We start from the raw sequence: 57671 nt of genomic DNA, 5'->3' as shown, positions 1-57671 counted from the left end.
CAGCTTTTTCATCAGGGATTTCTGTTTCAAATTCCTCTTCTAGAGCCATCACCAATTCAACAGTATCAAGTGAGTCAGCACCTAAGTCATCAACAAATGATGCAGTGTTTTTCAGCTCTTCTTCTTTAATGCCCAATTGCTCAATAACAATCTTGCGAACTCGTTCTTCAACTGTACTCATAACTTGTGTTTCCTCTTCGGTTAAAAAAATTCCTGTAGGCTAGTTTATTCAATTATACAAAGAACGCAAGCCTATATTTAATCCATATACATTCCACCATTCACATGAATGGTTTCACCAGTAATATAATTTGCATAATCAGAAGCTAGAAATGCAACGGTTTCAGCAACATCATCAACTTTTCCGAAACGCTTAAGAGGAATACGCTTAAGCATTTCTTCTTTTACCATCTCTGGTAAGGCGCTGGTCATATCGGTATCAATAAAACCTGGTGCTACTACATTCACGGTAATATTGCGACTACCAATTTCCTGCGCTAACGATTTGGAAAATCCTACAACTCCTGCCTTGGCAGCCGTATAATTAGCTTGCCCAGAGTTACCACTAGCGCCAACAACGGAACCAATGCTGATAATACGACCCCATCGTGCCCGAAACATGGGTTTAAGACAAGCCTTCGTTAATCGAAATATAGCATTTAGATTGGTTTCTATAACTTTATACCATTCTTCGTCATCCATCCTTAACAATAAATTGTCACAGGTGATGCCAGCATTATTCACAAGAATAGAGGGTGTTTTATCCAAATCAGCAAGTTGAGTCATTAAATCATCAACCCCTTCTCTGCTGGTTACGTCAAGGACTCTTCCTTCTCCCACTAAATTTTCTTGGCTGAATGTGTTTGTGATTTGCGAAGCACCCTGCCCTGTTGTGGCTGTTCCAATCACATAAGCTCCCTTCTGCGCCAGGGTTAAAGCAATTGCTTTACCGATCCCTCTGCTCGCGCCAGTAACTAGCGCAATTTTACCTTGTAAATTTGCCATGCCCGATCCTTAAAAAGATTCTTCAACCGATTGAGCTAGAGCTTGCTCCAAACTCGCGACATCATTAACGCTAAGCGTTACTAAGGTTTTATCAATTCGTTTAACTAAACCACTTAAGACCTTGCCTGGTCCACACTCGATAACGCGCTCTACACCACGTTGCCTCATTAATTGTATTGTTTCAACCCACTGTACAGGTCGATAAAGTTGTTCCTTGAGTAGCGTACGGATATCACTAGGCGATTGGTAGGTGCTCAAATCAACGTTGGAAATGACGGCAACTTCAGGAGTTCTGAAGTTTGCATTAGCTAGCTCTTCTGCAAAAGCATTCGCTGCGTCGCGTAATAAAGGACAATGACATGGAACACTTACTGGTATAATTTTTGCCATTCGTGCACCCGCATCTTCTGCCAACTTTATAGCCTCTTCCACTGCTATTGCATGTCCAGCAATAACAACTTGTCCTATGGCATTATAATTCGCAGGGGTAACTTGATATTCGGAATTGCTAGCCCCTTCACAGAGACGTTCTACTTGTTCGTCAGTTAGGCCAACAATGGCAGCCATAGCACCACGACCCCGTGGAACAAATTTTTGCATCAATTCACCACGTTTGGCTACAAGTTGTGCTGCATCAGGCAAATCAATCGCACTTGAACAAACCAAAGCAGCATACTCACCTAAACTATGTCCTGCCATGATTTGTGGTTGAAGAGCTCCTAATTTTTGTAAAAGCCTAAAAACAGCAACATCAGCCGTGAGCATGGCGACCTGAGTATGTTCTGTTTGGTTTAACCGCTCCTCAGATCCTTCTTGGGTTAGTTGCCATATATCATAGCCAACGCGCTCTGAAGCCTGAGAAAACGTATCTCGAATTAAAGAGTATTGGGAAGCCAGCTCTGCTAACATCCCGACAAACTGAGAACCCTGACCAGGAAATACAAATGCAGAATTAATCATAAGTAATTATATGCTCCAATATAAGCAATTTAATAACGAAGAACCATAGCACCCCAAGTCATTCCTCCCCCAAAAGATTCTAATAGAAGTATGTCACCGCGCTTAATACGTTTTTCTTTAATCGAATAATCTAAAGCTAAGGGGATAGAGGCTGCTGAAGTATTTCCTTGCTCTTCAATAGTCACAATAACCTGTGACATTGGTAAATTTAATTTCTTGGCTATGGCTTGAATAATACGAATATTAGCTTGGTGAGGAATCAACCAGTTGATATCTGACTTTTGTAAATGACAAGCTTGCAGAATTTCATCAACAATATCACCCATGATGTTCACCGCAATCTTAAATACCTCATGGCCACGCATTCCTATGAACGCCTTCTTATCTTGAGAAGTATAGTTTGGGTAAGTTAACAGGCAATCAACATCATGAGAAGCGTGCAGTGTGCTCGCCAAAATACCTGGTTTATCGCTTGCGCTCAAGACCACAGCGCCAGCACCATCACCAAACAACACGCAAGTTGATCGATCTGTCCAATCAAGGCCTCGCGACATGCTTTCACTACCCACCACAAGAACATGTTTGGCATTGCCCGCAGCAATGTATTGTCTGGCTATATCCATAGCATATACAAAACCACTGCAAGCAGCACCCACATCAAACGCAGGAATAGGTTTATTTATCTTAAGCGCGTGCTGAACATGGCAAGCCATACTGGGGAAAAAATGATTTGGTGTGCAAGTAGCAACTAAAATTAAATCAATATCATTTGCCTCTATATCCGAGGAGGCAACGGCTTTCAGAGCCGCTTGAGAAGCCATATAAGAGGTGGTTTCATGCTCTGAAGCAATATGTCTGCTACTTATACCAGTACGAGAGTAAATCCACTCATGACTGGTATCTAGACTGGATTCTAATTCTTGATTGGTAACAGAACGTTCAGGTAAATAACTGCCTGTCCCAGCAATAACGGCATTTTTCATAGCAACAAACCTTGATTAATAAACTCCGTAATTTGATCACGTACCAAATCGACCACATTATTTTTTACTTGTAACGTTGCTTCTTCAATAGCATGCGCAAACGCCAGGTCACTTGCGCTACCATGACTTTTAACAACTATACCATTTAATCCAAGCAAACTAGCACCATTGTATCTGGCAGGGTCCATTCTCACTTTCAAGTGGCCTAAAGCAGGTTTAGCCAGTATTCCTACAAGTTTAGTTAATACATTTTTTGAAAAAGACTCTTTCAGTACTGCGATCATTAGCTTTGCTAAGCCTTCACTTGCTTTTAAAGCTACATTACCAACAAAGCCATCACATACAACCAAGTCGACTTGACCCGAATAAAATTGGTCACCCTCCACATAGCCGATGTAGTTCATCAAATTGCACTCAGCAAGCATATGGGCGGTACGTTTGACCTGATCGTTTCCTTTGATTTCCTCAACGCCAATATTAAGTAAGCCAATTTTGGGTTTTGCTTTCTTATCAACCGCTTGTATTAATGCAGATCCCATAACTGCAAACTGAAAAAGATGCTCTGCGCAAGAATCAACGTTGGCACCTAGATCAATCACCCGGGTTTTACCTTTCGCCGTAGGCAATTCCGCAATAATGGCAGGTCTATCGATGCCTGGTAATGTTTTGAGAACAAAGCGGGCAGTAGCCATCAGTGCGCCTGTGTTTCCTGCACTGACACAAGCCTGTGCACGCCCTTCTTTTACCAAGTTAATGGCAACCCGCATGGATGAATCTTTCTTGTTGCGCATCGCATGAGATGGCAATTCATCCATCGTGACAACCTCAGAGGCATGAATTACCGAAAATTGATTGCTGTTAGCTACGCTAATTTTTTTAAGATGCGCATTTACCTGATTTTGATCACCAACCAATAACAACTTCAAATCAGGGTTGTGTCGAGCAGCACGAACACAAGCAGGAATCACGACCTTTAAACCATGATCCCCACCCATCGCATCAATAGCAATGGTGATATTTTTCAAGCGATTACTCTTGTTCGTAATTGTTATCAGTATCTAAAACTTTTCTACCACGATAATAACCATCAGGTGTAATGTGATGACGTAGATGTTTCTCGCCTGTGGTAGGATCCACCGATAAAGTTGGTGGAGTTAACGCATCGTGAGAACGACGCATATCACGCCGAGAGCGTGATTTCTTATTTTGTTGTACAGCCATTGTATTACTCCTAAACGATTTGCGTTTGCTGGGGCGGAATATTACCGATTTTTTAATAGTAATCCAAGTATTACTTAGTTAATTTCGACTTTATTGCGCTCTCAACACCAATAAATTTATCTACATTATGATCACAATCACTACTCTTTGCATGCAATTCCGGGATATATAGATGCAATTCGTCAGTTACTAATTCTTTCAAGTCAACTTGATTATTATCAGCAACAACACATTCAAACTGCTCCATCAATTTGTCAGCCATTTCATCACAGCTAACAATTGCCAATTCCGATGTATTATCATAATGATAACTGAACTCTTGCAAACATCTTTGACAGATAATGCCGAGGTTTGATTCAACATTTAAATGTAACAAATAATAGTCATTACATTTTTCTACAGAAAAATGACAATTAACAGTGCAAGGCGAGATCAGATGCGTCGGTAGCCTTTCACGTAGTTCTAATACGATATGCTCCCCCTCGGCTTTAGCCGATAGGGTTTTTAAGTTAATCAACATCATTTAAATAGGTATTGGAAAACGGTTTATAAAATTTATCAATTATACACCAAAATAATATTGGAGTATTATAGCATCTAAAATTTGCAATTTTTTATACAGATTGATATCTATGAAAGCTAAGGTTATTGTTGGCATGTCTGGCGGAGTCGATTCCTCTGTCGCAGCATGGTTGTTGCAAGAACAAGGTTATCGTGTTGAAGGCCTGTTTATGAAAAATTGGGAACAAGATGATACTAACGGCTACTGCGCTGCCGCTGATGACTTAGCTGATGCTCAAGCTGTTTGTGATCGACTACGTATCCCTCTGCACGCAGTCAACTTCTCAAGGGAATATTGGGACCGGGTTTTTGCGTATTTTCTTGATGAATATGAAAAAGGCAGAACTCCAAATCCTGATGTTCTTTGTAACAAAGAAATAAAGTTTGATGCATTTTTAAATCATGCCCTCACTTTAGGCGCGGATTATATCGCCACTGGACATTATGCAAGAGTCCACTTAAATCATGGTACTGGCGAACTGTTTAAAGCTAAAGATAGAGAGAAAGATCAAACCTATTTTTTGCATGCTGTTGCCCCTAAAGCATTAGCTAAGACTTTATTTCCTGTTGGTGATTACCTTAAAAGCCAGATAAGAGATTTTGCCAAACAATTGGGATTGGTCACGCACGCGAAAAAAGACTCCACGGGGATTTGCTTCATTGGTGAAAAAAGGTTTAAAGCTTTTCTGAAGGAATTTCTTTTAGCCAAACCAGGAGACATCAAAAATACCATAGGTGAAACATTAGGTCGACATGATGGTTTGATGTTCTATACATTAGGTCAGCGACAAGGTTTGGGTATAGGAGGACGGCAAGCTTCTCACGATTGCCCCTGGTATGTTGTCGATAAGGAAATAGAAACCAACACCCTCATCGTAGCCCAAGGCAATGATCATCCTATGTTATACTCTCAAGGTTTGGTATGTGGTCCCATTCATTGGCTGACCGATTGTAGCGATAAATTACCCTTGACATGCTATGCAAAAACTCGCTACCGCCAAGAGGAGCAAGCTTGTATTGTTTCACCAGCGGCTGATAAGCAACACTATGTTATGTTTTCTAGTCCACAAAGAGCAGTAACTCCCGGGCAATTCATCGTCTTTTATGAAAAAAATCAGTGCTTGGGTGGGGCTACAATAGAACAAATTATTCGATAATATTGTACAATTAGAAAATAATCATTGAGTACATACTAGATATTTTTTGGAGTAAAGAAATGGCAGCAATTAATGCTTCTCCCACCTCTTCGGGCATTTATTTTTCTGTAAGTGCCGCAGATAAAGTCGCTTCTTTAATTGCAGAAGAAGAAAACCCGAATCTGAATTTACGGGTCTTTGTGACAGGTGGAGGTTGCTCCGGCTTTCAGTATGGCTTTACTTTTGATGAAAAAATCCAAGAAGATGACACAGTTATTGAGCAAACGTGTTCTAATGGGCAATCCTCTGTGAAACTACTAGTCGATTCAATGAGTTATCAGTATCTCAATGAAGCGGAGATTGATTATGTGCAAAGCATTCAGGGAGAACAATTTGTTATTCGTAATCCCAATGCAAAAAGCACCTGTGGTTGTGGCTCATCCTTTAGCATAGAAGATGAGGATGAAGATAATTAACCCTAATAAGGCAGCACGACTACCTTAGTTCCTATTCTTATGAAGTTACGATGCAACCACAACGCATCACCCGGAGTTACACGAATACAACCATGGCTGGCGTTATAATTCGGCACATCATAAGAGCCATGGATAGCGTAATATTTACTGTAAAACATACAATACGGCATTTTTGCTCCTCCATTAGGAAGAGGATAACGACTCGAACGACAACCTGCCCCTCCTTTGCTGATGATCCGATAAGTGCCAGAAGGAGTCTTACAAGACCGTTTTATGTCAGAACAATATTTGCTGCCCCCGGAAGCTTTACCCGTTCTAATCACTTTACCGTTTTGCACAGCTTTCCAGCGGAGTGCACGAGGATTGAAGATAAAGGTATTCGACGCCAGAGTTAAATAAGGACCATGAGGATTGATATTCGCTGCATGAACAGGAGCATGAGCATCAAGATATAGAACAGAAAGGCCAAATAAAACCACTGCAGGCCAATATTTACGAGGTCTTAATTCTTCCATGACAACACCCTTGAACTATACAAGCCCTGAATTTAATATAGTCCAAAATTTAAACAATTTCCGCTTCTTCAGCAATCCATCGATTAGTACCTGATTCTTTGATTAAAAATTCGATGAATTCTTGATGTCTTTGCAACTCTTGTTCATTAGCGTACACCACAGGTGAGCGACTCATTAACGTTTCGACGGAGTGTTTAGTGGTATTGGTTGCAATGCCTGCGAGTTCAACCTCATTATCGAAGAGCGTAGCCTGCCCCCCAGTCATTGCCAAATAGACAGAAGCTAAAATTTCAGCATCCAGCAAAGCACCATGAAGAGCGCGATTAGAGTTATCAATTTCATAGCGTTTGCAAAGTGCGTCCAAGCTATTTCTTTGCCCAGGATGTTTTTCTCTCGCCAGAATTAAGGTGTCACAGACAGAACAGTAATCATGGATTAAAAGAGGCCAGTCGAGCAATTTCAACTCAGCATTAAGAAATCCTAGATCAAAAGTGGCATTGTGAATAATTAACTCGGCGCCTCGTATAAACTCAATAAATTTTTCGACAACCTGTTTAAATAAAGGCTTATCTTGCAAAAATTCATTACTGATACCATGGATACGAAAAGCACCCTCATCCACTTCACGTTCGGGGTTAAGGTAGACATGGAAATGGTTTCCAGTTAGCTTGCGATCAAGTAATTCAACGCAGCCAATCTCAATGATCCGATGACCAAATTCGTGACCAATACCTGTCGTTTCCGTGTCTAGAACAACTTGGCGCATAGCAGAAAAATCCTAAGACATGAGCAGAAGGGATTTTATCGTATAAAAGGCAAAACTTAAACGAGCTAATTGATCTTATGAGAAACCTGAAGCAGTGTTCAAATTCAGTAAATTCAATTTTGGTCTATACCTTATAGGTTGTGATGGCGCTCACAGTTTCGTGAGGCAGAATAACACGTTTATTAGCAAGGGCAAAAAATACCCTTCTCACTATATTATTGCTGATGTACTCGTTGAGGGTAATTTCAACCCAGAGCATTGGTATTTCTTTTTAGCAAAGCATGGTTTTGCCTCGATAAGTGGTTTGCCCGACAAGCGTTGGGGAGTGCTTGTTTCATTGCCTAAGAAGGAAGCACTCTACGAAAGGGGAAAGCAACCTACATTGGACGAATTACAGAGTTATTTTGATAACTTATCAGCCATCCCCGGTAAGCTGTCTGATCTTCGCTGGATTTCGCATTTCCACACGTATTTAAAATCGGTTGATAATCGCAAACAAGGCCGCGTCATTTTGTGCGGTGATGCAGCCCATCAAGTCAGTCCGTTAACCTCTTTGGGTATGAATTCAGGTTTGCTTTATGCTGGAAACTTAGGATGGAAATTAGCACTAGTCTGTTAAAAAGTAGCAAACGAATCATTGGTTGATAGTTACGATTATGAACAGAAGCAAACCCTAAAGCCTGCAAAACTTCTATCTGATATCAATGAAAAATCTTTTTCAATGACGGGTATAATTTCGCGAGAATACAGAGATCACATAACAAAACTTATGATGCAGTTTGAACCTGTTATGAAATATTTCGGTGGAATATTATCACAATCCAATGTTCGCATTGCTAAGAACCCCTATTGTTAATGAGTTTGTAGGCTTGCCTATTTATTGGCCATCAAAACTGCATTTATCGGAACATACTTCATGTTTGGTAGCCTGGTCTGAATTCGGCAAAGGTCCCAGGCCTGGTGAAAGAGCCCCTGATGTTTATAATGCAACCAGTAGCAAGAAAAATGAAATGCATTGGCTATTGAAAATCGACTCGCAGGAAAACATGGTTTATTCCTTTTTGCGTGCGGCAATGAACTTCAAAATGAAATGATTGTTGAAATTAATACAATTTTTCAGAACATTAACGCACATTATAGTCAATGGATAAATGTTTACCTGGTGGTAACAAACTACGATCCTGAAAATTATAATTGGCCTGATCAACTCATTTTTGACAAAGAGAATAGGATTCACGAGCGATATGGTGCTGCTGGTGAGTATCTTTATTTGATTCGCCCTGATCACTTCGTTGGTTTTCGCAGTATCCCTCCCCGCTGGGATAAGCTGGAAAGTTATTTGAAAAAAATTTTTAAGTATTAATTGTTACAAAAACTATTATCTTTCATAGCAGAATGCTAATAATCGCTTAAGCAATCATCAGTTTTATAACAGCTATTTTTGTTTATAATAAGGCTCAATGTAAAAACCGGAAGTATAGATGGGGCTTATAGTTAATTTATCTACCATACATGATTATTCAATCAATGAAACGGTTTCCGCTTTTGTAAGACTTTGTAATCAATATAGCTACGGTTGCTTACAGTGTATGCCCGGCTTTTTTCAAACGGGTACAAATTACGCATGGGTGATGGCTCAATATAAGTTAAAATATAAATCACTTATAGAACCATATAAATTAGGAAACATTTCTACAGAGGATTTTTTAGATAATTTAGCCGAAATTTTTTATTTTATGGATGATATGTCTACAGGTGAACGTAACAAATTGTTGAAAGAAGCATGGAATGCAAGTATCAAAATGAGCGAACATACTCAGGATAGGCTGAGACAGTTAGTTGAAAAAGCAGCGTCGGAAAAAGTATATTTAATCTCCAATACCAATGAACTAAACATACAAGCCATACTGGATTTATTCAAAGAGCAATACCCTGATTTACCATTCAAAGAAAAAATTGATATCAGCATACAAGACAATAAAGAGCCAGTGGAAATTTTACCTAACATCTACTTATGCTTGTCTTATCGATTTAAAACCTTTAAATCTGAAAACGTCACAACTGTAAGTCTGGTTGAAGAATTAGTTAAAGAAAATCAAGATGAGGAGTTCACTGTAGTTAGTCAATATGCAGGGGATCTTAAGAAGGCGGAGCAGCTTGGAATCATCCATATTCAAAAAGCAGAAGAGTTTTATTTTTCAGAAGCGACAGATTTATTAGTAAGGAACTCGCAATAGCTACAGTAAATTAAACTGCAACCTCTTGTTATTCCTCTTTCCATGGTTTAGGTTCAGTCTGAAATGGACTGCGACTTTTCTCCTTGGCACTCGCTTCTTTAGTCTCTAAAGATGGACTCCCTTGGACTTCTTGATCAAGCGTGGTATTAAATTCCTTAAGTCCAGTCAGTACTTGCCCTTGCTTAGTACTCCCAAACGGTTCGCTACGTATATCGTCTTGTAATTCCCCTCTTATCTTACTGGCAGTTCCTTCGTAGAGCTTTCCGGTACCAATTGACAGCATATAATTATCATCTGGGACCAGGTTTATTTGATGAGTATAGAGATTAGTTTGTAATACCTGGCTTCCACAACAAAAATTACTGCAATTTATTGCTTCTTTTTTGTAAAATTCATCTTCTTCTTTCTTACTTCGAAATGTCAATTTAGGTGGAGACTGATTAAGTAATTGTTGCCTGTACTGCTTTTGTTCCTCATCGTCATCCTTATCTAGAACATTCTGCTTAAAACTTTCAATAAAAAGAGAATCTTGTTTACCAGGAATCAGATTTTGAAGAAAAATTAAGTTTTCTATTTTCTTATTCATTTCTTGCTTGTCTTGTGTCATCTCTTCCTCCAACAAATCAAAATTTGAGAATTAACACCCTCAACACCTGACTAATCTGCTCATAAGTATAGTCAAAACCGGAAAGTTGGGAGCCAGGAGAGACGTAATCATCAATTTAATTTATTGATTAAATTGATGATTTTATCCTGAATTCATACGTTTAACTATACTTAAACATAAAGCCAAATATAAACGCAGATTAAAATGATGGCAACCAAAAAACAAAAGCAAGCAACAAAGGAAAACATCGAAAAAGCTCAAGAGACTTGGCAAGAAATGAGTTCGAGAGAGCGCTCCAGGAGACAACCAGAGAAACCTGAATGAGAAAAACCTGGTCTAGGTGGTGAAGGAGATTATTATCATATTGAAGTTCGACCAAAAGGAGAATTTCAAACCTTTCGTACTCAAGATGTGGGTGAAAAAGGCGGAGCACAACGTGTTGCTGGCAAAAAAAGCAGCGGATCCTGGGCAACGCAAAAATGGTTAATCAGTAAAGATAAGGCTTATGTTGATGAAGCAGGCTACTTGCGAGGAAAAACAGAAGGTATCAAAAAAGTATTAAAACGTCTGGGTAGTGTTCCATGTAGAAAAGAAAAAGATCATTTTACTGCCAAACCTAGAGAAAATGTGCCCGAAAAGAAAAAACCTACAAAAGCACAACAAAAAGCTAGACAAGAAAATATCAAAAAAGCTCAAGAGGCGAGATATCATCATTAAAGGAGACACATCATGCCATGGACTAAATCCGATTATCCAGACTCCATGAAGAATCTGGACTCATCTATCCGAAATAAGGCCATTGAGATCGCTAATAAATTGCTTAAAGAAGGGTACGGAGAAGGTCGAGCCATTGCAATCGCAATTGATCGAGCCAAGAAAAAGAAAAATTAAAATTAGGAGAGCGAGCCCTTTATAGAGCTAAGCAGTATGGTCTTAATACAGCGAGGCGCTGAGAAGTCCTCTCATTTTGAGAGCGAAGCAAGAACCTCCTTGTTGGGACTAGATTCAGGAAAAATCGCGTCCTACGGTCAGCACGCACATCCACCTAAGTTTTGCTTGACAGCCTGAAAGCTCGACGTACCACGACTTGTCCGTGGCATCCATACGTTCGGAATCCATTACTCTGAACAAATGGATACGCGGACAAGTCAGTACGTCGACATTTTAAAAAATCAACAAACTAATTCATAATAGATCACCCATATCAGGAACCAAATCAAACATGGGAAATCTGAGCTGTTATACTAATTCACTTTAATTGCCTCCAACACGATCACCCTATCGGCCATCCGAATAGTTTCTTTTCTATGAGCAACGATAATCTGCGTGATTTCCAGCGATTTTAATGCTTGATTAATCTTTCTTTCATTATCGACATCCAAGTGACTGGTTGCTTCATCCAAAAAGAGTAATTTAGGCTTCTTATACAGGGCCCTGGCCAATAATATTCTCTGTTTTTGACCACCTGACAAGGTTGATCCCATTTCTCCAACCAAGGTTTCATAGCCCATCGGCAATTTACTGATTGCCTCATGAATACAAGCCAATTTAGCTACGCTATAAACTCTTTCAAGATCAATATCTTCTTCCTCAAAAAAAGAAATATTTTCTAGAATCGAACCCGTTAACAAGACATCGTCTTGCATTACGGAGCCCATTAGATTCCTATAGTTTTTTAATCCATAATCGATAATCGGCACGGTGTCTATATAAATCTCGCCACTGCTCATGTGGAGTAAACCCATCATCACTTTTAATAGAGTCGATTTGCCACATCCGGATGGACCCGTAATCACGACTTTTTCACCGGCATTTATCGTTAAGCTAACATTATTCAAAATAAAATTTTCGTTTGCATTGTATTTAAAATTGACATTCTTCAACACCAAATCTCCCCTTGCTTGTTCCGCTTTCCCACACCCTGTATTAATGGATTCAGGTTCTTGAAACAGGATGTCACCTAACCGCCGCAACTGGATTGAAATCAATTTATAGTCCACGAGGTTTTGAATCAGCGAAGAAGCTTTATTGACAAGTAAAAGGCGATAGGAAAGAAAAGCAATCAGCATCCCAACAGAAAACGCATTCATGAAAATAAGAGAAGTGCCAACACAGATCACTAAAATAGGTTCTAGATGAAACAATAACTGACTCACCGCATCATAAATGACATTTATCTTGGAAACACTGATGTCAGCATTTAACGAATGAATATAGTTATTCCTCCACATACTAAATCTAACTCGTTCTTTTAAGAATGATTTGATAGGCATGATGCCCTGGAGTGTTTCCAGGAAAACTGAAGCTGCTTTAGCATGCTGTACAATAGATAACTCCGTTTGCTTTCCTAGGGAACGATAAGACAAACACCGGATGCTTAAGTAGATGGATAATGAGAAAATGACTATTAGGGTGAGAATTCGACTATAAACCATCATCACAACAAGGTTAATGATTATCATCAGCCCATCCAATACCGTGTTTACAAAATCTGTGCTTATCTTTTTCTGAATTTGATCGATGGATTGTACCTTCGACTGAATATCTCCTTTGTGTCTCTTTTCAAAAAAATCCAAAGGCAACATTAAAAGATGTTTAACCACATTGGCTGAGAATTGATCTGTTAAATGGTTTGTTAGATAGATAACCATATTGCCGCGAATATAGCCTGTAAAGACCTGGATAATGATTAAAATAACAAAAGCGAAAGCAACCGCATATAAATTGCTAACATTACTTGAACTCACCACATCATCAGTCACATATTGGATGAACAGAGGATTCAATAAACTTAAAATTTCGATAGACAGCGAAAGCAAAACCAATAAAACAAGGTACTTATTTATTCCATGAACCGTTTTGACCAAATCATATAAACTCAGCCGATTTTTTTCTTTGATTTTCTTAAAATGATCGGATTTCTCAACTTCCAGTACAATACCTGTAAAGAGTTTAGACACTTCATCCATTCCACACTGTCTAACCCCTATGGCTGGATCATGAATGACAATGGCATCTCTTTTCACCTGCTTAAGAACCACGAAATGATTCATGTTCCAATGGATAATAGCAGGGGTTTTGACTTGCCCCAGCTCACTTAAGGATACCCTTAATGCTCTTGTTGTAAACCCAAGTTCTTCGAGTAAATCTTTTAATACGAGTAAGCTTACCCCATGCTGAGAAGGTTTATGGAGTCTTCTCAGAACATGGAGATCCAGATCATGGCCCCAGAAGTTGCTGATCATTGCGATGCAAGCATGGCCACATTCTGCGATCTCATCTTGCAGAATCATGGGTAATCTTGGACCCCTTTTAAATTGCAGAACAGCATCCCCATAACTCATACGAACAACATCCCGTAAAAACTGTATAAAGGGTCCAACATCCATTGCCATGCTTTTCGTTTTGAGCCCACAATGATTGCTGATAAGGTCATACCATGTTGTATTTTTTTCTCTCTTCCATAAACCATGACATGCTGCTTTTCTAACTTAGCCGTGATTTTGTAATAAGGCTCCCCTATGCGTATGGGCTTCTCCTCATCCTCGTCTGTTAAAATGCTTTGGCTAATATCTTTAATGACAGCTCGATAGACCCCAAAACGTTCATAGGGATAAGCATCATAACGAATCATCACCTTATTCTCCTTACTTAAGAAACCCGCTTGTTTAGCGGGAACAAATAGTTCCGCAACTAATTCGGAATTATTCGGTATGAGTTTGACCAAGGGTTTAGCAGCATGGGCATATTGGCCTTTTTTAAACATCGCACCGGCAACCATCCCATCAATGGGGGAGCGAATAAGATACGACCTGCTCTGTTGATATTTAATCATCTCCATCTCGATTAGATTTCTTCTATGTTTAAGCGCTATCAGCTCATCTTTTTTCGCGTTATACTCCATTAGCGAGATATATTTTTTTTCTAATAGCGCTTTCATGGCGTGTAAATATTGCGTTTTATTAGTAATTTCTTTTTCAACGAATACTTTATTTTGTTTAAGTTGTTGGCCAATTTCATCGTTGTATTGATATCCAGCATAGGAGGTATCAATCAAAAACAATTGCTCTCCCTTTCTAACGCTATCCCCTTGCTTGTGATACCGTTCAATGATAAATCCATTCGTTTTTGGATAAACCTGCACAGCCGCCTTTGTGGAATTGACATAACCTGTCACCACGAATCTTTCAGAAAATTCAGCAAAAATAAAAAACAAAATAAGCAAAAGTACCAGTACCGTGAAACCAATAGTGACAATTGTATACTGTGGTGGAATATTCATTGAGACCGAACCATACATTTGTCCCAGCTTATTTTGCATAACCTCAGATCGAAATAAAGAATGGTCTTTCATGGGATTTGCAACCTATTACGCTTGCGCTTTTAACCAATTGGCCCAAGCCATCACATTGTCTTCCCCGAAATCTTTCCCACTGATTTTCTTAAAAAGGTGGTAAGCAGGCTCATGATTATTTGGTTGTTTTAACTGAAGCAAGGCCAATAATCGCTGGCCACCTTTTTGGGCAATTACTTTTTTTGTAGGCTCAGATTCTGCTGCAGTTAATAATACATACAAGGCCTTATTCCTATCGGTATCCTCTGGAGAATCCAAGAGTTCTAAAAAAGGTATAACATCAATCTGCGTTATTTTTGCCTTAGCCATTGTCGCAGCAATGACGCGAATAACATTATTCCTAACGAGACCATAAGGATCATTCACATGAGGTAAAAGGAGAGAAATAATTTCTTCTGGATGAGGAAAATGGCCCATTAAAAACGCAGCCGCTGCCCGTCTTTCTGGATGAGGATCATGATTTAGTGTTTGAACGATAAGTTTCTTTTCTTTTATAGCACCCGCATTAAACACCTTTAAATAAGGTTTTAACTTAGGATGATGAAATCCACTGAAACAGTGGTAGACCGGACAGGATACATCCCTTGTGTCCAATTGGTTATTCATGAGTAATTCCATTTCGAGTCTCTCAAAATTGATCATATGATCTATCAAGTCATTTTTGCTCTGATAATTTTTATCATTAACCACGGGATGGATAAATCTCAGTCTGTCTGCTTGTGTTTTGTTAACAACCTCAATGGTGGTATATTGGTTTTTATTATTAGGATAGAAAACAGTATCAAAGTCCACGAACAAAAAATCACTCTCCTCTTTGATTTTTTCCGCTAACAGTTTCTTTTTTAACAGGATTTTATTTACTTCGGAATTCACCATGCCGTGGCGGATTGTCTTAGCCGCGTTTTGTAATAATCCTTCGATTTCACCCACCGCGTTTGCGTATTTTCTTATGATTTCCTCTGATACGCGGAACTCAGCACCATATACATCAACGATGTTTTCAGCGATGGCATGCATGGACATAACCAATCCCCACACGGACAATGGCAATTTTAACAACGTTTTGTTCATAGATACTTCCTTATACGTTATAGGCTTTTGCACAATTCAAATGAACATGATGATTCATGTTTTGAATGAACACATTGGCCATTTTCTTCCGATAATGTTCAATCGTATGTTGAGCTTTATTAGCGTCCCACTTAAATTTTGTGGAGCGAGCAAGCAGAAATTGAATAAACATATCTAGCATTCTAAATTCAGAATTATACTCTTCTATCCATAAGAACTGCCCTTGTTCATTGACTTCAAGAAAAACATATTGACCTTCTGGAGTGACAATGAAATCAAATGAACCAAATACAATCCCCATTTTATGCATAAATTTCCGTAACTTATGTTCAAGTTCGAGAGGTAAAGCATAGGGCTCAATCCTCATCTCTCCTTCGGGAATTGCCCGCCAATCCACTTTGCCTTCCAGATGGCTCTGGGAATTTAATTTCGCAGCGACAAGATGATCACCAAACGCAATGATTCTTAGCTCATAGGCTTTCTTGACCTCCTTTTGAAAAATCCCTGGTACAAGTTGCAAAGATTTATTATTCGGAAGATCTAAAAAGTTTATCTTTGCTGTATAGGAGATTTTGACCTGCTTGTCTTCAAACCAAAAATTTGAACAGAGGGGTTTATAAACAACTCCTTCTTTCTCATGTTGCAATATAAAATTCCGTATATCTTTAGGATCATTTGAGCAAAGAGTAATAGGTGTCGCCATCCCACACGCATTAGCCATCTTTAATTGCAGTATTTTGGAGTTTGCTCGTAGCGCTGACTCTTTTGAATTAATCCACCATGCATCAGGTGCCATGGTGTAAGTTAACGATTCATAAAATAATGCATTTTCTCTGATGACAAATAGATAGTCTTTCGGATGCGTTGTTTCTTTAGGTATGTAAGGTTTTCGTGCACGTCGCCACCATACAACATCATAATCATTATCAAGAATGGAATCGTATTTATCAGAGCTTTTCCATTGATAATCCCCATAATTAATAAAGATTGAATTTTTCTGTTTAGTGGGTTGATCGGCCGTGAAGAAAAATCTTGCATCATGCCCCATTTGTTCTAATGCAAGCTTAACCAAAATAGCATGAGTGTCATCAGGTTCGGTAGTGATTAATAACTTCATTTTTTATGCCGTCCATTTGCAATCATTCATCATTTTTATCAGAGGCCCCGACTTGATCAGAGCCCCCTTATTCTTACGTCAATGTTCTGCCTTACCAGTCCCAACTACAATCAACAATACCGTCATAACCCCCGCTTCCACCAGTCGGTCCCAGAGTTGGCTTGGACGTCATATTTGCCGCACCTCCAGATACTTTATCAAGTTGTTCGTTATCTAACGTTTTTGCTAAAGTATAGGCAAAAACACGTTCCTTTGTATCTTCCATTTTTTTCTCCTTTTTATGGTAAAATTTTTCGTTCACATGCTATATTTGAGATTATTCAAAACAGCAATGTTTATTTATTCATAATTATTCATTTTAGTTTTATAGAGTGCCTTCGTCAATTATTTTTTGAATAATTTATTCGTTTGGTGAGTAAATGAGTGAACCTACTACAACTATTAGTGATAACCTACGTCATTTATTGAAATTGCACGATGAACTATCAGTCAGTGAATTAGCAAGACTTACAGAAATTCCACAACCAACCCTACATCATTTACTTAGCGGAACTACAAAGAAACCTAGAAGAAGTGTACTAGAAAAACTTGCAAACTTTTTTTCCGTCTCAATAAGCCAATTAACAGGCACATTACCTCTATCTCAAATAATTCCTAACACTATTAAGGAAAGTTTGAAGATTACCACTATTCCTGTTCTTACTTGGGGGATGTTGAGTGACTGGCCTAAAGAACACAACCGCAATGATTTAAAAGAAATTATTCTTGACAGACAAGTTGGCCAGCACTCCTTTGCACTTATTATGAGGGATTCTAGTATGGAGCCTCTTTTTCCTGAGAAGGCAATTTTGATATTTGATTCAAGCAAGATGCCAAAGGACAGAGAATTCGCAGTAGTTCATTTACTAAAAGACAATAGCATAATATTTAATAGGGTATTTATTGATCAATCTGAATTTTATATAAAGAAAGAACAGCCTGACGGCAATATACAACTTTTAAAGATTCAACCAAGTGAAGATAAATTTGTCGGTACTTTAATTGAGGTAAGGTTACAATTTTAGATTATTTTAAGTAGTGGCTACTCTACTACTCAATTGATTCTTTGGTTCGATCTCGATCAATCCACTGTCGTGCTCCAAGCTAAGAAAAAAAGGATTAAAGTTAGTATGAATATCATAGTGACTTACATTCTCTGCCTTCTTTAGCCACCTGACAATTAACCAGGAAGGGAATGCAAGAACGACAGCAAAGCACATTTTCCATACATAACCTGAGATCATCATCCATAATAATTCAAGCAAGGATATCTTCCCAATGTAGTTTAATAAATCGACAATAATGGTGAGCAATGCTTGCCCAACGGCAGTTGAGATCAAGCTTCTTAGAACAAAGAATTTCCCTTTTAAAAATATCTTCCATTTAGCAAGTAAATAAATATTTATGAATTCACCCACTACCAATCCAATCAACCCAGAGACGACGTACCTTAGTGTTGGATCAAAAACGATTTGATAAGCTTCTGGATAACTAAAGGAAGTGGGTGAAGGCATATGTGCTACGCTAATGACAACTATAGCAAAAAGAAATTCAGCAATAACACCGACCCATATAAATAGACGAGGATAGGCATAACCATAAACTTCACCTACTATGTCACAAATAGCAAAGGTGAATACAAAAGCAAAAATTCCACCTGGCAATAATAAATTACCGACGATAGTAAGCTTGCTTGCCAAACACACAGTTGCCATTAGGAATGTCAAATACAACCCTAAGAAAATATAAGGATATTTATATTGCTTTTTACAAGTTAGTATGGCCATCAAACTTACATTTTCCTTTCCGATTTAATTTTAAACTCTTTGGCTGTATCTTTTACGCCTGCCAGATAACCAATTCTATTGGCATCGATAGGACTAAGTTTAGAAAGTAATGATTTGTCTTTTAATAATTCACTTGGTGTTTTCTTTATGATCTGATGTTTAGTTCTTGATTGTATTTCGAGTATGTAATCATCAACTTCATCGCTTAAATGCTGAACGACCACAGCGTAATCTGGCTTCATTCGCTCAATGGTAGCCATATAAGTTAATGTTCGAATTGTTTTTTTATCAAGACATTCAATAAAATCCCCATCAATGACTATATCACTGATATTTTTTTCAATGATATGTCTGCTGGATAGTTTAACGACTGCCTTCATAAATCCACTTTTTTTGCACTCATATATTTCGAGGATTTCATATTGCGATTTTGTTGTTTCAATAAGAAACTCCCTAATCATGGCTTTTAACCACGCAATCCGTTTGCATGTTTTACGTAACACTTTGTTCTCCTCACATGTTTAAATTTTAATGGCTACTGCTCCAACGCTTTCACGAGCATCTAAGAGTAAATCATCTGGAAATTGGTCTTTTCTATCGATGTAGGATGATCGTTCAATAAAAAAATTCGTGCGTTGGAGAGATCTATCGAGCACTTCTTTTGTTATCCAATGAACAAACTTTGGGAGCGATGTGGCTCTTCCACTGCTTTCATATTGAGACGGATTTTGAATTTCCCCTGGCCACTCGATTCCTTCAGCCACTTTTTTTTCATACTCTGGTATAAAATTTTTCCAATTTTTTAAATAAGGTGTTTCACAAACAATAAATAATTTTCCGTTAGGCTTTAATAACGTTCTGAGCAACTTCAGTGACGACTCTATGGTGTCTCCTGAAGAAAAATGCAGCACACGGCAAAGAAGAATGGCATCAAAGTGTTCCTTTGGTAATCCTTGTAATTCATGAGGGAAAGAACCCGGGATGAATACTAATTTTTTATAATCGCCGCTAGCAAATTCCTCTGTATCTGGGTTCTCTTTCGCAAAACGTTGATGAACTACCGCAAGATTTTGTGGTTCTATATCATTGCAGAAAACATCTACTCCTTGTGCTAACGCTCTTAATGAAGCAGCGCCAAAAGCAGCGCCTATCTCTAAAACTTTACCACCACTTTTAGCTACCGTTTCGGCATACTCTATAAATTTTTGAGAATAAGGATCACAGGGAGCGGTAGTAAAACCACCGAAAGGATTATACGTTTTAAGAAATTGTCCGGTTTCTTCTTTTTGTGTCGGTAAAGGAACTTTCGCAGTAACACATGAGTCAATGATTACATTATTTTCATCATCATGAGTAGTATAAGGATTTGTTTGTTTGTTTGTTTGTTTGTTTAGATCAGATAAACCAGAATCAGTTAACATTTTAAATTGATGACTAATCTCTTCAATTTGCGATTTGTAGGAAAGCAGGAAACCTAAGGTTGGTACCCCATAATGCTTTTCCCAGCGTTGCAACCTAATTTGTAATAGCTCTTTTTTGATTTGACTATCATCTTGAAGTGCCTGATAAAATCCTTCAAAAAAGATAGTCATTTTTGTCATCTTGTAAATAGGCTCGACAAATTCATCGCAAGCTATCTCCTCTAGCTCTTTTAGCAGCTTCTGAATAATAGGGAATTCCGGATGAGATTCAGTTTTTATGTATGTTGTACATGCGGTTTGAATTATTTTATAAAAAAAATCTGACTTCATTTCTAAATCCATGAAACACGTCCATGTCGATTTTAATGAACCTGATAATAATTTCAATACAATTATTCATTTTTATTCTCCAAGGAAACATCTTAGTACTAACCCTAAAGACTTCTATTATTTTCTGTATTATCCTAAATCATACAAATGGAATGATTACATGAAAAAGGACGTTTAAATGAAATCTGATTATGTTCTATGTGCATCCCAAGAGGGATTACATGAGGTCGTCTATTCTGAATGGGGATCTGGTCAAACCAATAACAATTCCGCGGTGATTTGTGTTCATGGTTTAACACGTAATCGCTATGATTTTGAGCCTCTTGCTCGATTCTTAAGTGACCAAGGGCATCACGTCTTCTGTCCAGATGTTGTCGGACGTGGGGATAGTAGTTGGCTTCGCAATCCAAAACTTTATAGTTTTCCGCAATATATTGCTGACATGACTACGCTTATAGCCAGAACCGGCGCACAACAGCTTGATTGGATTGGTACTTCCATGGGAGGCTTAATCGGTATGATCCTTGCTGGTTTGCCTAACTCTCCCATTCGTAGTTTGATTTTAAATGATGTCGCCCCGCAAATACCCGTTCATGCGATCCGGAGGTTAGGACAATACACCGGGAAAATTCCCGAATTTAAGAGTAAAGAAGAGGCTAAAACATATTTTAAAACAATATATGCCAGTTTTGGCGATTTAAGTGAAGACCAGTGGGACTATCTTACGAACAATAGTATCAAAGAACGTTCTCCTGGGATCTATGTAGCGAAACTTGATCCAAACATTCAAACAACAAAATCTTGGGGACAACTCTTAAAGGAATTCTTTCAGGGTCCTCGCAAAGCGTTGGAAGGTATCCTATTCGACGTTGATTTATGGCAGTTCTGGCAGAGAGTTAAATGTCCTGTCTTGGTTATTCATGGCAAAAATTCAGATTTGCTACTACCTGAATACATTCAGAAAATGCAAAAAGATCATCCATCATTAGAGGTCATTGAAATTGAAAATGCTGGCCATGCACCCATGTTGTTTGAACGTGATGATCAGGAAAAAATTGCCCGTTGGCTAAAGGCCCATACCCCCCCATCATATTAGACTGTCGGGCCAAGAGGACCGAATGACAAACCCTTAACGGGCATGTGTTATACTTCCCATGAGAGCCATGGATAAATATGGAGTTGTATCATGCGCGTCACATCAATCGAATCCTCAGTTAATCTAACTTATCAATGGCTACATGAACTCAAAGACTTTGGGGATTTTAAGGACGAATCTCAATGCTACTCTGTGTTACGCGTTATTTTTCATGCCTTGCGAGATAAACTACCGACTGAAATCTCATCCCATTTAGCTTCGCAATTACCCTTGGTTTTAAAGGGTGTTTATTATGATGGCTGGGTTCCTTCCAAACCGATGACTGAGGCAAGAGCATTTGAGGAATTCTTAAGTCCTATGGCCCACGAACTAAGGAACATCAACGTAAATGGTAGGGATGCTGTGGTTTCTGCCATCCAATTTATTATTCAAAAATTGGAACCAGGATTAACCGAAAAAATATTACATGCTTTGCCTGCACATATTCGTGAGCACGTGGAAACAAAAGAGTAATTCAATAGGCCTTAACTAAAGATAACTGAAGGAGTCCCTTATCGATCTTAAATTATCTTTTAGCTAACAAATTATATTCTCTATATATTCTCTATATTTTCTTCTAATATTTAAATAAGTGCCTATAGGGATATCACGATGAATAATCAAGCACGACCCAATATTGTTGTGGTAGGAGGAGGAGCTGGGGGCCTAGAGTTAGTCACTAAATTGGGACAAAGCCTCGGCAAACATAACAATGCCAATATAACGTTGGTTGATGAACAACCCATTCATATATGGAAACCGCTGCTTCATGAAGTGGCAGCTGGCTCGCTTGACTCCAATATTGATCAAATTAATTTCTATGCTCACGGAGCAGATAACTACTTTACCTTCCAACCTGGTCGCATGGAGGGTTTAGATAGGAAAGCAAAGCAAGTATTACTAGCTCCTCTTCTTGATAATATCGGCGCAGAGATTATTCCAAAACGCAATCTACCCTATGATATCTTGGTCATCGCTGTTGGCAGTTTAACGAATGACTTTAGTACTCCTGGTATACGGGAACACTGCATGTCACTTGATAATTTGGACCAGGCTAACCTATTTCAGCAAAGATACGTAAACAAACTTCTATGCGCGCAATACGCCCCAGAATCCATGCATACAACGTTTAATGTTGTGATCATAGGTGGAGGAGCAACGGGGGTCGAATTAGCGGCAGAACTTCATCATACCCTTGCTCAAGCAGCGATGTATGGTATGAAAAAAACTGTCATCAAACGTGCTCAAATCTCCTTAGTTGAGGCAGCCCCCCGAATTCTACCTCCTTTACCGGAAATGCTAGCCACTGCCGTGACTAAGCGATTAACCTCTTTGGGAGTAACTATTTATACAAATGAAATTGTGACTCGAGCCACCAAAGAAGGTATAGAAACGAAGAGTGGCAAATTCCTTCCTGCAGATTTATGTGTTTGGGCTGCTGGGGTTAAGGCTCCTGACTTTTTGGCTAATCTTGATGGTTTGGAAGTAGATAAAATTAATCGGCTATTGGTTAACTCAAAATTACAAACAACGCAGGATGAAAATATCTTTGCCATCGGAGATTGTGCGAATTTTACTGATCCTGCAAGCGGAGTACCTGTTCCGCCTCGAGCCCAATCCGCACATCAACAAGCCAATGTATTAGTTAAATCATTACAGAATTTAATTAAAAATGAACCCTTAGTTGATTTCAAATATCAGGATCGAGGAACCTTAGTCACTCTAAGTTGTTATGATACTTTTGGGAATTTAAATGCATTTAATAAAATGCAACGATACATAGGAGGAAAAGTAGCTCAATTTGTATATAGATCGCTGTATTTCATGCATTTATCAGCCTTATATGGATTTTTGAATGCATTAACTGTAAGGCAGGCAAAAAAATTGCTTACTAAAAGAAGACCTAGACTAAAATTACATTTTAGTAAACATTAAAAATGTTTTCATTCTAGATTGAAAAAGTCACCGTTTAGCAGAAGGAGGGGCAATGAAAAAAGCAACGAAGGCCACCAAACCAGTATGGAATCGCGTGGCATTTCTATTCCAAGGTGGTGGCTCTTTAGGTGCATTCCAAGTTGGAGTATATGAAGCCCTCCATAATGCGGGATATGAATTAGATTGGGTGAGCGGAATTTCTATCGGGGCAATTAACGCGTCCATTATAGCAGGCAATAAACCCGAAAATCGCATTGAAAAACTTAAAGAATTTTGGCAGATAATCGCCACCCCACCCTATCTTTCCTGGTTGGATCAATATCTGGACAATACGGGGTTTCGCAAATTATATAATCATTGGTATGCTCAAGCAGCCCTAATGTGGGGACAACCTGGCTTTTTTGCACCTCGGTCTGTAAATCCTCACTTCATATTTAATAGTACACCTGAGCAAATTAGTTTTTATGATACCTCACTGTTACGAGAAACCCTTGAGCATCTGATTGATTTCGATATTCTTAATGCCGGTAAAACTCGCTTAACCCTATCCGCTGTTCGCTTGAGAGATGGACAACAAGTGCTTTTTGATAATAGGCATCACCACATTCATCCCGAACATATTATGGCTAGCGGCGCCCTCCCTCCAGGGTTCCCCGCAGTGAAAATAGATGGGGATCTCTATTGGGATGGAGGAATTGTCAATAATACACCAATAGAAGTCATTTTAAACGACCTGCCGCGGGTAAGCACATTATGCTTTATGGTACAACTCTTTGATCCAGAGAGTAGAGATCCTACCACGTTAGATGAAGTCATGTTGAAACAAAAAGACTTGACGTACGCGAGTAATTACAGAAGAGTAATCAAGTCTTTCGGTGAAGCTCATGATTTACGGCACGCGATTTCAGAACTTTACGATAAACTTCCTGATGATTTGAAAAATGATCCCAAGATCCAGGAAATAAGAAAAATGGGCTGTAAAACCATTATGGTTTTGGTGAGATTTCATCGACATGCTCAAGAAACAGATTTATCTTCGAAGGATTACACCTTTTCTTCATTCACGATTGATGAGACCATAAGATTGGGATATGAGCAAGCAACAGAAGCGCTAAAAGAATCCGTGTGGCTACAACCCGTATCAAAGGATGTTGGCGTAGTTCTTTATGATATGAATCCACATGAAGAAGCTGAAAAAACCGTTTTTGAACATGGTCATAAACGACGAGAACATGTTAGCTAATCCTGGTTAACTTAGGAAACGTCCTGAAAAGGAAGAATTAAAAACAAAGGAGTGTTATATGTGCACGGCTAAATGCATTCTTAACGGGATTATCGCTGGTATTGTCGCAGGTATCGTTTTTGCCATCTTTTTATTTATGGGTGGCATGACTGAAACCCTGGGTGCCATGATTGGTATGCCCACAAAGTTAGGTGGTCTCATTGTGCATGTGGCAGTTAGTATTATTGCCGGTATTGTATTTGCTCTCATATTAGGCTGGTTAATTCATTCATGGATTGCAGCTATCATTTGGGGGTTATTATTTGGTGTGGCCATGTGGATTGTCGGACCAATGACTCTGCTCCCTTATATGGCCGCAGGAATTCCGCTATTTTCTAAATGGACAATGGCTGGCATTCAGGCCAATATACCCCCTCTCGTTGGTCATCTGATTTATGGTCTTGTGTTAGGTGTGGTCTTTTATGCCTTAAATAAAAGACAAAAAGGTTCCGTTTAATTTGACACCTCTCTTATCAAGATTACTGAAGGGATTGTCCTGCGACATCGTTCGTGGGACGTACTACTCTTGGATCATTGGCCGTGCGATAGTCAGCGCTATGGCAAAATTTATCCTTTAAGCTGTAGGTGTAAGTCCTTCTTGAAGAGCTGCTTGCGTGGAGGCAAGTCCTGAGGCCCCTGCACCGATAATCGCTACTTTAGGCATGAAATAAAGCTCCTTAAAGCTGCCTTCTTGTTGGATGTAGGATATAGCCCTTCCAATAACTGAACAGAATTGCAGTTATTGGAAGTACCAAAGTAATTGGTTATTATGAGAATACTGTGGGTGAATCAAGTAATTTAGGGATAATCAAGCTCAATGACCTTACTTCCTATGCGCTATATCTATTTTGCCATCCCTTCTCTATTACTCATTGCTTTGATAGCTATTGAATGGTACGAAATATTAACTATAAATAGCGGTACCTTCAGCTATTCGCTTGACGACCCGTATATTCATTTGTCGCTGGCACAACACATCGGTGCAGGAGAATACAGTTTAAATCATGGGGAATTTGCCAGCCCTTCCTCGAGCATATTATGGCCTTTTTTATTAGCTCCTTTTTCTTATTTTAAGTTATTTGAATTTACCCCTCTGCTTCTCAACAGTGTATTTGCCCTATTTACCTTATGGGTTTTTATTCATCTTGTTCTGTCAGTATTGCCAGAGCCACAATTGCACTGGGCTCATATTATTATATTTTGTTTATTGATTCCAACACTAAACCTAGTGGGTTTAGCTTTTACTGGTTTGGAACACTCCTTGCAAATGCTATTAAGCGTTCTTTTAATCTATGGGCTTATTATTGAGAGTAGGCGTAAACTTTTCCCATACTGGTTGGCTGTAGTGATCATTGTAGGTCCGTTGATTCGTTATGAAAATCTGGCTTTATCAATCCCCGCCTTAGTTTTTTTATTCTATCGCGGGCATAAAAAGCAAGCACTTTATAGCCTTGGCATTTTAATTGTGCTTCTTGCAGTATTCAGCTTGTTTTTAATCCATATTGGGCAACCACCTTTAGCCTCTGCTATTGTAATGAAACTTGGCATAGGAGTGATTTCATCGCTTGGAGAGGGATTAATCGCCTATTTCAGGACCAATTTAATCGAGCGTCAAACGTTAATTTTCTTAATTTTTTTAATCTTCTTTATTGGCCTTATTTTCTTTTCCCGGTTAAGCCCCGTAAAGAAACAACTCTTAGTGGTTTTAAGTACTAGTCTGTTGCTGCACTTATTCCTGGGAAAATTCAATTGGTATCATCGCTATGAACTTTATTTATATGCAGCAGTGTGGTTTATGATCCTCTATCTTTATTTTGATAGTATGGTTGCAGATCCACGGCAAATAATCTGGTACCCCGTGGTGTTCCTAGGCTTAGTCTTCGCTAGTTTCCCCTATCTTAGCGTCTTATATACCTTACCAAGAGCAGCAAATAATATTTTTCTCCAACAATATCAGATGAGAAAATTTATTGTCACGTGGGCAAAAGCGCCTGTTGTTGTCAATGATATTGGCTGGGTATCTTTTAATAATCCTTATTACGTCTTGGATCTCTGGGGATTAAGCAATTATGCAATCTACAAAGAGCGCATTTCTGATAAAAGCTCTCTCTGGATGGCTCGAGAAGTAAAAAAATCAGGGGCAAAATTGGCCATGGTCTATAAAAATTGGTTTCCTCTCCTTCCTAAAAACTGGGTCTTGTTAGGGTGTTTGTCTTTCAATGCACCCCGAATAACTCCTGCTAATAGAGTTGTTCACTTCTATGCCACTGATATAAAATATGCTGCTGAACTTAAACAGCAACTAACACAGTTTATAAAGGAGCTTCCTGAAGGAGCACAGTTCAGTTTCAACTGTAATAATGGTCGTATGTCCCATGGTTTGATCTGATTGTGAATTTATGGCTGACTGATTTTTGTGTTACAGTTCTCTACCTATCTATTGCTCTTTGTGATTATGTGAGGGCCAGGTGAACAGTAAATTTCGTTTTCATCGCATCCTATCAAAAAAAATATACATCAAAATAGTCTTATTTGTTTTTACCTGCTCTTTACTAACCTTTGCTTATAAATTTTTTTTCGGCTCGAACAAAGTGCAGCAAGATGAAGCTCCCAAAATGGTCGAAGTTGAAGAGATCAAACGAGGTAACATACAACAAACGGCTGAACTGATTGGTACTATTCATCCAAAACATGCGACCGTTCTGCTTGCGAAAGCAAGTGGCATGCTTGATTCTCTGGTCCCAACCGGGCAAAAAATTCACAAAGGCATGTTGCTTGCGAAACTTGATAACATTGATGTGGAAAATAATCATCAACTTTCTGAAACGGCCGAGAAAATAGCTAGAACACAATATGAACGGCTATCCAGCCTGCTTAAAACTGGTTTTGTTAGTCCAAAAGAAGCAGAGGAAAAAAAGCAAGCTTGGATAGAAGCATCAAAGAATCTGTCTCAAACAAAGATTGAACTCGATACCATGCGCTTTTATGCGCCCTTTGATGGCATCGTTGGTGCCTATAAAAAAAGAGAAGGCACCCAAGTTAACCCGGGAGATCCTGTTGTTACAATCTATGATCCCTCAGCATTGACCGTTGATTTTGATATACCCTGTACGAATATCACAACAATTAGGGAGGGACAAACAGTACGCGTCTTAGGCAAAGAGTATCCCATTACTCATGTACAAAAAATGCTTGATGAAGATTCTCATATGTGTCCTGCTGATGTCGAGATCTCCTGTGACGATTGTGTGATTGGTGCAAGTGTTGATGTAGAGTTGGTAATAAAAGAAAAGAAGAAGGTGTTAGTCATTCCCTTCCAAGCTCTTTTTCTTAGAAATGGTGAACATTATGTTTACATCGTTGAAGATCACAAAGTTGTGCTAACTCCGGTGCAAACCGGTTTGCAAAATAAATCATCTGTAGAGATAACCTCTGGTTTAAAACTTGGGCAACTGCTTGTCGTTAAAGGTCAGGAGCGCCTATACCCTGGAATCTCCGTGGGTATTTATAAGCCCTCCTCAACATCTGCAGCGAAATCACTATGAAACTGCCCAATTATTTTATTAAACACCCAGTGATCGCAATTATCCTGAATTGCATGATTATTGTAATCGGACTGCTTTGCTTACGTGCCTTAGCCATTCGCGAATATCCCAACATCAGTTTTCCGACAATTACTGTTACAACCGCTTACCCTAATGCAAGTTCTGAACTTATAGAATCAGCTGTAACGAACATTTTGGAAGAACGATTAGCAGGGGTTGAAGGACTAGAAAACATCACTTCGCAATCCAGTGCTGGATCATCTTATATCGTCTTAACGTTTCGCGCCGGCACATCAATGGATAGAGCATTAAGTGCGACGCAGGATGCTGTAAGTCTTGCCAAGCCCTTCTTACCCACAGAAGTCAAGGCACCAGCCATAGAACGGCAAAAGAAAGCAAGTGGCCTGCCCTTCATAGGAATGGCTCTGGAATCTTCTTCTCTTGATTTCGGAGAGCTAACACATTTTGCCAATCTCAATTTAAAAAATACGTTTCGCAGTTTGCAAGGCGTATCATCTGTAGACGTGTGGGGGCAACCTTTTACATACAAAATCAGCCTTGATCCCAAAAAATTATTTTCCTTTGGCATTAATGTGGATGAAGTTTTTGATGCCATTTCTCGCAGTAGTGTTTCTCTCCCTGCAGGTAAATTTCAAAATAAAATCCCGAGCACCTTAAATTTTGAGTTAAAAACGCTGCGGGACTATGAAAATTTATTGATTAAAAATAATAATCACCATCCTATTTTTCTGAAATCCATAGCGCAAGTTGAATTAACCACAGATATTGAGCATATGCGGGTAAGAGTGAATGGGCATGCAGGACTCGTTTTATCAATAAACCGCGCAGATGATGCTAATCCTATCGAAGTTTCCAAATTTGTACGCAAAGAACTGGAATTAGTAAAGCAAAATTTACCTGATGATATTAAGCTCAAGATCATTATTGATCAGTCCGATTTCATCAATGCTTCATTAAAAAACATCCAATCCTCGATTGTTGAAGCCATTCTTTTGGTTCTTATCATTGTCTTTATTTTTTTACGTAATGGACGAGCAACGTTCATCCCACTCGTCACTATCCCTATTTCTCTACTGGGGTCGCTAATTTTTTTAAAACTATTTGGTTTCTCTATCAACTTAATGACGCTTCTAGCTATGGTACTTGCCGTTGGGCTGGTTGTTGATGACGCCATTATTGTTTTGGAAAACATTTGGCGTCATATTGAAAATGGGCTATCTCCTGTCGATGCTGCGATGAAAGGTTCAAAAGAGATTGGTTTTGCCATTGTGGCAATGACCCTGACACTTGCCAGTGTTTATGCTCCGATCGCCTTTATTCCCGGGATGTTGGGGCAGATTTTTATTGAATTCGCCGTTGCTTTAGCCGGAAGTGTATTTATTTCAGGAGTGGTCTCCTTAACCCTCTCGCCTTTGATGTGTGCTAATTTCCTTAGTAAGAATAACAGGCAACTGTGGCCAAGTTTCGATGTATTTTTACATAAACTTGAACACCAGTACGCCAGAATCTTAAGTTATGGAATTGGTAGAAAAAAAATTGTTTTTTCTCTTGTGGTCAGCTTTGTAGGAATCAGCTTATTTTTCTATCACTTACTACCCAACGAAACAGCGCCCAAAGAAGATCGAGGCTTGATTGGAATTTATACTCCTTTTTTAGCCAGTGATAATCTTGAAAGCCTTGATCAGAAGATTCCTCCAATTGAAAACAAGACAAACAACTTACCAGAAGTAAACAACCGTCTCACCTTTGTCGGCGACTGGGGAGCAAGTATTTTCTTACCCTTAAAACCCCATTCCCAAAGAAAACGCAGGGCTGAACAGCTTGTTGCCCAACTCCAACCTGAAGTGAATCATTTTCCGTCCATGGATGCCTACGTTTGGAGTTGGGACACTGGCTTGCCTGGAATTGATGATGCCGGTAGAGGTTCAGAGTTAACCTTAGTTATCTCGACAACCGAAAGTTTTCGCGACCTATTACATCAGGTTGAAAAATTAAAGAGTGCACTGGATGAAACCAAGCAATTTGAGTCTTCTCATTTTGATCTGCGCCTCGATGCGATGGGCTACAGTATTGATGTGGATAATAATGTCCTTTCCCAGCTCGGTCTTTCTGCAAAACAAGTCGCAAAAACAATCGAAGTATTTTTTAGCGGTGATAAATCACTTCATTTTCAAAAAGATGGTGTCATTTATGATTTAACCATTAGCGGTACATCTTCACCCTGGAGCCTAAATGAATTGTATCTCACCACATCCGCTGGTAAACGAGTATCTTTGGGTGCAGTAGCCAAGATGAGCGTTAAAGCCCAACCACCGACCCTTGATCATTACAATCAAATGCGTTCCACAACATTGCATGTCAAGTTACCTCAGAAAGAGTCAATTAAAAACGGCATGGAGAATCTTTGGCATGTGGCTAAAAATGAACTACCAAAACACTATAAGATGACTTGGGAAGGGGCTGCAAAAGCGTTTACCCAATCCTCCCATCAGATGCTTATTTTATTTGTCCTATCTCTACTCTTTATTTTTGCTATTTTGGCTGTGCAATTTGAAAATTTTATTGACCCATTGATTATTATGTTTACCGTCCCTTTAGCAAGCTCTGGAGCGCTATTGTTTGCTTATTTATTCGGACAATCGTTTAATATTTACACCCAGGTAGGATTGATCACCTTGATTGGCTTAATCAGTAAACATGGGATTTTGATCGTTGAATTTGCGAATCAATTAAGAAGTGAAGGGTTATCCGCATTAGATGCCATCCAAAAGGCAGCTGTTTTGAGAATACGGCCTATTTTAATGACCACAGGCGCAATGCTTTTTGGTGTGTTACCCCTTATCTTATCTCAGGATGCCGGTGCTGAATCAAGGCATGCTATCGGCTACATCCTGCTTGGCGGTTTAAGTATGGGGACGTTATTTACACTGTTCATTTTACCAACGGTCTTCTATACTGTTAAATCTAGTCGGTTTGCGCGGTAGGTGCCCTCTTCCCGCGCCACCACTGGCGTTTAAGATCGTTACTTGTCAAAATTTGATAACCAAACCACTTGGCAGTTAATCGGAGTAGAACCCTTGCGGTTGCAAACCTAAACTCGCACCAAATTTTTGTGAAGCGGAAATAAAACTGCAGAAAGCGATTAGCTCCACCAGTTCTGAATCAGAAAAATACTCTTTTAACTCCTCGATACATTGTTTATCGATTGCATCCCCAGCAAGCGCATAGCGATTTGCAAAGCGCAAAGCACAAGCCAATCTTGCCGAGGCTGGATTCTCATCGGGTTTACCTGCTTTTGCCATGCAATACTGGCACCTATTCGTATAAGCTAAGGTGCGCCTTACCTGCTCCAGAAATTCCGGATCAAAGGACGAGCTTTGAAAAAAAGCATTTTCAAGTTGGCTCCATTTCTTTAAAATTTCAGGCACATAGCCTAAAAGTCTTTCAAAGGGCGTGCCCCCTTCACTAGATAATTTTATATATGACATCGTCAGGCCTAATTTAAGTGAGGTTGCATTAAATTCAAATTAGTGTAAAATTTGCCCAATGAAAAGAAAATTACTTTATGCATCTTTCATTTTCTCCCTGATCATCATCAGCTTGTGTGTATGGCGGTTTTGGCCACAGCCTAAACCTAAGCCTACACCGATTGCGCTCAAGCAGGCGTCTTTTGCACAGCTACCGGGCTGGAGCACAGCGAATGTTAAAAAGTCTTTAGAGACTTTTCAGGTTTCATGCAAAACGTTTTTGAGACATGATCCTGAAAAACCGGTAGGCAGTCATCATCTTAGTTTAACAGCCAAAGATTGGCATCCTGCCTGCCAGGCAGCACTTAGAATTTCGCCAATTACTAATAAAAATGCAAGAGAATTTTTTCAGAAATGGTTCACTCCGGTTGAATTCTACAACAATCAACCCGTCCGCGGTCTATTTACTGGCTATTATATGCCCCTACTTCATGGCAGTCGCATCAAAACAAAAAAGTACAATGTTCCTATTTATGGTCTACCTTCTGACTTGCTCACCATTGATCTAAGTCAATTTGATCCGAATTTTAAACACAAAAAACTGGTCGGTCGTCTTGCGGGACGCAAAGTAGTACCTTATTACACAAGAGAAGAAATTAGCAAAGGCGCGATTAAGAACAAGGCATCCGTCTTGGTTTGGATTGATAATCCCGTTGATAGAGTTTTTCTAGAAATTCAGGGCTCTGGTATTGTTCAGCTTCCTGACGGTGAACAACTATATTTAGGTTACGCAGCTCAAAATGGAGCACCGTATACAGCCATTGCCAAAGTACTCATTGATAAAGGAGTAATGACCAAACACACGGCGTCAATGCAAGCCATCAAACGCTATTTGATGGCCCACCCCAAAGAAATGAAGAAAGTTTTAAATCAAAACAAATCGTTTGTATTTTTTGAAATTCTACGTGTTAATGCCGCTCTCGGTACTCAAGGTGTCGCCTTAACCCCAGGCTATTCTTTAGCCGTTGATTTGAAATGGATACCCATTGGTACACCGCTGTGGTTATCGACAACAAGACCTGATCAACATAGTGATGAGCAAAAACCCTTCCAACGCTTGATGATAGCGCAGGATACAGGAGGGGCAATTCGTGGCTTGGTGCGAGGTGATGTCTTTTGGGGAGCGGGTAAAAGAGCGACTTATATTGCTGGTCATATGAAAAACGAAGGCCATTACTGGTTGCTATTACCCCAGCATGCGACTGAACGCCTGACAAACGAGTTCCGTGAACTTGCAGAAACCATGGAAGAGCTTAGGAAGTAACATGTGTTAGACCAAGAGCCCAACCTGGGCAAGGCCTAACCTACACTTGTGTTTCATAGCCAGTCTCTTTATACTCAGAAAACTTCTTAGCTCATAGTAAAGACTTGAGCTAGAGGCAAGCCTAAAGCATCCCTATCTAGGGATAATCCTGCTTGAATTGTTTATATGGATAGAAGTCTTTGAAAATGGGATTATATTAACAGCATGAGAATAATACTGGCTGCGTTCTTGATTTTTTGTCTTGCTGGATGCACTAATTTAGGCCCTCGTGTCATTATCAAAGATCGTCTTGACTATAACCAATCATTACAACATACAGACGCCAAGCAAATTTTATTTAATATTGTAAGAGCACGCTATTTAGAATCCAGCTATTTTTTACAAGTGAGTAATATTACTGGCCAATATGCGATCAACGCTAGGGCAAAGGGAGAGGGTAGTTGGTTTTCTGATAATAGGTTTTTTAGAAGTCGAACACTCGAAGCTGAAGTGGGTGCTGACTATAGGGATGCTCCCACCATTAGTTATAGTCCTTTAGAAACCTCTGGATTTATTAAGTTAGTATTGCAACCAATTAGCTTAGATGAAATTTATTTAACGAGTTATGGGGATAATAAAGAGATTGATGCCCTCATGCATTTAGCAATTAAGGATATAGGAAATGTCATTAATGTAGGTAACGCCTCTTATCCTAACTCCACAACTATCCCGCAATATGAAGAATTTATGCGATTGATTTGTTTAATTCGCTCACTCCACATAAAGCATCAATTAGGTTTCTATTATGTTGAGCGAGGAAAGGACAACCATTATTCTCTTTACTTTTCTAAGGAAGGAATGAAGACCCCAGAAGCACAGGAAATTCGTCGATTATTAAAGGTGTCTCCTACAGCTAGGGAAATCATTTTGACACAACAATATCCACCCTCTGGGAATAATGTTGTTTTTGTCCAAATGCGCTCAGTTTTAGGCATCATCTCCATGTTATCTCATAGTGTCATTGTTCCTGTGTCGCATAAACAAAAGGGTTGGGTAGAAATAACCAGAGATAAATATGGGAATGAATTCAATTGGCATAAAGTACTGGGTAACCTAATGACGATTTGTTCTAGTAAAGAGAGGCCTCAGGACGCTTACGTGAGTATCTACTACAAAGGGTATTATTTTTACATTAGAAATTCTGATAGACGCTCGAAACTAACCCTTTCTATTATTCAGCAATTCATCTCCATGAAAAGCACTCATGTTAAAAGCGAAGGGCCTCAATTAACTCTGCCAGTCTAGTACAGCGTCTATTGAACCTTGGCCAACCATTTATTAAGGGCTATTACGTTGTTGATTAAATATTGCTTTCAGGACACTGTCCTCAAACAACATCTCGTATTTCTCATTCACCTCAGTAGCATTAATGGATTCAGCTGGGGCTGTTAAAGCTTCCTCCAGACTAACAATGCGGTATCCATTTTGGCGATATAGATCGATAATATCGCCCAAAAAATGACTATTCAGTAAATTGGCGTGAATGAGCAGGATGTGTTTTACTGGTTTATCAGGATTAAGCTTGGCTGCTTTACTTTCAGCTTTTAGTGTTTGATTCCAAATAAATGCAAGGTACCTTTTCCTAAGTTGATTTAAATTCTGCTCACGTAAACGATAGGGGATTGCAAATAATTGCTGGTTAAAAACGAAATCTTTGCTATCCACTGTTACGGGAGCAATAATATAATGATGAGCTGCAAGATAGTCATAGACCTTTTGCCTTTTTTCACCTGAACTTTCTGCTAAATAAGGGTAGCGAAAATATTTATGCTTAGGGAACAATGGTGTCAGAATTTTATCAGCTTTATCAACATCATCGATGTATTTTTCTGCAGTTATACTATTTAAACTTTTATGTGAGTAGGTATGGTTGCCCAAGAGAAAACCCGCTTCACGAAATTGCTCTAGAAGCTCCCACTGGCCTTGCTCTATGGAGCCTGCGATCACAAACCCTGTGGCTGGCACCTTTTTATCGATCAACGTTTGCAAAATTTTCAAAAAACGCTCTCTTTCACGTTTTAGCTTGCCAGCATTACCGTTGCTAGAACCGACAAAAGGTAAATCGTCAATGGTAATAGCAATTTCTCTATCTTGGGCAAATGCTAAATGACTAGACAAACATGCTAACGTTAGGCACAGAATGCATTTTTTTAACATTTGATGATCCCTCATCTCTAGTAATCGTCGCAATAATTATTTATTTGCAAAGTTTATACCAAAATAAAAACAAATCATTCAGCTTCCATCACATCCAGCCATTGCAATTTCCATAGCTTAAAAAGGAAAAATCGATTTTGTTCCTCTTCAAGAAACGACCGTAACTCATCGCTGTGCAACAAACGAGAATTGGCAATTAATTTAATGAGTTCAACGGATACACCTTCGACATTCCATTGTTCACCATTGATAAATAAATGGACTAAACCCTGAGCTTCTTCCTGGTAAGCAAATCGACAAAGCGGATTGCGTAGCAGTTTTTGGTTATTGCCTAGCATCCTATTAAACTTGTCGAGGCTAGCACCCTTGGCTAACGGTTGCGGCAGTAACTCTTCGGCTTGTAGGTCCAATCGTGTCACAAAACAACCAAACCATGATTTTATTTGCTCTTCATTTACCAATAGCTTCTTCATCAAGGTTTGTGCATTTTTCCACGCCTGCTTTGGTAATTCTGAGGTGCCTCTAAGATCATTCCAATCGGGATCTTTATAAAGAGAGGATAATGTTGTTTGTGCAAGATAATCAGTAAAATTCTCTAGCAATTCCTGAGCGCCATAGCTACGATACCCAAACGAATAGGTCATACAATCTTTTGAAACTGCTATTCCATGGTGCCCAACATGAGGAGGCAAATAAAGCATGTCTCCTTCCCCAAGAATATGCTCCTCTTCTGTTTGAAAATCTTTCATAATCCGCAATTCAATTCCAGGTAGATGATTTTCCGCATTGCATTTTTTCGTGGTTAAAGACCATTTTCTTGTACCAATAGCCTGATATAGAAATACATCATAGTTATCATAATGCGGTCCCACACTACCATGCTCTACCGCATAACTGATCATGACATCATCTACTCGCCATTGAGGAAGAAAATCAAAGTGATCAAACATGAGATTAACTTTGGGCAAGAAACGATCCACACCTTGCACAAGTAAAGTCCAGTATGTTTTCGGTAGGTCTTTGAAATCTTGAGGAACAAAAGGTCCTCGTTTTAAGTGCCAATATGGAGATTGTTTTGGTGTTTCAAAAACAATTCGACTTTCAATCTCTTCTTCCAGAGCCAAACCCGCCAATTCATCGGGGGCTAAAGGATTACGGAAGTTAGGTAAAGCCTGGCGAATGACCAGAGGTTTCTTTTGCCAGTAATCTGTTAAAAATTGCTCAATCGTTATCTCTTTGAAATCAACCATGCTTACTCACTTATGTTGCTGCATTCCAAGTTCCTCTTTGCCATTAAGTTAATGACCACCCATTCCGTCGTTCTGCGGTTTACAGATTTTATAAGGCTTTATTTCGTAAAAAAATCATTTTGAAGAATTTTTGCTATAACTGAAATAAAGACCCAAGGAGTTCGTAATATGGAAAAGAAAGGTAAAAACCATCCAGAGATAAAAAACATCAAAAATATCTGTGATGTGACCCCCAAGAGCAAAGAGGCCAAAGACGTCTGTGATGTTATACATGGAGCAAAAAAGAAACCTTCCTCTAAGAAAAACCAGAAGCCCGATGCATAACGGCTAGAATTTAGAAATTTTTTTATAAAATTCTATACTCTTAAGAACTGCATCTGCATCCTGTTGAAGGAATAATTCGGAGGATATGATGAAGATTTCTCGTTCAGCTCTGCATAAAGCCGTGGAAGCTAGAATTATCAACTCCCAACAAGCGGATGCCCTGCTTGATTTTCTCAAAAATCAACCTGACCAAGTGCCTGCCTTCAACCTAACTAACGTTTTGTATTATCTTGGTGGTTTGGTTGCTATCGGTGCGATGAGCCTGTTTATGAATTTAGGATGGGAGAAATTTGGGGGCTGGGGTATTGTTGCGCTTTCCCTTCTCTACGCAATCATTGGGCTTTGGTTATCTCATCAATTTGCAAAAAAATCACTCGCAATACCTGCGGGCATTTGCGCTACTTTCGTGATCGCTTTAACACCCTTGGCAATTTATGGCTTTCAAGTAGCCATGGGTTGGTGGCCGGACGAGACTACCTATCAACAGTATCATGTGATCTCCAAATGGAATTGGATTTTTATGGAACTGGGTACACTCATCGTAGGAGTCATCTTAGCGTGGATACATCGCTATCCTTTCATGATTATGCCAGTAGCTGTTACCCTTTGGTATATGTCCATGGATATCACCGACATACTCAGCAACGGATATACGACATTTGAACTAAAAGCAATGATTTCAATGTATTTTGGCATGATTATGATTTTAATTGCTTTTTGGGTTGACCTCCGCTCCAGACATAGCCAAGATTATGCGTTCTGGTTATATCTATTCGGGGTCATTGCTTTTTGGGGTGGGTTGAGTTGTCAACACTCCGAGAGTGAACTATCAAAATTCTTTTATTTTTGCATCAACCTGCTGATGATTGGTATTGGTGTTCTATTAATGCGCAAAGTATTTGTTGTTTTCGGTGCTATTGGTTGTGCCTTTTACCTTGGGTATCTTGCTTCGCAGGTATTTAAAGATAGTATGTTATTTCCTGTTGCCCTGACATTAATTGGTTTATTAATCATTTATCTTGGCACCTTGTGGCAAAAACATGAAGCTGTATTAACCCAGAAAGCCCAGTCGATTTTGCCAACCCAATTAAGAGAGCTTTTACAAGCTCGTAATGAATAAACGAATAACATCTTACTATCTGAGCACCTGCCTGTTGCCTCAATAGAACCTGTTGCCGAAGGACAAAAAATATACTGAGTCGTTGCCTCAGAATAGGTGTTGCTTTTGAGAGGTTTTGTTGCGATTAAAAAATAATTGCTATTGAGCCTGGTGGGTGTGTGGGCGAGAAGCCTGTGAGTGTGGGCAATAACTGTGAATAACGTCTTTTTGTTATTCATGGTTTTGTCCACACGTCCCATAGGGCACAGGCTGGTCCGAAGGACTCGTCCATCATATCCACAGGCTTTATGTTCCTGTCTTTTTACAATATTGAATAAGACTTTCATTAAAGAGCCTTTCTTTGTTTTACATGTTGAATATTCACTAATCTAAATATTAATTTTAGCTTTTTTTGAATCTTTTTTTGCAAGTCAAACGGGTCGAGTGTATTAAAGGTCTCTTGTAATTTTGTTTTCTGAGCGAGAGTAAGACCATTCGACGTCATCAGTCGCTGATAGGGCGTTTGGGGTTGATCATATTTTTTGATTACACGGGATTGAATTCGTACTTTGTCAATGAGCTTAATGCAAGGATAGAAAAAATTAAATAACAAGGAGACTTCGTTAGAATATAAGTCATTCATAAGCTCAACGAGCTTTGGATTACCAAAACGATGATAACCAAACAGTTGACGCACATGAGTCCAGTTCTTTTGTTCAACATGTGCATTATCGTCTTTTTTATAAGGACGAGAGCGAGTAAATTGAACCGCTTTTTGTGGGTCCCGCTCAGTAAAATAATGAATGAGATGCCAATTGAGAAACTCTGAGCCGTTATCACAATCAAACCCTTTGATTTCAAAAGGTAAATTTTTTTCTATGTCTTGAATACCCCCCAAGACACCATGAGCTCCTTTATTCCAAGTGGCCCGCATTTCTGTCCAGCCACTGAAAATATCCGTCAGCGTAATAGACCAAACAAAATCACCGGCTAGTGATGCTCCACAATGCGCAACGCTGTCGGCCTCCATAAAACCCACTTCGTTAGTATTCCACTGATTCGTATTGACTGGAATTTGATTCCTGAGAATACTTCCAGGCTTTGTTCCACTTAAGCCTTTTCCATAGCGAGTTTTAACAGGCTTGAGTAAGCGATCAATTGTAGCAGCGCTCATGGTTAGCAGTTGAGAGGATATCTCCGCCGCTAAAGGCTCATAATGATTTTGATAATGAGGTAACCATAAGGGAAGAGCTCTCTTTAATCGTTTACCACACATCTGATCCGTGCCAAGCCATATCTTTTTTAAAGGCTCCAGCAATATGGATGGGTCATAGGTCTTCTTTTTTCCAACTTTCTTCGGACTTTTATCAGAAATGGGTAACTGTCTTAATAAACGAGCTGCTGCTTTGCGATGATAATGATGCGTCTCGCAAAATTCATCCAGAATGCGTTTTTTTAACGCTCTATTGCCTCGTTGATAGCGGATACGCTGTATTTTTAGATACAAATCCATATTCACTTGCCCCATTTCTGTTCCTCTCGCTCGGCAACAGCCATATTGAGGCAACGAAGCAATTTATGGACTTATTTACGTCATCCTTCGGCAACAGATAATTTGAGGCAATTCGCCTGTTGATTAATTTTTTAACTATTAATATTTTGTTAATTCTATTTATATAAAATACATCCAAACATATTAAAAAAGTTACATTTATATGCTAATAGGTTTTTTCTCCAAGGGTATAAAATTAAAAGATAATTTCCGTCAGGAGCGAAAAGAACAAAGAGAATTACAGACCAAATATGGGGTTTCAGATTATCTAATTCCTCTGGCTGCTGAGTTAAGCTGTGAGTTGTCGTGCAACAATGGAGTATTCTCCTTTCCAAACGGGCATAAACCAGATGGAATGTATCTTTATGTACGGACTTTGAAGGGTAAGATTTTTGCCGCTGAATTAGGTGGTAGCATTCGCCATCATTCCTATTTAAGCAATGGTAAAAAAGTACTGTCAGCTGGCCATTTTTTCTTCGACCATGGAAAGTTAATCCTGGTTAGTAATGAAAGCGGACACTATACACCCACCAATGAAGAGATGCTTTCTGAGATAGAATTCTACTATTCTATCTCCAAAAATGAAGATTTAATTTACGAAGATCATTCAAACGTTCCTACTAGCAAACAAGTTCATCGTTACAAGGCTCAAGACATCGTAAGAGCGAAAGATATAACTCGTGTACAGCCGATTATCACAATTAATGATGCTAAATCCAATTTTGGCAAGATATTGCCTAGGTTTTTTGCGGCTAAAGTCAATCAAAATAAAGGTACGTCAGAAAAGACATCTCATTACCTTTCAGACTCTCAATTGCTTGACAAGACAGAAGGCAGCTCAGACTTTAAGGAAAATGAAAAAACTCAACGTTACACCCCAGACTCTGACCTTTCTAACAACATAGGAAATGACGCTAATAAAAATGTAACGACTTCTCATTATTTACAAGACCATCTCTTATTTGTCAAAGCAAAGGATGCTAGTGATCCTGAGAACAAACTCAAGTACTTAATTCAGGATGAGGCTGGCTTATCACTTATAGACCCCATGGAAAATCCACTGCCAAGCTAGTAACTCAGCTTTCATTCCTCAAAGATTGCTATCATCATTTCCTGCTTAACACGGATGCAACCTCTCTGCAAAAAACGTCAACTTCTTCTTCTGAATTATAGTAATGGACAGAGGCTCGTAATAAAGCAGGCAGGTTGCGTTTAGCCATATCCAACCTAGCATATTCTTGCAATGATATAGAGACATTAATCTTTTTACGGCTTAAGTGCTCTCTTATTTCCGTGACTGATTTCCTTTCACTACAAAATGTGACGATGCCGCATTTTTGTCTACCTAAATCCTGTAACTCTAGATGTGGAATTTGTGCCAACTGTTCTCGTAATTTTTCAGCTAAAAACTGAATGCGATGCCAAATCGTTGAGATGCCAATGTTCAGAGCATAATTAATTGCCGCACGAAGACCAAGTTTTGCTGCGATGTTTTGTTCCCAAGTTTCAAAACGTCGTGCATCTGCTCTTAAAACATATTCTTCATCTGCTACCCAAGTGGCTGCATGGAGATCAACAAAAGGAGGATCACATTGGTCCATCATTGCTTTTTTTGCATACAAAAAACCTGTCCCACGAGGCCCACGCAAATACTTTCTTCCTGTAGCGCACAAGAAGTCACAGCCAATTTCATTGACGTCAATTGGGAGTTGCCCAACCGATTGCGTAGTGTCTAAGAGATATGGAATGTTATAATCATTAGCAATTTTTCCCACCGCCACTGCAGGATTAACCAAACCACCCTGAGTAGGAACATGCGTGATGGCAATTAATTTAACATTCTCATTTAACTTTTGTTTTAAATCCTCAATATCTAGTTGACCCTCAGCATCATCATTGATTACATCGATAATAATCCCAGTCTGCTTTGCTTTGTGTAAAAAAGCCAGATAATTGCTCGCATATTCGCTGACCGAGGTCAGGATTCGATCCCCTGGCTTAAATTTCAAACTATAGAAGGCCATCTCCCAGGCACGAGTGGCATTTTCCGTAAAAGCGATCTCTTGCGGGTCACAACTAATAAGTCTTGCTGCAGCTTGATAAAACGTTTCAATATCGGGTAAAACCAGGTCGGCAGCTTCATAGCCGCCAATACTCGCCTCCAAATCAAGATGCTTTTTGATTACATCAACCACTTGTCTCGGAGGCAATGCTGCTCCTGCATTATTAAAATGCAATACAGTCTGGCATCCAGGAGTGTCCTTTCGCAATTTAGCAAGAGAAGTTTGATTAATGATGGTCATAATGAAACCAAAGAAGCTGAATCACCTTGCCGCATCATATCTAAATTTAAGCCCTTTGGAAAAAACAATTTGCCAAAGTTGCAACATTCGCGTGTTAAAGCCCGCGGCGGAACTCAACAAATAATAGTTCCACATCCTAAAAAATTTGTCATCGTAAGTCGTTTTTAACTGATTCCATTGACTATTAAAATTATGATGCCATACCATTAGTGTTTTATAATAATCCATCCCTAAATTTTGCCAATCTTCCATGATTAATAATTTCTCCGTAGCCGTACCTATTTGGGCGATAGAGGGGATCATACTGTTTGGAAAAATATATTTTGTAATCCAAGGCATAGCGTGCGTTGTACTTTCATTGCCTCCGATAGTATGTAACAAAAATAGACCATCATCATTTAAACAGCGATTGATGATTTGCATATATTCGCGGTAATTTAAATAGCCAACATGCTCAAACATCCCTAAAGAACAAATGCGGTCAAATTTTTCTGTTACATCGCGATAGTCCTGAAAGCGAATTTCAATGGGCAATTTTTTGCACTGTTCTTTGGCAAACTCGTATTGTTGCTTGGAAATTGTAATACCAACCACATAGACACCATAATTTTCTGCAGCATGTTTTGCTAATGCGCCCCACCCGCAACCAATATCCAGCAAACGCAATCCTGGTGATAAGAGTAATTTTTTACATGTCAGCTCTAACTTAGCAACCTGTGCCTCATCCAAAGTATCTGCGTTCTTCCAATACGCACAAGTGTAATTCATATTGCGATCCAACATCGCCTTAAATAAATCATTCCCAAGATCATAATGATGCCTACCCACTTGTAGGGCTCGCCTTTTGGTTTGAAAATTAAATACCTTAGACAGCAACAATTTGAAAGCAAGCTGCGGATTGCGTTTTAACTTACTTTCGATATTTGCTTTGACGATACGCTCAATTAAAAGATCTATACGCTGACAATCCCACCAACCTTCTATGTAGGATTCCCCCAAACCTAAATCAGCATCTCGTAGGACTCGCGCGTAGAATTGATCATTATGGATCTGTATATCCCAAAGCGCACTTCCATTAACTGTAATACCGGCCAAATCCAGAAGCCTAAAAACCAGCTCTCTGGCAGCATTCCTATTTCTGTGCATAAAACTATCTCTAATTTCTTTTAAGCAAAAAATAATTATGGATCGGTCATTTCATCATTTTCTGACAATGCTTATTCCTGGCAATCAAATAAAAGTTAGCTCAGAATCATCTGAGCTAACTTTTATATACCTTTGATTAAGGATTAGTGGTACCCGTGTTAGTGTTAGTAGTACCTGTTCCGGTATTTGTGGTATCGGTAGTGCCTGTCGTACCTTGAGTACCCGTAGTGGTATCAGTTGTACCTGGAGTACCCGGGGTAGTACTAGGTGTTGTTGTACTGGACGCACCCTTATCATCGGAGGGAGTAATCGTACTTGGTGGTGTTGGTGTAGTTACAGGTGTTTCTACAGTCGTGTCTACTGTAGTGGTTGTTGAGCGAGGAGCTCCAAAGAAGTACCATAGCGCGATACCGGCTAGAATTATTATCACAATAATAGCTACGATACCGACACTACTATCATTTCGATCAGCCATGACTTTCTCCTATATTTCCTTATTTAAACAATGTAATTATAGCCCTCTAAACAGGTTGCTCAAACCAGAGTCTCTCTTTTTCTCTTAAAAAAACATATTTTTAAATTTCACAACACCTCATGATACCCATGCTCAGAAAGCAAAGCTAGTAGATAGTGAGTAGATCTTCAGATTTAGAGAAATTTTTTTGTGATACTAAGCCTCTGAAATCAAAATAAAATCAAAATTAGTTTATTTAATTATGATCTACTTGTTGCACTTTAACTCCGATTGATGTTTAATGAATCAAGGTCATGGAGGGAATGAACAATGTCACTCAGCAAGGAATGTCGCTACCTATTTGAAGTACTAGTTAAAACTTACACGAAATCTAAAGATAAGAACCATCAGCAAATTTACTCCAAGTTACTTCTCATCCTCGATGAAATACGCAATTTTCCTGAACGCCATTCAGATTTAGACTTAATTGGACAACTGTCTGCTTCTGCTGTTATCTCTTTTGAGGATAATCCTCATTTCGCCTCTGCTGTGAAAACACTTATCCATAACTATCAACAAAGAACGAGCACCTTAAACTTGCTGACCCCTCTCAGCAAAACGGGAAATACAGAGCAACCTTTAGAATTAGAAAAAGAACAAACAAAGGAAGAAAGTCCTGGTCTTTTCTTTCTGGAATTGCAAGCTGCTTTTAGGAAGCGAGCAGAACGGATGACAAGGTCAGAAATAAAAGCAAAATTTTTAAACCTTCCTTAGGGTCTGTTGACAATTGCTTTCACGGCTGCAAATGTCAACAGACCCTAGCCTCTGCAAAAACATCATTATTGTTCAAATATTGAACAATTGGCTATACTTTTAGAATGACTCTGAGGTTAAGGCCAAAGATATGAATAGTTGTTCTGTTAAAAAGCTTAGACTGCTTCCTATCATTGTTGTCTCTGCTCTTCTTTTTTTAGCTATGGCTTTCGCAACCACAGCACAGGCAAAAAAATACTATGTCTATGATCGGTATTATCCATATCATTATCATTATGATCGTTATTACCCATATCGTTACTATTACGCACCCTGGCGATATCATCGTGGAGCTTATTGGACTGGCTGGCGTTCCTATTACTATCGTCACGGCTATCGATGTCAACGAAGTTGTCTAATCAACTGGAATGGTGTGGTAATCCGCTGTGCAAAGCGCTGTATCTAACATTAAAATTCTACTTCTAAATTACCCATGAAAAATTGCTACATTTCAGCTATGATTAGCGTTTTTGAACTCAACGGAGTCGTATATGAAAGTGGGTAAAGACAGTCTCTCAACTGCATCTCAATTATCTGTCGATGGGAAAACATATCACTACTTTAGTCTAAAGGAAGCTGAGAAAAAACATTTTCCCGAGATCAATCACTTACCCTACTCTCTGAAGGTGTTGTTTGAAAATTTGTTACGTTTTGAAGACGGCACCACAGTTCACACCAATGATATTAAAGCACTTGCCGATTGGTTAAAAACAAGAACATCGCAACATGAAATTGCTTATCGTCCGGCAAGAGTATTAATGCAGGATTTTACGGGTGTACCAGCGGTAGTTGATTTAGCAGCCATGCGTGACGCTCTCGCCAAATTGGGTGGTAATCCTGAGAAAATCTCTCCTCTTTCGCGTGTAGACTTAGTCATTGATCACTCTGTTATGGTCGATAAATTTGCCACTCGTGATGCTCTTGAAATTAATACGGCTATTGAGATTCAACGAAATAAAGAACGTTATGAGTTTTTGCGTTGGGGACAAAAAGCCTTTGCTAATTTCCAAGTAGTGCCTCCAGGTACAGGAATCTGCCATCAGGTAAATTTGGAGTATTTAGGCAAGACAGTCTGGTCAAGCGAGGATGAAGGAGTCCATTATGCTTATCCAGATACACTTGTAGGCACAGATTCACACACCACTATGATTAATGGCCTAGGTGTATTGGGTTGGGGCGTTGGAGGCATTGAGGCTGAAGCAGCCATGCTAGGTCAACCCGTTTCGATGTTAATTCCTGAAGTCATAGGATTTAAATTTACCGGAAAACTTAGAGAAGGCATTACAGCAACAGACTTAGTCTTAACCGTAACGCAAATGCTGCGCAAAAAAGGAGTCGTAGGTAAATTTGTTGAATTTTATGGTCCAGGACTTGCTGATCTACCATTAGCCGATCGTGCGACCATTTCTAACATGGCCCCTGAATACGGAGCCACTTGCGGCTTTTTCCCTGTCGATAAGGAAACATTGCGCTATCTGGAATTAACCGGACGTGATGCCCATACCATTGCTTTGGTTGAAGCCTATTGCAAAGCGCAAGGCTTATGGTATGACAAAGACACAGAAGATCCCGTTTTTACGGACGTCTTAAATCTAGACCTAGCAACTGTTGAACCTTCACTGGCCGGCCCGAAACGTCCTCAGGATAAAGTGAATTTGCAATCGTTAGCGCCAACTTTTGATAATTTTTTAGGAGACGTTGGTAAAACGCTTGAGAAAAATACCAAATTCTCAGTCAAAGACCATGATTTCACCATGCAACATGGTCATGTCGTCATTGCTGCGATTACCAGCTGCACCAACACGTCTAACCCTAGTGTATTAATGGCAGCAGGCTTGGTGGCCAAGAAAGCAATTGAAAAAGGATTAACTCGTAAACCTTGGGTTAAATCTTCTCTGGCCCCGGGCTCGAAGGTGGTCACTGACTACTTAAAGCGTGCCGGGTTACAAGATTATTTAGACCAATTAGGCTTTAATTTGGTGGGTTATGGCTGCACTACATGTATTGGAAATTCTGGCCCTCTACCTGATGCCATCGCAGAATGTGTTAATGATAATGATTTAGTGGTGTGCTCTGTGCTTTCCGGTAATCGTAATTTCGAAGGAAGGGTACATCCACAAGTGCGCGCTAACTGGCTCGCTTCGCCTCCACTTGTCGTGGCTTTCGCCTTAAGTGGAACGACTTGCATTGATTTAAGTAAAGATCCTATTGGTCATGATAAGCATGGCAAGGAAGTATTTCTAAAAGATATTTGGCCAAGCAATGCGGAAGTAGCATCTGAAGTAGCAAAGGTGTCTGGCACAATGTTCCGTAAAGAGTATGCTGAGGTATTTAAAGGTGATGATCACTGGCAAGCTATTCCAACGGGCAGTGGTTCAACTTACCATTGGATAGCAAGTTCCACTTATATTCAGCACCCTCCCTTTTTTGAAAATCTCGCAGCAAAACCTGAATCTATTAAATCAATTAAAAAGGCTTACATTTTAGCACTTTTAGGTGATTCCATTACGACAGATCACATCTCTCCTGCTGGCTCTATTAAGGCAAATTCGCCTGCCGGATTATATTTAAAATCCAAAGGAGTAAGCGAGGCTGATTTTAACTCCTATGGTTCAAGACGTGGGAATCATGAAGTTATGATGCGAGGAACGTTTGCTAATATTCGCATTCGTAATGAAATGACACCTGATATTGAAGGCGGAGTAACGCGTCATATTCCTTCCGATAAGGTGATGCCTATTTATGACGCTGCAATGCTCTACCAAAAAGAAGGAGCCGATCTAGTGGTTATCGCTGGTAAAGAATATGGTACTGGCTCCTCACGCGACTGGGCTGCCAAAGGAACGAATTTATTAGGTGTTAAGGCAGTCATCACAGAAAGCTTTGAGCGGATACATCGCTCAAATTTAATTGGAATGGGGGTATTACCTCTGCAATTTCAAGCAGGCATCAACCGCATGACATTAGGCTTGGATGGCACGGAGCGCATTAGTATTGAAGTGGATGACTCCTTAAAGGCTGGCGCGAAATTGCCTGTGTTGATTGAACGTTTGGATGGTACTCAGGAAAATATTGAAGTCCTTTGTCGCATCGACACTAACAATGAACTAGGTTATTACCGTCACGGAGGCATTTTGCAATATGTATTGCGAAATTTAATGTAAACTTATTGCATAAATTCCTCCTTCCTTATCGAATTACCGCGGCCTTGACCGCGGTATCCATAAGTTCGGTGAGTCCCCTCATTACTCTGAGCAAGTGGATACCGCAGGAATGCGAAATCGCTTAACTTAATGGCAGTGCACCCCGCCTCTGAAGGTCTTCAAACAGAGCAGATTGATTTTATATAGTTAAACTGTTAAATTTTGCCGCTACAAATCTAGCTACTTGCGTAGCCCATAGTTCATACTAAATTTTTTCTTAGCACCTAGGATTCACATGCCTCATTCTAAAAAAGTTTTGTCCGTGTTTTCTTTGGTCATGATCAATGTTATTGCTGTTGATAGCTTGCGAACACTGCCCATCAGTGCAAAATTAGGCTTGCCCTTGGTGTCTTATTATCTGATTGCTGCTTTCACTTTCTTTATTCCAGTCGCCTTAGTAGCCGCTGAGCTAGCAACCGCCTATCCCAATACAGGTGGTTTGTATGTGTGGGTTCGAGAAGCCTTTGGACGACGGGCGGGCTTTATCACTATTTGGCTACAATGGATCTATAACGTGGTCTGGTACCCCACGATACTTGCTTTTATCGCTGCAACCTTGTCTTATCTTTTTGCTCCACAACTTGCTAATAATAAATTTTACCTGTTAGGGACAACGTTAAGCTTATTTTGGCTATTTACTATTTTAAACTGCTTCGGGATGCGAGTTTCCAGCCTCATAAGTATTATAGGTGCCAGTATTGGAACGATATTGCCAATGCTGGGTGTTAGCATTTTAGGGACAATTTGGCTCTTTCAAGGGCGCCCTCTTGCTGTAGATACGTCTTTAACATGGCTACCTGATTTCAGCTCTTTAGGTAATTTATCCCTTTTTTCAGCGGTGCTCTTTGGTTTACTTGGCATGGAGATGTCAGCTGTTCATGCTGAAGAAGTTAAAAATCCTCAACGTGACTACCCAAGAGCTATTTTGTATTCAACGTTTATTATTTTTGCAACACTCGTGTTTGGTTCACTGGCCATTGTAATTGTTGTGCCTAATCAGCAGCTAAGCGTTGTATCCGGGTTAATTGATGCCTATGCAGTATTTTTTAAAACTTATAATGCTGGCTGGATGACTGCAGTCATGGCCGTGCTCATCATTCTTGGGGGGCTAAGCGGTGTATCAGCGTGGATTATTGGTCCTACCAAAGGATTACTTGTTTCAGCTCGGGATGGCTCTCTTCCAGAGGTGTTTTCCAAAGTTAACCGCTATGGAGCTCCTGTCGCTATTCTAATCACCCAAGCCATTATTTTTTCTTTATTAAGTTCAGTATTTATCCTGTTTGACACGATCAATGCCGCTTATTGGATTTTAAGTGATTTAAGCGCACAAATGGCTCTATTGGTTTATGTATTTATGTTTTCTGCGGCAATTAAATTACGCTACAGTAAGCCCGATCAGCCTCGTGCTTACAAAATCCCCGGAGGTAATTTAGTAATGTGGTTAGTTGCTGGGGTTGGAATTTTATGCTGTCTGCTTGCAATGCTGATTGGCTTTGTTCCTCCAACACAAATACCAATTAGCAATGTCTATTTCTTTGAAATTTTTCTTATCGGGGGTTTATTTTTATTTGTTGTCTTGCCTTGGCGTTATGCAAAAAAACATGAAGAAGTTTTTGATAAAACCCATCCAGACCATTATGTGGATTAAAGCTCGATTAACGATCTTGAACGAGGGGTGGCACGAAAGGAGAGCACCTACCCTGAGATGAGGAGCTCTCTTTGGAAACGATTAGAAGGAAGCGAAATGTCTAATACCCCTCAGGAATCGACATCAAACTTGCATTCCCACCAGCCGCCGTAGTGTCCACAGTAAACGTACGCTCATGACATAAACGCAATAAATAGTGAGGACCACCGGCCTTAGGTCCCGTTCCCGATAGCCCCTCACCACCAAAAGGTTGCAAGCCAACAACAGCTCCGATCATGTTTCGGTTTACATAGCAGTTTCCTGCATGAACACGTTGGCGTATATACTCAACCGTTTGGTTAATACGACTATGTATTCCCAAAGTTAAACCATAGCCCGTACTGTTAATTTGTTGAATCACCTCATCCAGGGCCTTACGCTTGTAACGAATCACATGTAATACCGGGCCAAAGACCTCTTTTTTCAGGGCTGACATGTCATTAATCGCAATAGCCGTAGGAGGCATATAATGGCCAGAGTTGCACTCATTCGATAATTCACATTGGTAAATAAGCTCATGTGTTTCTTTCATAGAATCTACATGGGCTTTTAGGCTAGCCAAGGCATCCGCATCAATAACAGGACCAACATCCGTTGACAACCATTGAGGATCGCCAACGCTCAGTTCAGCCATAGCACCTTTTAATAACTCAATCATTCGGGGATAAACGTCCTCCTGAATAAAGAGCACACGCAAAGCGGAACAGCGTTGCCCAGCGCTACCAAAGGCTGAGGTAAGCGCATCGACAGTAACCTGCTCTAATAATGCTGAGGAGTCAACAATCATAGCATTTTGACCACCTGTTTCTGCGATAAGGGGAATAATCTCACCACCGCGGGTTGCTAAAGTTTGATTAATCATAGCCGCTGTTTGCGTGGAACCTGTAAAAATCACCCCTTTAACACGCAGATCCGCCACTAAACCTGCTCCCACAACTTCCCCCGCACCAGGTAAGAGTTGTACAACATCCTTTGGGATACCTGCTTTATGCATCAGTTGCACTGCAAAGGTAGCAATGATTGGTGTTTGCTCTGCTGGCTTGGCAACGACACAATTGCCTGTTACCAAAGCGGCAACAATCTGTCCAGTAAAAATAGCTAAAGGGAAATTCCAGGGACTAATGCATGCAATTATTCCTCGAGGATGCAAGCTCAATTCATTTAATTCACCGGTATAGCCATGAAGCCGAATGGGTTTTGCCATTTGCTTCTCAGCCAGCATAGAATAATAACGACAAAAATCTACTGCTTCACGAACTTCAGCAATACCATCATTCCACGTTTTTCCAGCTTCAAAACAGGCCATAGCTAATAACTCTGCCCTATTCTCTTCTAACAACTGAGCAAAACGTTCAATACAAGCTGTCCGTTCAGCAACTCGCGTTTGACTCCAGGAAGAAAATGCTCGCTCTGCTTGTGATAAAGCCCAATCAATATCATCGTCAGTAGCATTACTCACACGTCCAATAGGACGATCAACATCTTGAGGAGAGGTCACACTTCTATGAACCTCACCACTTTCTCTACCCGCTAACAACGGTTTGGCATACCAACGAGAAAGATCCGTTTCCATGTAATGTTGTTGTAAGTTCTTGACAGCCTCCCTATTGGTGAAATCAAAACCACTGGAATTTTTCCTTTCTGGTAAAAAGATGGATGCCGGGAGTGGGATATTTTGATTGATTTTGCCGAGGAAATGATTTGCTTTACTCACTGGATCTTCAACCAAAGAGCTAATGGGTGCCTTTTCATCAACAATCCGATTTACAAATGAGGAGTTCGCCCCGTTCTCAAGAAGTCGACGCACTAAATAAGGCAATAAATCTTCATGACTACCAACCGGTGCATAGATGCGGCAAGGGATGCCAAGGCGATTTGCAGGAACGATCTGTTCATAAAGTTCTTTGCCCATACCATGCAAACATTGAAATTCAAAATCCCTATAGTCACCAACTAAATTTAAAATAGTGGCTACCGAATAGGCATTATGCGTTGCGAACTGCGGGTAGATTACATCCGTCATGGTTAATAATTTCTTCGCACAAGCCTGAAAGGACACGTCAGTAAACACTTTACGAGTAAAGACAGGGTATTCAGATAAACCTAGCATTTGTGTTTTCTTAATTTCACTATCCCAATAGGCTCCCTTGATCAAACGCACCATCATCCGACGCTGCTTACTTCTTGCTAAATCAGCTATCCAGTCTAGTAGATAAAACGCTCTTTTTTGATAAGACTGCACGGCCATACCGAAACCATGCCAACCATGTAAGCTATCATCGTTAAATACTCGTTCGATAACATCCAAAGAAAGCTCTAATCGCTCTGATTCTTCAGCATCCACCGTCATGGCGATATCAAATGTCTTGGCAAGTTGCGCCAGCTCTAGCAGCTTCGGTGGTAACTCTTCCATCACCCTCCCTCGGTGAGACTCTTGATAGCGAGGATGCAAGGCTGACAATTTGATTGAGATCCCTGGTCGTTGATAAATATTCATACTTTGATCAACACTCGCGCCTATGGCCTCAATCGCTTCCTTATATGCGACAAAATAACGCTCTGCATCCGTAGCGGTGAGTGCTGCCTCTCCGAGCATGTCATAAGAGTAACGATAGCCTATAGTTTCTTTTTTCTTAGCTCGAGATAAGGCTTCCTGAATAGTGCGACCTGTCACAAATTGTTTGCTCATAATACGCATTGCAGCATCTACCGCTTTTCGTACTACACTTTCGCCACTACGATTGATTAATTTAAATAATGCCTTGCTTAAGACGGTATCAGCCCGTTCAGGCGTTAGAACTTTCCCCGTTAACATTAATGCCCATGTGGTAGCATTTACGAAAAAGGATTCGCTTTGACCACGGTGTGATTTCCAATCAGCACCCGCTAATTTATCTTTTATCAAACTATCAATCGTTGCATTGTCTGGGACGCGTAATAAAGCTTCTGCCAAACACATCAAAGCTATTCCTTCATCGCTGGAGAGGGAATATTGAGTAAGAAAAGAATCAATTCCTGTACTTTTTTTTCTCTCGGTGCGCACTTGCTCTACCAAAGCCGTCGCTTGGTTGCGAATTGCACTGACCTGTCGACTATCCAACGCCGCCTTTTCAATAAGCTCCGTCATTAGAGTTAATTCGTCCATTCGATATGCTTTATTAATAAGGGCACGAGAACCTTGCGGAAGTTGTAGGGAATACCGCTCAAGCATGTTTTTCTCCAATGTGATGAGACTAAAAAATATCTCGCGATGATAATGCAGAATGCAGAGAATTGAAATCTATCATCGTAAATTTATGTACATAAAATGTATAAACTAACTATATTTTAATCTAATAAACCCTGGTTCGAACCCTAAAATTAGATCTAATTTTGACAAATTTGATCTAATTTTATACTACTTAGTGAGCAAATTTTGTCTTTATTTGCATAATTTATTATCTTATTGAATTATATTTGTACAGATAGAAAAACCCCGAGCTCCTCTAAGTCGCTGATTTGAATAATAATTCAACCAAATGCCTTATAAATGCCCTCCATGATTTTACATTTGTGTCAGTTGTAAATATAATCACCAACTTTGTTAGACCTTATTTCATGCGATTTAACAAAGAAAAAAGGAGTGTTATGAATACAATATTAAATTTACTTTCAGCAGCTTTTTTTTCCACGAACATGACTCACGCTGCCCCTCTGCCAGCCAAAGCTGGATTTGATATTAATCAAGAGGTGCAACACTTAAGTCGGAAAGCTCCTCAACTTAATAAAAAAGTTCTGAAGCTAGCGCTCACAGCCTATCAAAAAGCTGCAGCTAAAGGTGCGGTCAAGAAACCCGTACTTACCGTCATAGATTATTCCTTACCCTCTAACAAACAACGCATGTGGGTTTTTGATGTTCGCAAAGAGCGTCTCTTATACAACACCTATGTAGCTCATGGCCGTAATTCTGGTCTTGATGTACCCCGTCATTTTTCCAACAAACCCTCTAGCAAAGAGAGTAGCCTGGGTACATACATTACACGCAACACTTATATAGGCTCCAAAGGGTACTCCTTAAACCTACAAGGTTTAGAGCGTGGCTTCAACGACAACGCCTATAGTCGCCGCGTGGTTATTCATGGCGCCTGGTATGTAGAGCCCGATTTTATCAAAAAAGCTGGTCGAGCAGGCAGAAGCTGGGGTTGCCCATCTATCGCTAAGACATTGGCAAAGCCTGTCATTAATACGATTAAAGATGGCTCAGTCGTTTTTGCCTACTATCCGGATAGTTATTATCTTTCCCATTCCGGTTACGCTACCGTATAAAAAGAGAAAGCCAGGGACACGCCCTGGCTTCGCAGTCTCCAATCGAGATCATCCTAACCCCGATATTCATCCCTGACCATCATTTCCTTATGATTACAATTCCCTTTGTGAGACTTCAGTCCGTTGAAGTCATACCTAAAATTTAGCAATTGGTATCTTAGTGTGCAAGGCTGTTTATTTTAAATGCGTCAAAGCATTATTTTCATCTTTTTTAAATTAATACTTAGTATTCAATGAGTTAAACTTAAAATAGGATTTGTTTGCGTCTTAATAATGCTTATTTCTTACCATAGATTGAGAAATTTCTTGGTCTACAGCAAGCCAGTATCCCAAGAGACACGAGACAAAATAGCAAAACCAACTTGCCAAACCACTAATTTATGATAGTTTAGTTGAGGTTCAATTGCCTTCAGCAGAGAAAAAAACGATGAATCAACAGCACGAAAGCGCTAAGAAAGACAAATTGCAAATTATTGATTGGTTAATCGAGCATTTCCCAGGCGCGTTCTTTAAAAAAGGGAACCAAGTCAAACCATTACAGATAGGTATATTTGATGAAATCATTGACTTCTATGAGCGCCTGGACACACCACCCTTCAGCAAAAAAGCCTTGCGGGAGGCCCTAAGCTATTACAGTTCATCGCCAGCCTATTTAAACTGCCAAAAACCGAATGCAGCGCGAGTTGATCTGTATGGTAATGAGGTTGATGTCGTTACTGAGGAGCAAGCAAAATATGCCCATCAACGTTATCAGCAACGATATGGGGATAAAAAGGCTCAGGCTTTAAAGCAAGAGATCAAATAGTTCACTGCCACTGAGTTTTGTAGCTTTGCTTCCCGAGTCCAGGGATTGTAGCTCACACCGGCAATGCTTGAAAACTCCAAGCCCGCTGCTCGTATCATCGTAGCCAATTCACTTGGCTTAATGAACTTTTCAAAATCATGGGTTTGTCTGGGTAGTAGGCCAAGTAAATACTCCGCAGCTAAAATGACCGTTGCATAAGCTTTGAATGTTCGATTAATCGTTGACAGGAAAAGATATGCATTTGATTTTAATAAACGTGCACAATGGTTAATAACGACTTGCGGCTCAGGTACATGCTCTAGCATTTCCATGCACGTGATGAGATCGAATTTTTCGCCTTCATACTCCTCAATAGGGCAACAAACATAATCGATTGATAATTTATTCTTTAACGCATGTGCCTTAGCAGCCTTCAATGCAGTTTCTGTCACATCCAGACCAACCACTTGTGCACCTAATTTGGCCATGGCTTCCGTTAAAATTCCTCCCCCACAACCCACATCTAAAACCCTCATATTTTTTAAAGGGCAAATGTTTGTTATGAACTCAAGACGCACAGGGTTGATATCGTGCAAGGTTTTCAATGGCCCTTCTCTATCCCACCAATCGTCAGCATGCTGGGAAAATTTGGCAATCTCTTCCGGATCAATGGTAGATTTACTATTCATGGCAAATTAGCAAGTCCAACGGTCTAAAAAATTCCAAGACCTGGGGGTTATGTATAAAACCTAAATTGTAAGGATGCTCTGCAATTAAGCAAGGAAAAAGTTTCGTTTGTGGTATTTCTTTAGCAATATTGCCAAATATAATGAGCTGTAAAGAAGGGTTATACGCAGCAAGTTGATTTAACAAACTATTCATAAAAGGTTTCCATTGACGAGCATGGAAACGCACTTCACCCTCACTATAAACTAGGGAAGCATTCAACAACAGAAATCCTTTTTTCATTAAAGAGGTAAAAAAATCGTTTGCTGTTTTACAAAAATGGGCTTTATCCAACCTTGCAATTGCCTCCTGGGATAAATCATCTTTAAGATCACCACGTGCGACGAGAAGCATTTTCATCCAATTTCTTAACGAAGTGGCGCGGTTCACTTCTTTGCTTAATCCATTTGCACTCCATAACGAATGCACAGCATTATCCCAAAATGCATAACCATTTGCAGACTCGGGTCGGGGATAGGGAGACTCTCCCAGCAGAATATACTTCGTCTTACTCAAAGGAAGACTAAATGCTGCAAATAAGTTTTTAAGACCAGGCAACCAATCTTGGTCCTCTTGTAATCTAAGAAGATAATCCTGATCAACCTGCTCCAAAGCTATACTCAGAATTGCCTGCCATTGAGGATGTGTATTTCTAAGCAGTGGATATACTGATGTTTCCATTGAGTTTATCAACCCTTATTTTTAGCGCAAATTAAGGCTTATATCATAATTTGTTAATAATTAAATACTAAAATAAGTAGATAGGTAAACAAACAGGAAGCGATCGAAATGTCTAGCCGTACTACTGATGTAATGAGAATGACTAGCGATAGTCTACACAATCGAAATTGTTACCGATACTTAAAAAAGCTATCACTGACTCCTTATGTCATGGAAGAATTTTCAGATAGCTTAAAACAACGCCTTGAGGCTGTACAAAGCCATTCTGAATACAATGAGCGTTTTCCCTATGCCGATGTTTATAAACAATTTTTTACTGAAGTAGAAGGCAATATTAAAAAAATCTATGATGATCGCAGAGAAAGATTAAAAGCCCAACTCAAGGATGATAGTCTTAATCATGCAAGATGGGAGCAATTAAAACTACATGAGAAAGGCATGGAAGAAATTGCAGGTGCATCATTTATGCGCCAATATAAAAAGATTATCACTCCCGAAACAATACATGAAAAAATAACAGCCCTGGATGATTTTATTTTTTCCATTTATGACAATGACAATTCAAATCTCGAAGAAACCTTTAAAGTCATTCAACATATTCCTTTGGAACATACCCCCGCAAGCCAAGAAATAGAACAGGGGATTACAGAGTGGGTAAAAGATGAAGGGGATAAAATAAATAAGAATGCTCAATCCCCCGCCGAAGCTGGAAGTCTATATGGTGCCACCGTATCAACACTGTCTGGTAATTTTAAACCACAGCACGATACAAGCATAGCTACGGTACGTCATTTTGAATACACCAAGCTTGAACACACCAAGGAGGATAAAAAGAACGTATACCCCAAAGAATATCGCTTTGGAACCCAAGGACAACGCCATAACGGTGATCCACGCCACAGTCCATTGTTTGAACGATTTCTGAAAGTCAAAGAAGAACGAGCAGAGGACAAAGAAAAAATATCACACATTTACTTTAATGTTCTTGGCTTTGACAGAGATGATTTATTGGATATCCCGGGGAAGAAGGAACGTAACCTAACTGAAGCCCTACATAGATTAGGAGACACTCATAAAAATATCGCTGTCATTACTTTACCAGCTGATAAAGGTTTAATGGATAAACATGATTATCAAAAGATCAACGACAAACATGATCGCGAGGACGTTTTTAATGAATTCCTTAACATTGCCAGCGAAAGCACAGATCCTGCACCGAAAAGTAAAATCAAAGATTTTCATATTAGTCCTAGAGTCCGCGCGCTTCTATTTAAAAATGAATCAGGAGATTACACGGCTGAAGCGCAGAAAGAGAAGCTCACAAAGTTATTGAATAAAAGTTTTAAGAAACTAGGTCTTGATGGTAAAAACACATTAACTAGTGCTGAACGGCAGGCCGTTTGGTTCCACTTCATTAAATTTGAATTAACAAACCACATTATTCAAACACTAAAACCTGAGAGCATGAACTTTTCCTGTAAAGATGCTATTGATCGGGGGGGTGTTTCCTCAGCTTTTTACAATCTAATGAAATCCTTTAAAACCAAGCATCCACTATCAAGAGAAGAATTCGAACGTACATTACATGCAGCTCCTACTATGGTAAAAGGACGTGGCATAAACCATCATTTGAAAGTCATCTGGAATGCCGTTGATGCTTATGTCAATGCTAATTATGACACGCTTATAGAGGATGAGAAAAGGTCTTGGTTGATTGAGTGGCGAGATCTTAATTGTCCACATGCTCGTGTAGCCGATTTATTGGATCGAAAAATAAAACAAAGTAGAGATGTATTGGAGGCAGCACAGAAGAAGGATCCTCATAATCCTAACATCCTAAAAGGTTTAGAGAT

The 57671-nt window shown here is 39.6% G+C and carries 58 protein-coding genes (2 of these 58 running past the window's edge); 28 read left to right on the top strand and 30 right to left on the bottom strand.

Going from position 1 to position 57671, the window contains the following annotated elements; translation table 11 throughout:
• The 7 genes from acpP to CKV79_RS06635 form a co-directional block, all read right to left on the bottom strand.
• Window positions 1-181, bottom strand: the 5' portion of a protein-coding gene (gene acpP, locus CKV79_RS06665) for an acyl carrier protein (protein ID WP_028373609.1). The gene continues 68 nt to the left of window position 1, outside the view; the window shows 181 of its 249 coding nt (coding positions 1-181); it begins with the start codon at window positions 179-181; its stop codon lies off the left edge, out of view.
• A 77-nt stretch (window positions 182-258) separates the two neighbouring features.
• Entirely contained in the window at window positions 259-1005 is a 747-nt protein-coding gene (fabG, locus tag CKV79_RS06660) for a 3-oxoacyl-ACP reductase FabG (protein WP_028373610.1), read from the bottom strand.
• A 9-nt stretch (window positions 1006-1014) separates the two neighbouring features.
• Window positions 1015-1965, bottom strand: a complete 951-nt coding sequence (gene fabD / locus CKV79_RS06655) for an ACP S-malonyltransferase (protein ID WP_028373611.1) — start codon at window positions 1963-1965, stop codon at window positions 1015-1017.
• Window positions 1966-1994: 29 nt separating this feature from the next.
• The gene (locus CKV79_RS06650; protein WP_028373612.1) at window positions 1995-2948 is read right to left on the bottom strand and encodes a beta-ketoacyl-ACP synthase III; all 954 of its coding nucleotides are present in this window, start codon (window positions 2946-2948) and stop codon (window positions 1995-1997) included.
• A complete protein-coding gene (gene plsX / locus CKV79_RS06645; RefSeq protein ID WP_028373613.1) occupies window positions 2945-3973 on the bottom strand; it encodes a phosphate acyltransferase PlsX in 1029 nt (342 codons plus the stop codon). The genes CKV79_RS06650 and plsX overlap by 4 nt, the downstream gene beginning before the upstream one ends.
• Before the next feature lie 4 nt (window positions 3974-3977).
• On the bottom strand, window positions 3978-4169 hold the full coding sequence (rpmF, locus tag CKV79_RS06640; protein ID WP_028373614.1) for a 50S ribosomal protein L32: 192 nt from the start codon (window positions 4167-4169) through the stop codon (window positions 3978-3980).
• A 70-nt stretch (window positions 4170-4239) separates the two neighbouring features.
• A complete protein-coding gene (locus CKV79_RS06635) occupies window positions 4240-4692 on the bottom strand; it encodes a YceD family protein (protein ID WP_231950234.1) in 453 nt (150 codons plus the stop codon).
• Between the two features lie 109 nt (window positions 4693-4801).
• Between CKV79_RS06635 and mnmA the strand changes: the two genes are divergently transcribed.
• Entirely contained in the window at window positions 4802-5887 is a 1086-nt protein-coding gene (gene mnmA / locus CKV79_RS06630; RefSeq protein ID WP_028373616.1) for a tRNA 2-thiouridine(34) synthase MnmA, read from the top strand.
• 59 nt (window positions 5888-5946) lie between these two features.
• Complete coding sequence (gene erpA, locus CKV79_RS06625) at window positions 5947-6342, top strand: iron-sulfur cluster insertion protein ErpA (protein WP_028373617.1); 396 nt, start codon at window positions 5947-5949, stop codon at window positions 6340-6342.
• A gap of 2 nt (window positions 6343-6344) precedes the next feature.
• Here the strand turns inward: erpA and CKV79_RS06620 are convergent, their stop codons facing one another.
• Both CKV79_RS06620 and dnaQ read right to left on the bottom strand, forming a co-directional pair.
• Window positions 6345-6857 (bottom strand): L,D-transpeptidase, encoded by a 513-nt coding sequence (locus CKV79_RS06620; RefSeq protein ID WP_028373618.1) that lies wholly within the window; start codon window positions 6855-6857, stop codon window positions 6345-6347.
• Window positions 6858-6906: 49 nt separating this feature from the next.
• Entirely contained in the window at window positions 6907-7623 is a 717-nt protein-coding gene (gene dnaQ, locus CKV79_RS06615) for a DNA polymerase III subunit epsilon (RefSeq protein ID WP_028373619.1), read from the bottom strand.
• Between the two features lie 160 nt (window positions 7624-7783).
• Here dnaQ and CKV79_RS06610 point away from each other — a divergent pair, with 160 nt between their 5' ends.
• The 3 genes from CKV79_RS06610 (at window position 7784) to CKV79_RS06595 (ending at window position 9860) form a co-directional block, all read left to right on the top strand.
• Window positions 7784-8242: an FAD-dependent monooxygenase gene (locus CKV79_RS06610; RefSeq protein ID WP_161634056.1), complete on the top strand. Its 459-nt coding sequence runs from the start codon at window positions 7784-7786 to the stop codon at window positions 8240-8242.
• Between the two features lie 396 nt (window positions 8243-8638).
• Window positions 8639-8986, top strand: a complete 348-nt coding sequence (locus CKV79_RS06600; RefSeq protein ID WP_154660313.1) for a hypothetical protein — start codon at window positions 8639-8641, stop codon at window positions 8984-8986.
• A gap of 118 nt (window positions 8987-9104) precedes the next feature.
• Window positions 9105-9860: an HAD family hydrolase gene (locus tag CKV79_RS06595; RefSeq protein ID WP_028373623.1), complete on the top strand. Its 756-nt coding sequence runs from the start codon at window positions 9105-9107 to the stop codon at window positions 9858-9860.
• A 28-nt stretch (window positions 9861-9888) separates the two neighbouring features.
• On the opposite strand, the gene CKV79_RS06590 is transcribed toward CKV79_RS06595, so the two are convergent.
• Window positions 9889-10467, bottom strand: a complete 579-nt coding sequence (locus CKV79_RS06590; RefSeq protein ID WP_028373624.1) for a hypothetical protein — start codon at window positions 10465-10467, stop codon at window positions 9889-9891.
• Between the two features lie 411 nt (window positions 10468-10878).
• Between CKV79_RS06590 and CKV79_RS13910 the strand changes: the two genes are divergently transcribed.
• Window positions 10879-11184, top strand: coding sequence for a hypothetical protein (locus CKV79_RS13910; protein WP_197697235.1), 306 nt, complete (start codon window positions 10879-10881; stop codon window positions 11182-11184).
• 12 nt (window positions 11185-11196) lie between these two features.
• On the top strand, window positions 11197-11358 hold the full coding sequence (locus CKV79_RS13880; protein WP_165475299.1) for a DUF2188 domain-containing protein: 162 nt from the start codon (window positions 11197-11199) through the stop codon (window positions 11356-11358).
• A 353-nt stretch (window positions 11359-11711) separates the two neighbouring features.
• Here the strand turns inward: CKV79_RS13880 and CKV79_RS06580 are convergent, their stop codons facing one another.
• The 5 genes from CKV79_RS06580 to CKV79_RS13795 form a co-directional block, all read right to left on the bottom strand.
• Complete coding sequence (locus CKV79_RS06580) at window positions 11712-13862, bottom strand: peptidase domain-containing ABC transporter (protein WP_081778091.1); 2151 nt, start codon at window positions 13860-13862, stop codon at window positions 11712-11714.
• A complete protein-coding gene (locus tag CKV79_RS06575; protein ID WP_161634057.1) occupies window positions 13808-14749 on the bottom strand; it encodes an HlyD family secretion protein in 942 nt (313 codons plus the stop codon). Before CKV79_RS06575 ends, CKV79_RS06580 begins: the two co-directional genes overlap by 55 nt.
• An 87-nt stretch (window positions 14750-14836) precedes the next feature.
• Complete coding sequence (locus tag CKV79_RS06570) at window positions 14837-15892, bottom strand: HEAT repeat domain-containing protein (protein WP_028373627.1); 1056 nt, start codon at window positions 15890-15892, stop codon at window positions 14837-14839.
• Window positions 15893-15902: 10 nt separating this feature from the next.
• On the bottom strand, window positions 15903-17009 hold the full coding sequence (locus CKV79_RS06565) for a hypothetical protein (RefSeq protein ID WP_051546186.1): 1107 nt from the start codon (window positions 17007-17009) through the stop codon (window positions 15903-15905).
• Between the two features lie 91 nt (window positions 17010-17100).
• Window positions 17101-17274, bottom strand: a complete 174-nt coding sequence (locus tag CKV79_RS13795) for a hypothetical protein (RefSeq protein ID WP_154660314.1) — start codon at window positions 17272-17274, stop codon at window positions 17101-17103.
• A 154-nt stretch (window positions 17275-17428) separates the two neighbouring features.
• Between CKV79_RS13795 and CKV79_RS06560 the strand changes: the two genes are divergently transcribed.
• Complete coding sequence (locus CKV79_RS06560) at window positions 17429-18073, top strand: helix-turn-helix domain-containing protein (RefSeq protein WP_028373628.1); 645 nt, start codon at window positions 17429-17431, stop codon at window positions 18071-18073.
• Between the two features lie 6 nt (window positions 18074-18079).
• Here CKV79_RS06560 and CKV79_RS06555 read toward each other — a convergent pair whose 3' ends face one another.
• The 3 genes from CKV79_RS06555 to CKV79_RS06545 all read right to left on the bottom strand — a co-directional run bounded on the left by CKV79_RS06555 (window position 18080) and on the right by CKV79_RS06545 (window position 20586).
• The gene (locus tag CKV79_RS06555; RefSeq protein ID WP_231950230.1) at window positions 18080-18763 is read right to left on the bottom strand and encodes a queuosine precursor transporter; all 684 of its coding nucleotides are present in this window, start codon (window positions 18761-18763) and stop codon (window positions 18080-18082) included.
• Between the two features lie 77 nt (window positions 18764-18840).
• Complete coding sequence (locus tag CKV79_RS06550) at window positions 18841-19338, bottom strand: hypothetical protein (protein ID WP_231950228.1); 498 nt, start codon at window positions 19336-19338, stop codon at window positions 18841-18843.
• Between the two features lie 18 nt (window positions 19339-19356).
• Window positions 19357-20586, bottom strand: coding sequence for a class I SAM-dependent methyltransferase (locus CKV79_RS06545; protein WP_028373631.1), 1230 nt, complete (start codon window positions 20584-20586; stop codon window positions 19357-19359).
• Window positions 20587-20764: 178 nt separating this feature from the next.
• On the opposite strand from CKV79_RS06545, the gene CKV79_RS06540 reads away from it, so the two are divergent.
• From CKV79_RS06540 to CKV79_RS06520, 5 genes are all read left to right on the top strand, one after another.
• On the top strand, window positions 20765-21682 hold the full coding sequence (locus CKV79_RS06540; protein ID WP_028373632.1) for an alpha/beta fold hydrolase: 918 nt from the start codon (window positions 20765-20767) through the stop codon (window positions 21680-21682).
• Window positions 21683-21772: 90 nt separating this feature from the next.
• Window positions 21773-22195, top strand: a complete 423-nt coding sequence (locus CKV79_RS06535; protein ID WP_028373633.1) for a DUF2267 domain-containing protein — start codon at window positions 21773-21775, stop codon at window positions 22193-22195.
• Window positions 22196-22333: 138 nt separating this feature from the next.
• Window positions 22334-23656: an NAD(P)/FAD-dependent oxidoreductase gene (locus CKV79_RS06530; RefSeq protein WP_028373634.1), complete on the top strand. Its 1323-nt coding sequence runs from the start codon at window positions 22334-22336 to the stop codon at window positions 23654-23656.
• 52 nt (window positions 23657-23708) lie between these two features.
• Entirely contained in the window at window positions 23709-24899 is a 1191-nt protein-coding gene (locus CKV79_RS06525) for a patatin-like phospholipase family protein (RefSeq protein WP_051546187.1), read from the top strand.
• Window positions 24900-24957: 58 nt separating this feature from the next.
• Window positions 24958-25395: a hypothetical protein gene (locus CKV79_RS06520; RefSeq protein WP_028373635.1), complete on the top strand. Its 438-nt coding sequence runs from the start codon at window positions 24958-24960 to the stop codon at window positions 25393-25395.
• Window positions 25396-25512: 117 nt separating this feature from the next.
• On the opposite strand, the gene CKV79_RS13790 is transcribed toward CKV79_RS06520, so the two are convergent.
• Window positions 25513-25602 (bottom strand): hypothetical protein, encoded by a 90-nt coding sequence (locus tag CKV79_RS13790; RefSeq protein WP_131796088.1) that lies wholly within the window; start codon window positions 25600-25602, stop codon window positions 25513-25515.
• A 153-nt stretch (window positions 25603-25755) separates the two neighbouring features.
• Here CKV79_RS13790 and CKV79_RS06515 point away from each other — a divergent pair, with 153 nt between their 5' ends.
• From CKV79_RS06515 to CKV79_RS06505, 3 genes are all read left to right on the top strand, one after another.
• Window positions 25756-27327, top strand: coding sequence for a hypothetical protein (locus CKV79_RS06515; RefSeq protein WP_028373636.1), 1572 nt, complete (start codon window positions 25756-25758; stop codon window positions 27325-27327).
• Window positions 27328-27406: 79 nt separating this feature from the next.
• The gene (locus tag CKV79_RS06510; protein ID WP_051546188.1) at window positions 27407-28483 is read left to right on the top strand and encodes an efflux RND transporter periplasmic adaptor subunit; all 1077 of its coding nucleotides are present in this window, start codon (window positions 27407-27409) and stop codon (window positions 28481-28483) included.
• A complete protein-coding gene (locus CKV79_RS06505; protein WP_028373637.1) occupies window positions 28480-31488 on the top strand; it encodes an efflux RND transporter permease subunit in 3009 nt (1002 codons plus the stop codon). Before CKV79_RS06510 ends, CKV79_RS06505 begins: the two co-directional genes overlap by 4 nt.
• 75 nt (window positions 31489-31563) lie before the next feature.
• Here CKV79_RS06505 and CKV79_RS06500 read toward each other — a convergent pair whose 3' ends face one another.
• The gene (locus CKV79_RS06500) at window positions 31564-31992 is read right to left on the bottom strand and encodes a carboxymuconolactone decarboxylase family protein (RefSeq protein WP_028373638.1); all 429 of its coding nucleotides are present in this window, start codon (window positions 31990-31992) and stop codon (window positions 31564-31566) included.
• A gap of 58 nt (window positions 31993-32050) precedes the next feature.
• Here CKV79_RS06500 and mltA point away from each other — a divergent pair, with 58 nt between their 5' ends.
• Both mltA and CKV79_RS06490 read left to right on the top strand, forming a co-directional pair.
• Window positions 32051-33295: a murein transglycosylase A gene (mltA, locus tag CKV79_RS06495; protein ID WP_028373639.1), complete on the top strand. Its 1245-nt coding sequence runs from the start codon at window positions 32051-32053 to the stop codon at window positions 33293-33295.
• Between the two features lie 204 nt (window positions 33296-33499).
• Window positions 33500-34579 carry a hypothetical protein gene (locus CKV79_RS06490; RefSeq protein WP_028373640.1) on the top strand — a complete coding sequence of 360 codons (1080 nt, stop codon included), beginning with the start codon at window positions 33500-33502 and terminating at the stop codon, window positions 34577-34579.
• Window positions 34580-34612: 33 nt separating this feature from the next.
• Here CKV79_RS06490 and CKV79_RS06485 read toward each other — a convergent pair whose 3' ends face one another.
• Together CKV79_RS06485 and CKV79_RS06480 are read right to left on the bottom strand one after the other, a co-directional pair.
• A complete protein-coding gene (locus tag CKV79_RS06485) occupies window positions 34613-35491 on the bottom strand; it encodes a polysaccharide deacetylase family protein (RefSeq protein ID WP_028373641.1) in 879 nt (292 codons plus the stop codon).
• Between the two features lie 74 nt (window positions 35492-35565).
• Window positions 35566-36741: a cupin domain-containing protein gene (locus tag CKV79_RS06480; protein ID WP_028373642.1), complete on the bottom strand. Its 1176-nt coding sequence runs from the start codon at window positions 36739-36741 to the stop codon at window positions 35566-35568.
• A 168-nt stretch (window positions 36742-36909) separates the two neighbouring features.
• Here CKV79_RS06480 and CKV79_RS13785 point away from each other — a divergent pair, with 168 nt between their 5' ends.
• Window positions 36910-37065 carry a hypothetical protein gene (locus CKV79_RS13785; RefSeq protein WP_154660315.1) on the top strand — a complete coding sequence of 52 codons (156 nt, stop codon included), beginning with the start codon at window positions 36910-36912 and terminating at the stop codon, window positions 37063-37065.
• Between the two features lie 88 nt (window positions 37066-37153).
• A complete protein-coding gene (locus tag CKV79_RS06475) occupies window positions 37154-38185 on the top strand; it encodes a hypothetical protein (RefSeq protein ID WP_028373643.1) in 1032 nt (343 codons plus the stop codon).
• On the opposite strand, the gene CKV79_RS13780 is transcribed toward CKV79_RS06475, so the two are convergent.
• Window positions 38080-38511: a hypothetical protein gene (locus CKV79_RS13780; protein WP_157737136.1), complete on the bottom strand. Its 432-nt coding sequence runs from the start codon at window positions 38509-38511 to the stop codon at window positions 38080-38082. The two genes, CKV79_RS06475 and CKV79_RS13780, sit on opposite strands and share 106 nt — an antisense overlap.
• Window positions 38511-39692 (bottom strand): integrase, encoded by a 1182-nt coding sequence (locus tag CKV79_RS06470; RefSeq protein ID WP_095141685.1) that lies wholly within the window; start codon window positions 39690-39692, stop codon window positions 38511-38513. Before CKV79_RS06470 ends, CKV79_RS13780 begins: the two co-directional genes overlap by 1 nt.
• Before the next feature lie 187 nt (window positions 39693-39879).
• On the opposite strand from CKV79_RS06470, the gene CKV79_RS06465 reads away from it, so the two are divergent.
• Entirely contained in the window at window positions 39880-40788 is a 909-nt protein-coding gene (locus tag CKV79_RS06465; protein ID WP_028373082.1) for a hypothetical protein, read from the top strand.
• Window positions 40789-40822: 34 nt separating this feature from the next.
• Here CKV79_RS06465 and CKV79_RS06460 read toward each other — a convergent pair whose 3' ends face one another.
• From CKV79_RS06460 to CKV79_RS06450, 3 genes are all read right to left on the bottom strand, one after another.
• Window positions 40823-42019, bottom strand: coding sequence for an aminotransferase class V-fold PLP-dependent enzyme (locus tag CKV79_RS06460; RefSeq protein ID WP_028373083.1), 1197 nt, complete (start codon window positions 42017-42019; stop codon window positions 40823-40825).
• Between the two features lie 21 nt (window positions 42020-42040).
• A complete protein-coding gene (gene cfa / locus CKV79_RS06455; protein ID WP_028373084.1) occupies window positions 42041-43165 on the bottom strand; it encodes a cyclopropane fatty acyl phospholipid synthase in 1125 nt (374 codons plus the stop codon).
• Between the two features lie 136 nt (window positions 43166-43301).
• Window positions 43302-43640: a hypothetical protein gene (locus CKV79_RS06450; RefSeq protein WP_051546145.1), complete on the bottom strand. Its 339-nt coding sequence runs from the start codon at window positions 43638-43640 to the stop codon at window positions 43302-43304.
• 309 nt (window positions 43641-43949) lie between these two features.
• Between CKV79_RS06450 and CKV79_RS06445 the strand changes: the two genes are divergently transcribed.
• The 4 genes from CKV79_RS06445 (at window position 43950) to CKV79_RS06430 (ending at window position 49283) form a co-directional block, all read left to right on the top strand.
• Entirely contained in the window at window positions 43950-44393 is a 444-nt protein-coding gene (locus tag CKV79_RS06445; RefSeq protein WP_028373085.1) for a hypothetical protein, read from the top strand.
• 130 nt (window positions 44394-44523) lie between these two features.
• Window positions 44524-44838, top strand: coding sequence for a hypothetical protein (locus tag CKV79_RS06440; RefSeq protein WP_035915413.1), 315 nt, complete (start codon window positions 44524-44526; stop codon window positions 44836-44838).
• A gap of 85 nt (window positions 44839-44923) precedes the next feature.
• Window positions 44924-47596 carry an aconitate hydratase AcnA gene (gene acnA, locus CKV79_RS06435; protein ID WP_028373086.1) on the top strand — a complete coding sequence of 891 codons (2673 nt, stop codon included), beginning with the start codon at window positions 44924-44926 and terminating at the stop codon, window positions 47594-47596.
• Window positions 47597-47870: 274 nt separating this feature from the next.
• Window positions 47871-49283: an APC family permease gene (locus CKV79_RS06430; protein ID WP_051546146.1), complete on the top strand. Its 1413-nt coding sequence runs from the start codon at window positions 47871-47873 to the stop codon at window positions 49281-49283.
• Window positions 49284-49383: 100 nt separating this feature from the next.
• Here CKV79_RS06430 and putA read toward each other — a convergent pair whose 3' ends face one another.
• On the bottom strand, window positions 49384-52533 hold the full coding sequence (gene putA / locus CKV79_RS06425) for a bifunctional proline dehydrogenase/L-glutamate gamma-semialdehyde dehydrogenase PutA (protein ID WP_028373087.1): 3150 nt from the start codon (window positions 52531-52533) through the stop codon (window positions 49384-49386).
• A gap of 416 nt (window positions 52534-52949) precedes the next feature.
• On the opposite strand from putA, the gene CKV79_RS06420 reads away from it, so the two are divergent.
• Window positions 52950-53627: a murein L,D-transpeptidase catalytic domain family protein gene (locus CKV79_RS06420; RefSeq protein WP_028373088.1), complete on the top strand. Its 678-nt coding sequence runs from the start codon at window positions 52950-52952 to the stop codon at window positions 53625-53627.
• A gap of 427 nt (window positions 53628-54054) precedes the next feature.
• Entirely contained in the window at window positions 54055-54432 is a 378-nt protein-coding gene (locus tag CKV79_RS06415; protein ID WP_028373089.1) for a ProQ/FINO family protein, read from the top strand.
• On the opposite strand, the gene ubiG is transcribed toward CKV79_RS06415, so the two are convergent.
• The gene (ubiG, locus tag CKV79_RS06410) at window positions 54405-55100 is read right to left on the bottom strand and encodes a bifunctional 2-polyprenyl-6-hydroxyphenol methylase/3-demethylubiquinol 3-O-methyltransferase UbiG (protein WP_028373090.1); all 696 of its coding nucleotides are present in this window, start codon (window positions 55098-55100) and stop codon (window positions 54405-54407) included. The genes CKV79_RS06415 and ubiG overlap by 28 nt on opposite strands.
• On the bottom strand, window positions 55093-55818 hold the full coding sequence (locus CKV79_RS06405; RefSeq protein ID WP_028373091.1) for a uracil-DNA glycosylase family protein: 726 nt from the start codon (window positions 55816-55818) through the stop codon (window positions 55093-55095). Before CKV79_RS06405 ends, ubiG begins: the two co-directional genes overlap by 8 nt.
• 108 nt (window positions 55819-55926) lie before the next feature.
• On the opposite strand from CKV79_RS06405, the gene CKV79_RS06400 reads away from it, so the two are divergent.
• A protein-coding gene (locus CKV79_RS06400; protein WP_131796070.1) for a hypothetical protein crosses the window boundary here: on the top strand, window positions 55927-57671 show its 5' portion. The gene runs 415 nt beyond the window's last position; 1745 of the gene's 2160 nt are visible here — the first part of the coding sequence; it begins with the start codon at window positions 55927-55929; its stop codon lies off the right edge, out of view.

The sequence above is a fragment of the Legionella lansingensis genome (genome assembly GCF_900187355.1).
In the GTDB taxonomy this organism is placed as follows: Bacteria; Pseudomonadota; Gammaproteobacteria; order Legionellales; family Legionellaceae; genus Tatlockia; species Tatlockia lansingensis.
The sequence above is the reverse complement of the archived record's forward strand: the minus strand, read 5'-3'. Positions and strand labels throughout refer to the sequence as shown.

What these genes read in the sequence shown, in the direction of transcription:
- fabG (WP_028373610.1), bottom strand. Translation starts at nt 1,005, where the DNA reads ATGGCAAATTTACAAGGTAAAATTGCGCTAGTTACTGGCGCGAGCAGA.
- fabD (WP_028373611.1), bottom strand. Translation starts at nt 1,965, where the DNA reads ATGATTAATTCTGCATTTGTATTTCCTGGTCAGGGTTCTCAGTTTGTC.
- CKV79_RS06650 (WP_028373612.1), bottom strand. Translation starts at nt 2,948, where the DNA reads ATGAAAAATGCCGTTATTGCTGGGACAGGCAGTTATTTACCTGAACGT.
- rpmF (WP_028373614.1), bottom strand. Translation starts at nt 4,169, where the DNA reads ATGGCTGTACAACAAAATAAGAAATCACGCTCTCGGCGTGATATGCGT.
- CKV79_RS06635 (WP_231950234.1), bottom strand. Translation starts at nt 4,692, where the DNA reads ATGATGTTGATTAACTTAAAAACCCTATCGGCTAAAGCCGAGGGGGAG.
- mnmA (WP_028373616.1), top strand. Translation starts at nt 4,802, where the DNA reads ATGAAAGCTAAGGTTATTGTTGGCATGTCTGGCGGAGTCGATTCCTCT.
- erpA (WP_028373617.1), top strand. Translation starts at nt 5,947, where the DNA reads ATGGCAGCAATTAATGCTTCTCCCACCTCTTCGGGCATTTATTTTTCT.
- CKV79_RS06620 (WP_028373618.1), bottom strand. Translation starts at nt 6,857, where the DNA reads ATGGAAGAATTAAGACCTCGTAAATATTGGCCTGCAGTGGTTTTATTT.
- dnaQ (WP_028373619.1), bottom strand. Translation starts at nt 7,623, where the DNA reads ATGCGCCAAGTTGTTCTAGACACGGAAACGACAGGTATTGGTCACGAA.
- CKV79_RS06595 (WP_028373623.1), top strand. Translation starts at nt 9,105, where the DNA reads ATGGGGCTTATAGTTAATTTATCTACCATACATGATTATTCAATCAAT.
- CKV79_RS06590 (WP_028373624.1), bottom strand. Translation starts at nt 10,467, where the DNA reads ATGACACAAGACAAGCAAGAAATGAATAAGAAAATAGAAAACTTAATT.
- CKV79_RS13880 (WP_165475299.1), top strand. Translation starts at nt 11,197, where the DNA reads ATGCCATGGACTAAATCCGATTATCCAGACTCCATGAAGAATCTGGAC.
- CKV79_RS06580 (WP_081778091.1), bottom strand. Translation starts at nt 13,862, where the DNA reads ATGGCAATGGATGTTGGACCCTTTATACAGTTTTTACGGGATGTTGTT.
- CKV79_RS06575 (WP_161634057.1), bottom strand. Translation starts at nt 14,749, where the DNA reads ATGAATATTCCACCACAGTATACAATTGTCACTATTGGTTTCACGGTA.
- CKV79_RS06570 (WP_028373627.1), bottom strand. Translation starts at nt 15,892, where the DNA reads ATGAACAAAACGTTGTTAAAATTGCCATTGTCCGTGTGGGGATTGGTT.
- CKV79_RS06565 (WP_051546186.1), bottom strand. Translation starts at nt 17,009, where the DNA reads ATGAAGTTATTAATCACTACCGAACCTGATGACACTCATGCTATTTTG.
- CKV79_RS13795 (WP_154660314.1), bottom strand. Translation starts at nt 17,274, where the DNA reads ATGGAAGATACAAAGGAACGTGTTTTTGCCTATACTTTAGCAAAAACG.
- CKV79_RS06560 (WP_028373628.1), top strand. Translation starts at nt 17,429, where the DNA reads ATGAGTGAACCTACTACAACTATTAGTGATAACCTACGTCATTTATTG.
- CKV79_RS06555 (WP_231950230.1), bottom strand. Translation starts at nt 18,763, where the DNA reads ATGGCAACTGTGTGTTTGGCAAGCAAGCTTACTATCGTCGGTAATTTA.
- CKV79_RS06545 (WP_028373631.1), bottom strand. Translation starts at nt 20,586, where the DNA reads ATGAAGTCAGATTTTTTTTATAAAATAATTCAAACCGCATGTACAACA.
- CKV79_RS06540 (WP_028373632.1), top strand. Translation starts at nt 20,765, where the DNA reads ATGAAATCTGATTATGTTCTATGTGCATCCCAAGAGGGATTACATGAG.
- CKV79_RS06535 (WP_028373633.1), top strand. Translation starts at nt 21,773, where the DNA reads ATGCGCGTCACATCAATCGAATCCTCAGTTAATCTAACTTATCAATGG.
- CKV79_RS06530 (WP_028373634.1), top strand. Translation starts at nt 22,334, where the DNA reads ATGAATAATCAAGCACGACCCAATATTGTTGTGGTAGGAGGAGGAGCT.
- CKV79_RS06525 (WP_051546187.1), top strand. Translation starts at nt 23,709, where the DNA reads ATGAAAAAAGCAACGAAGGCCACCAAACCAGTATGGAATCGCGTGGCA.
- CKV79_RS06520 (WP_028373635.1), top strand. Translation starts at nt 24,958, where the DNA reads ATGTGCACGGCTAAATGCATTCTTAACGGGATTATCGCTGGTATTGTC.
- CKV79_RS13790 (WP_131796088.1), bottom strand. Translation starts at nt 25,602, where the DNA reads ATGCCTAAAGTAGCGATTATCGGTGCAGGGGCCTCAGGACTTGCCTCC.
- CKV79_RS06515 (WP_028373636.1), top strand. Translation starts at nt 25,756, where the DNA reads ATGACCTTACTTCCTATGCGCTATATCTATTTTGCCATCCCTTCTCTA.
- CKV79_RS06505 (WP_028373637.1), top strand. Translation starts at nt 28,480, where the DNA reads ATGAAACTGCCCAATTATTTTATTAAACACCCAGTGATCGCAATTATC.
- CKV79_RS06500 (WP_028373638.1), bottom strand. Translation starts at nt 31,992, where the DNA reads ATGTCATATATAAAATTATCTAGTGAAGGGGGCACGCCCTTTGAAAGA.
- mltA (WP_028373639.1), top strand. Translation starts at nt 32,051, where the DNA reads ATGAAAAGAAAATTACTTTATGCATCTTTCATTTTCTCCCTGATCATC.
- CKV79_RS06490 (WP_028373640.1), top strand. Translation starts at nt 33,500, where the DNA reads ATGAGAATAATACTGGCTGCGTTCTTGATTTTTTGTCTTGCTGGATGC.
- CKV79_RS06485 (WP_028373641.1), bottom strand. Translation starts at nt 35,491, where the DNA reads ATGTTAAAAAAATGCATTCTGTGCCTAACGTTAGCATGTTTGTCTAGT.
- CKV79_RS06480 (WP_028373642.1), bottom strand. Translation starts at nt 36,741, where the DNA reads ATGGTTGATTTCAAAGAGATAACGATTGAGCAATTTTTAACAGATTAC.
- CKV79_RS13785 (WP_154660315.1), top strand. Translation starts at nt 36,910, where the DNA reads ATGGAAAAGAAAGGTAAAAACCATCCAGAGATAAAAAACATCAAAAAT.
- CKV79_RS06475 (WP_028373643.1), top strand. Translation starts at nt 37,154, where the DNA reads ATGAAGATTTCTCGTTCAGCTCTGCATAAAGCCGTGGAAGCTAGAATT.
- CKV79_RS13780 (WP_157737136.1), bottom strand. Translation starts at nt 38,511, where the DNA reads ATGAAAGTCTTATTCAATATTGTAAAAAGACAGGAACATAAAGCCTGT.
- CKV79_RS06470 (WP_095141685.1), bottom strand. Translation starts at nt 39,692, where the DNA reads ATGGGGCAAGTGAATATGGATTTGTATCTAAAAATACAGCGTATCCGC.
- CKV79_RS06465 (WP_028373082.1), top strand. Translation starts at nt 39,880, where the DNA reads ATGCTAATAGGTTTTTTCTCCAAGGGTATAAAATTAAAAGATAATTTC.
- CKV79_RS06460 (WP_028373083.1), bottom strand. Translation starts at nt 42,019, where the DNA reads ATGACCATCATTAATCAAACTTCTCTTGCTAAATTGCGAAAGGACACT.
- cfa (WP_028373084.1), bottom strand. Translation starts at nt 43,165, where the DNA reads ATGCACAGAAATAGGAATGCTGCCAGAGAGCTGGTTTTTAGGCTTCTG.
- CKV79_RS06450 (WP_051546145.1), bottom strand. Translation starts at nt 43,640, where the DNA reads ATGGCTGATCGAAATGATAGTAGTGTCGGTATCGTAGCTATTATTGTG.
- CKV79_RS06445 (WP_028373085.1), top strand. Translation starts at nt 43,950, where the DNA reads ATGTCACTCAGCAAGGAATGTCGCTACCTATTTGAAGTACTAGTTAAA.
- CKV79_RS06440 (WP_035915413.1), top strand. Translation starts at nt 44,524, where the DNA reads ATGAATAGTTGTTCTGTTAAAAAGCTTAGACTGCTTCCTATCATTGTT.
- acnA (WP_028373086.1), top strand. Translation starts at nt 44,924, where the DNA reads ATGAAAGTGGGTAAAGACAGTCTCTCAACTGCATCTCAATTATCTGTC.
- CKV79_RS06430 (WP_051546146.1), top strand. Translation starts at nt 47,871, where the DNA reads ATGCCTCATTCTAAAAAAGTTTTGTCCGTGTTTTCTTTGGTCATGATC.
- putA (WP_028373087.1), bottom strand. Translation starts at nt 52,533, where the DNA reads ATGCTTGAGCGGTATTCCCTACAACTTCCGCAAGGTTCTCGTGCCCTT.
- CKV79_RS06420 (WP_028373088.1), top strand. Translation starts at nt 52,950, where the DNA reads ATGAATACAATATTAAATTTACTTTCAGCAGCTTTTTTTTCCACGAAC.
- CKV79_RS06415 (WP_028373089.1), top strand. Translation starts at nt 54,055, where the DNA reads ATGAATCAACAGCACGAAAGCGCTAAGAAAGACAAATTGCAAATTATT.
- ubiG (WP_028373090.1), bottom strand. Translation starts at nt 55,100, where the DNA reads ATGAATAGTAAATCTACCATTGATCCGGAAGAGATTGCCAAATTTTCC.
- CKV79_RS06405 (WP_028373091.1), bottom strand. Translation starts at nt 55,818, where the DNA reads ATGGAAACATCAGTATATCCACTGCTTAGAAATACACATCCTCAATGG.